Source organism: Bacteroidota bacterium (assembly GCA_039821555.1).
GTDB lineage: Bacteria > Bacteroidota > Rhodothermia > Rhodothermales > Rubricoccaceae > JBCBEX01.
The window spans coordinates 146,841-204,511 of record JBCBNX010000005.1; the positions used below are offsets into that span (position 1 = coordinate 146,841).

General features: G+C 67.4%; 44 protein-coding genes (2 of these 44 cut by a window edge). 34 read left to right on the forward strand and 10 right to left on the reverse strand.

Translation table 11 applies throughout. From position 1 onward, the window contains the following. The 3 genes in view from AAFU51_08265 to AAFU51_08275 are tightly spaced (at most 60 nt apart) and all read left to right on the forward strand, a layout consistent with a single transcriptional unit that may run on beyond the window. Positions 1 to 378 carry the 3' end of a YihY/virulence factor BrkB family protein gene (locus AAFU51_08265; GenBank protein MEO1571249.1) on the forward strand. The gene continues 771 nt to the left of window position 1, outside the view, so the window shows 378 of its 1,149 coding nt (coding positions 772-1,149); its start codon lies beyond the left edge, outside the window; it ends in the stop codon at positions 376 to 378. A gap of 60 nt (positions 379 to 438) precedes the next feature. Next, complete coding sequence (locus AAFU51_08270) at positions 439 to 2,787, forward strand: BamA/TamA family outer membrane protein (GenBank protein ID MEO1571250.1); 2,349 nt, start codon at positions 439 to 441, stop codon at positions 2,785 to 2,787. Further along, positions 2,787 to 8,111, forward strand: a complete 5,325-nt coding sequence (locus tag AAFU51_08275) for a translocation/assembly module TamB domain-containing protein (protein ID MEO1571251.1) — start codon at positions 2,787 to 2,789, stop codon at positions 8,109 to 8,111. The genes AAFU51_08270 and AAFU51_08275 overlap by 1 nt, the downstream gene beginning before the upstream one ends. A 22-nt stretch (positions 8,112 to 8,133) precedes the next feature. Here AAFU51_08275 and AAFU51_08280 read toward each other — a convergent pair whose 3' ends face one another. Then, positions 8,134 to 9,165 (reverse strand): glycosyltransferase family 2 protein, encoded by a 1,032-nt coding sequence (locus AAFU51_08280; protein MEO1571252.1) that lies wholly within the window; start codon positions 9,163 to 9,165, stop codon positions 8,134 to 8,136. Between the two features lie 224 nt (positions 9,166 to 9,389). Between AAFU51_08280 and AAFU51_08285 the strand changes: the two genes are divergently transcribed. The 7 genes from AAFU51_08285 to AAFU51_08315 all read left to right on the forward strand — a co-directional run bounded on the left by AAFU51_08285 (position 9,390) and on the right by AAFU51_08315 (position 17,579). Continuing rightward, complete coding sequence (locus AAFU51_08285; GenBank protein MEO1571253.1) at positions 9,390 to 10,358, forward strand: carbon-nitrogen hydrolase family protein; 969 nt, start codon at positions 9,390 to 9,392, stop codon at positions 10,356 to 10,358. A gap of 207 nt (positions 10,359 to 10,565) precedes the next feature. Continuing rightward, a complete protein-coding gene (locus tag AAFU51_08290) occupies positions 10,566 to 11,426 on the forward strand; it encodes a UDP-2,3-diacylglucosamine diphosphatase (GenBank protein MEO1571254.1) in 861 nt (286 codons plus the stop codon). 116 nt (positions 11,427 to 11,542) lie between these two features. Beyond that, positions 11,543 to 12,757 carry a glycosyltransferase family protein gene (locus tag AAFU51_08295; GenBank protein MEO1571255.1) on the forward strand — a complete coding sequence of 405 codons (1,215 nt, stop codon included), beginning with the start codon at positions 11,543 to 11,545 and terminating at the stop codon, positions 12,755 to 12,757. 83 nt (positions 12,758 to 12,840) lie between these two features. Next, a complete protein-coding gene (gene purL / locus AAFU51_08300) occupies positions 12,841 to 15,156 on the forward strand; it encodes a phosphoribosylformylglycinamidine synthase subunit PurL (GenBank protein MEO1571256.1) in 2,316 nt (771 codons plus the stop codon). 318 nt (positions 15,157 to 15,474) lie between these two features. Next, a complete protein-coding gene (gene trxA / locus AAFU51_08305) occupies positions 15,475 to 15,819 on the forward strand; it encodes a thioredoxin (protein ID MEO1571257.1) in 345 nt (114 codons plus the stop codon). Positions 15,820 to 15,927: 108 nt separating this feature from the next. Beyond that, complete coding sequence (gene trxB / locus AAFU51_08310; GenBank protein ID MEO1571258.1) at positions 15,928 to 16,980, forward strand: thioredoxin-disulfide reductase; 1,053 nt, start codon at positions 15,928 to 15,930, stop codon at positions 16,978 to 16,980. Next, complete coding sequence (locus AAFU51_08315; protein MEO1571259.1) at positions 16,977 to 17,579, forward strand: LysM peptidoglycan-binding domain-containing protein; 603 nt, start codon at positions 16,977 to 16,979, stop codon at positions 17,577 to 17,579. Before trxB ends, AAFU51_08315 begins: the two co-directional genes overlap by 4 nt. A gap of 168 nt (positions 17,580 to 17,747) precedes the next feature. Here the strand turns inward: AAFU51_08315 and AAFU51_08320 are convergent, their stop codons facing one another. Continuing rightward, positions 17,748 to 18,419, reverse strand: a complete 672-nt coding sequence (locus AAFU51_08320) for a M23 family metallopeptidase (protein MEO1571260.1) — start codon at positions 18,417 to 18,419, stop codon at positions 17,748 to 17,750. An 86-nt stretch (positions 18,420 to 18,505) separates the two neighbouring features. Beyond that, positions 18,506 to 19,369 (reverse strand): proline dehydrogenase family protein, encoded by an 864-nt coding sequence (locus tag AAFU51_08325; protein MEO1571261.1) that lies wholly within the window; start codon positions 19,367 to 19,369, stop codon positions 18,506 to 18,508. 220 nt (positions 19,370 to 19,589) lie between these two features. On the opposite strand from AAFU51_08325, the gene AAFU51_08330 reads away from it, so the two are divergent. Together AAFU51_08330 and AAFU51_08335 are read left to right on the forward strand one after the other, a co-directional pair. After that, positions 19,590 to 22,313: a PAS domain S-box protein gene (locus tag AAFU51_08330; protein ID MEO1571262.1), complete on the forward strand. Its 2,724-nt coding sequence runs from the start codon at positions 19,590 to 19,592 to the stop codon at positions 22,311 to 22,313. Between the two features lie 505 nt (positions 22,314 to 22,818). After that, entirely contained in the window at positions 22,819 to 23,898 is a 1,080-nt protein-coding gene (locus AAFU51_08335) for an FAD-dependent oxidoreductase (GenBank protein ID MEO1571263.1), read from the forward strand. 71 nt (positions 23,899 to 23,969) lie between these two features. Here AAFU51_08335 and AAFU51_08340 read toward each other — a convergent pair whose 3' ends face one another. Then, the gene (locus AAFU51_08340) at positions 23,970 to 24,239 is read right to left on the reverse strand and encodes a hypothetical protein (GenBank protein MEO1571264.1); all 270 of its coding nucleotides are present in this window, start codon (positions 24,237 to 24,239) and stop codon (positions 23,970 to 23,972) included. A 137-nt stretch (positions 24,240 to 24,376) separates the two neighbouring features. Between AAFU51_08340 and pdxH the strand changes: the two genes are divergently transcribed. The 4 genes from pdxH to AAFU51_08360 all read left to right on the forward strand — a co-directional run bounded on the left by pdxH (position 24,377) and on the right by AAFU51_08360 (position 30,904). Next, entirely contained in the window at positions 24,377 to 25,075 is a 699-nt protein-coding gene (pdxH, locus tag AAFU51_08345; protein MEO1571265.1) for a pyridoxamine 5'-phosphate oxidase, read from the forward strand. A 91-nt stretch (positions 25,076 to 25,166) separates the two neighbouring features. Next, on the forward strand, positions 25,167 to 25,754 hold the full coding sequence (locus AAFU51_08350) for an ankyrin repeat domain-containing protein (GenBank protein ID MEO1571266.1): 588 nt from the start codon (positions 25,167 to 25,169) through the stop codon (positions 25,752 to 25,754). Between the two features lie 231 nt (positions 25,755 to 25,985). After that, complete coding sequence (gene gyrA, locus AAFU51_08355; protein MEO1571267.1) at positions 25,986 to 28,706, forward strand: DNA gyrase subunit A; 2,721 nt, start codon at positions 25,986 to 25,988, stop codon at positions 28,704 to 28,706. Between the two features lie 302 nt (positions 28,707 to 29,008). Continuing rightward, a complete protein-coding gene (locus AAFU51_08360) occupies positions 29,009 to 30,904 on the forward strand; it encodes a glycoside hydrolase family 13 protein (protein ID MEO1571268.1) in 1,896 nt (631 codons plus the stop codon). A gap of 149 nt (positions 30,905 to 31,053) precedes the next feature. On the opposite strand, the gene AAFU51_08365 is transcribed toward AAFU51_08360, so the two are convergent. Further along, on the reverse strand, positions 31,054 to 31,479 hold the full coding sequence (locus tag AAFU51_08365; protein ID MEO1571269.1) for a hypothetical protein: 426 nt from the start codon (positions 31,477 to 31,479) through the stop codon (positions 31,054 to 31,056). A 295-nt stretch (positions 31,480 to 31,774) separates the two neighbouring features. Here AAFU51_08365 and AAFU51_08370 point away from each other — a divergent pair, with 295 nt between their 5' ends. The 4 genes from AAFU51_08370 (at position 31,775) to AAFU51_08385 (ending at position 37,927) form a co-directional block, all read left to right on the forward strand. Beyond that, complete coding sequence (locus AAFU51_08370) at positions 31,775 to 32,137, forward strand: hypothetical protein (protein ID MEO1571270.1); 363 nt, start codon at positions 31,775 to 31,777, stop codon at positions 32,135 to 32,137. A gap of 397 nt (positions 32,138 to 32,534) precedes the next feature. Further along, positions 32,535 to 35,570, forward strand: a complete 3,036-nt coding sequence (locus AAFU51_08375) for a vitamin B12-dependent ribonucleotide reductase (protein MEO1571271.1) — start codon at positions 32,535 to 32,537, stop codon at positions 35,568 to 35,570. A gap of 88 nt (positions 35,571 to 35,658) precedes the next feature. After that, positions 35,659 to 37,323: a hypothetical protein gene (locus AAFU51_08380; GenBank protein MEO1571272.1), complete on the forward strand. Its 1,665-nt coding sequence runs from the start codon at positions 35,659 to 35,661 to the stop codon at positions 37,321 to 37,323. Between the two features lie 307 nt (positions 37,324 to 37,630). Further along, positions 37,631 to 37,927, forward strand: a complete 297-nt coding sequence (locus AAFU51_08385) for a GIY-YIG nuclease family protein (protein ID MEO1571273.1) — start codon at positions 37,631 to 37,633, stop codon at positions 37,925 to 37,927. A gap of 166 nt (positions 37,928 to 38,093) precedes the next feature. On the opposite strand, the gene AAFU51_08390 is transcribed toward AAFU51_08385, so the two are convergent. Beyond that, entirely contained in the window at positions 38,094 to 39,689 is a 1,596-nt protein-coding gene (locus AAFU51_08390) for a T9SS type A sorting domain-containing protein (GenBank protein MEO1571274.1), read from the reverse strand. Between the two features lie 207 nt (positions 39,690 to 39,896). Beyond that, positions 39,897 to 42,161, reverse strand: a complete 2,265-nt coding sequence (locus tag AAFU51_08395; GenBank protein MEO1571275.1) for a penicillin acylase family protein — start codon at positions 42,159 to 42,161, stop codon at positions 39,897 to 39,899. Between the two features lie 291 nt (positions 42,162 to 42,452). On the opposite strand from AAFU51_08395, the gene lipA reads away from it, so the two are divergent. The 7 genes from lipA (at position 42,453) to AAFU51_08430 (ending at position 48,886) form a co-directional block, all read left to right on the forward strand. Continuing rightward, the gene (lipA, locus tag AAFU51_08400) at positions 42,453 to 43,343 is read left to right on the forward strand and encodes a lipoyl synthase (GenBank protein MEO1571276.1); all 891 of its coding nucleotides are present in this window, start codon (positions 42,453 to 42,455) and stop codon (positions 43,341 to 43,343) included. Between the two features lie 130 nt (positions 43,344 to 43,473). Further along, complete coding sequence (locus tag AAFU51_08405; GenBank protein ID MEO1571277.1) at positions 43,474 to 43,755, forward strand: hypothetical protein; 282 nt, start codon at positions 43,474 to 43,476, stop codon at positions 43,753 to 43,755. A gap of 176 nt (positions 43,756 to 43,931) precedes the next feature. Further along, positions 43,932 to 44,393 (forward strand): response regulator, encoded by a 462-nt coding sequence (locus AAFU51_08410; GenBank protein ID MEO1571278.1) that lies wholly within the window; start codon positions 43,932 to 43,934, stop codon positions 44,391 to 44,393. A gap of 205 nt (positions 44,394 to 44,598) precedes the next feature. Next, on the forward strand, positions 44,599 to 45,876 hold the full coding sequence (locus tag AAFU51_08415) for an AI-2E family transporter (GenBank protein ID MEO1571279.1): 1,278 nt from the start codon (positions 44,599 to 44,601) through the stop codon (positions 45,874 to 45,876). 69 nt (positions 45,877 to 45,945) lie between these two features. Then, positions 45,946 to 46,539, forward strand: coding sequence for a hypothetical protein (locus tag AAFU51_08420; protein MEO1571280.1), 594 nt, complete (start codon positions 45,946 to 45,948; stop codon positions 46,537 to 46,539). Beyond that, positions 46,536 to 47,663 carry a tRNA guanosine(34) transglycosylase Tgt gene (gene tgt, locus AAFU51_08425; GenBank protein MEO1571281.1) on the forward strand — a complete coding sequence of 376 codons (1,128 nt, stop codon included), beginning with the start codon at positions 46,536 to 46,538 and terminating at the stop codon, positions 47,661 to 47,663. Before AAFU51_08420 ends, tgt begins: the two co-directional genes overlap by 4 nt. 125 nt (positions 47,664 to 47,788) lie before the next feature. Then, on the forward strand, positions 47,789 to 48,886 hold the full coding sequence (locus AAFU51_08430; GenBank protein ID MEO1571282.1) for a hypothetical protein: 1,098 nt from the start codon (positions 47,789 to 47,791) through the stop codon (positions 48,884 to 48,886). Positions 48,887 to 49,008: 122 nt separating this feature from the next. Here AAFU51_08430 and AAFU51_08435 read toward each other — a convergent pair whose 3' ends face one another. Next, positions 49,009 to 49,530 carry a hypothetical protein gene (locus tag AAFU51_08435; protein MEO1571283.1) on the reverse strand — a complete coding sequence of 174 codons (522 nt, stop codon included), beginning with the start codon at positions 49,528 to 49,530 and terminating at the stop codon, positions 49,009 to 49,011. 409 nt (positions 49,531 to 49,939) lie between these two features. Here AAFU51_08435 and AAFU51_08440 point away from each other — a divergent pair, with 409 nt between their 5' ends. The 6 genes from AAFU51_08440 to AAFU51_08465 all read left to right on the forward strand — a co-directional run bounded on the left by AAFU51_08440 (position 49,940) and on the right by AAFU51_08465 (position 53,495). Continuing rightward, positions 49,940 to 50,506, forward strand: a complete 567-nt coding sequence (locus tag AAFU51_08440; protein MEO1571284.1) for a hypothetical protein — start codon at positions 49,940 to 49,942, stop codon at positions 50,504 to 50,506. Between the two features lie 16 nt (positions 50,507 to 50,522). Continuing rightward, complete coding sequence (locus tag AAFU51_08445; protein MEO1571285.1) at positions 50,523 to 50,984, forward strand: LytR C-terminal domain-containing protein; 462 nt, start codon at positions 50,523 to 50,525, stop codon at positions 50,982 to 50,984. A gap of 142 nt (positions 50,985 to 51,126) precedes the next feature. After that, a complete protein-coding gene (gene rsfS / locus AAFU51_08450; protein ID MEO1571286.1) occupies positions 51,127 to 51,573 on the forward strand; it encodes a ribosome silencing factor in 447 nt (148 codons plus the stop codon). Positions 51,574 to 51,578: 5 nt separating this feature from the next. Continuing rightward, positions 51,579 to 52,079: a hypothetical protein gene (locus tag AAFU51_08455; GenBank protein ID MEO1571287.1), complete on the forward strand. Its 501-nt coding sequence runs from the start codon at positions 51,579 to 51,581 to the stop codon at positions 52,077 to 52,079. Between the two features lie 16 nt (positions 52,080 to 52,095). Then, entirely contained in the window at positions 52,096 to 52,539 is a 444-nt protein-coding gene (locus AAFU51_08460; GenBank protein MEO1571288.1) for a SufE family protein, read from the forward strand. Continuing rightward, positions 52,536 to 53,495 carry a glycerophosphodiester phosphodiesterase family protein gene (locus tag AAFU51_08465; GenBank protein MEO1571289.1) on the forward strand — a complete coding sequence of 320 codons (960 nt, stop codon included), beginning with the start codon at positions 52,536 to 52,538 and terminating at the stop codon, positions 53,493 to 53,495. The genes AAFU51_08460 and AAFU51_08465 overlap by 4 nt, the downstream gene beginning before the upstream one ends. Before the next feature lie 176 nt (positions 53,496 to 53,671). On the opposite strand, the gene AAFU51_08470 is transcribed toward AAFU51_08465, so the two are convergent. Both AAFU51_08470 and AAFU51_08475 read right to left on the reverse strand, forming a co-directional pair. After that, complete coding sequence (locus tag AAFU51_08470) at positions 53,672 to 55,054, reverse strand: vitamin K epoxide reductase family protein (GenBank protein ID MEO1571290.1); 1,383 nt, start codon at positions 55,052 to 55,054, stop codon at positions 53,672 to 53,674. A 177-nt stretch (positions 55,055 to 55,231) separates the two neighbouring features. Beyond that, the gene (locus AAFU51_08475) at positions 55,232 to 57,421 is read right to left on the reverse strand and encodes a winged helix-turn-helix domain-containing protein (GenBank protein ID MEO1571291.1); all 2,190 of its coding nucleotides are present in this window, start codon (positions 57,419 to 57,421) and stop codon (positions 55,232 to 55,234) included. A 158-nt stretch (positions 57,422 to 57,579) separates the two neighbouring features. On the opposite strand from AAFU51_08475, the gene AAFU51_08480 reads away from it, so the two are divergent. Continuing rightward, positions 57,580 to 57,671, forward strand: the beginning of a protein-coding gene (locus AAFU51_08480; protein MEO1571292.1) for a T9SS type A sorting domain-containing protein. The gene runs 1,645 nt beyond the window's last position; 92 of the gene's 1,737 nt are visible here — the first part of the coding sequence; its start codon is at positions 57,580 to 57,582; its stop codon lies off the right edge, out of view.

A 57,671-nucleotide genomic window follows, 5' to 3' on the forward strand; every position in this document is an offset into this window, starting at 1 on the left:
GCCCCGAATCAAACCGAGATCGTCGAGAACCTCGGGGGCGAGAGTGCGGCCGGGGCAAGCGACGCGCTGATCTCGCTGGGCGGGGTGTTTGGGCTGATCCTCGCGCTCGTCTTCTGGGTCTACCTATCCAGCCTGATTCTCATCCTCGGCGCGATGGTCGCTGCGGTGCACGAGGAGCGCACCGGCCCCCGGCGCTCGCTGCTCCGCCGCGTGCTTCAGCAACGCATCTCTCGCCGCCGCACGGCCGCATCGGAGCCATCCGATGACGCAGAAGACGACGCAGCCAACGATCCCCCGTCTTCAGAAGCGCCCACCAACACGCAGGATAACGAGGCGCACGTAGGGTCCTCACCGACGCCACATCCGGCCGAACGCTGATCGGCCCAAGACCTGCCAACGTGCTACCTTGGGGGCCGCGTGCACGGAAGCGTCTGCTCGATGCCTACGTGCTTGGTGCGCTCGCCGCCCGGCGTGTTCTTCTCCTCCTCTGGCATTTCCTCTGCTCCGGCCTTGCGCCTGCTCTCGCTCGTGCTCCTCCTGCTTGCCCCCACCGTGGCGTGGGCGCAGGCCCCGCTGTTCCTCGTCAACGAGGCCACGACCGTGCAGGACATCCGCTTTCGCTTCGCCGAGGGCCAGACATTCGAGGACGAGGCCCTGTTGGAGCAGATCGCCACGGCGCAGCCCGGCTTCATGGAAACGGGCTGGCGGCGCCCGGTCACGCAGTTCCTCTCGATCCTCCCGGTCTTCAAACCACCCGGCACGTACCCCTTCCTGCCCTTTGAGCTGCAGAAGGACCTCCTGCGGCTGGAGCGCTACTACCGCGACAACGGCTTCCTCGAAGCCGAGGCCGACTGGTTCGTCCGGCTCGACACCACCGACAACGACGTCCGCATCCTGTTCACCGTCGACGAGGGGCCGCCGCTGCTGATCCGCTCGCTCGACTTCCTCACGGAGGCCGACAGTAGCGCCCTCGCCCCGACGCTCTCTCCTGTCGCCCGCGAGCGCTGGGCGAGCTTCCAGAGAAACGTGAGCGTGCGCGAGGGCCGCCGCCTCGACCAGTTCTCGCTGATCCAGCTCCAGAGCGAGACGCTGGAGTGGCTCCAGAACCAGGGCTATGCCTACCCCCGCGTCCGCGCCACCACCGACGTGGACACGACGCGCAACCGCGCCGACGTGCGCCTCTTCGCCGACGTGGGCCCTATCGGCCGCTTCGGGGCGATCGAGATCGAGGGCGCGACGAGCGTGCGCGACCGCGTGGTCGCCCGCGAGCTGCCCTTCCGCCGCGGCGACCGCTTCTCGTTCCGCGACCTCACCGAGGGACAGCGGCAGATCTTCGACCTGAACCTCTTCCAGATCGCGCTCGTGGACGCCCCTGAGCCGCCCTCCGGGCAGGCACGCGACTCGACCGTGCGCATCCGCGTGCGTGTCACCGAGGGCAAACCCCGCCTCCTGCGGGCCAACCTCGGCTACCTCACCCAGAGCGGAGGCCGCGCCCAGGCGCAGTGGACGCACCGCAACTTCCTCGGCGACGCGCGCACCTTCACGGCCACGGCCACCGCCGAGACGGGCTTTCTCGCGCTCGCGGGCGACGGCATCGTGGACCGCCGCTACAGCGCTGCCACGACGCTCCGCCAGCCCTACATCTTCGACCGGCGGCTCTCGCTCACCACCGGCCCCTCGGTCACCTTCCGCGACGACACGCGCGAGAACTCGCTCGGCGTGGGCGCCACAGCCGCGCTGCTCGCCGACCTCGGCTCGCTGCGGACGCTCACGCTGCGCACCAACGTCTCCACCCGCGAGATCTTCGGCCTGGGCGGCGGCGAGGCACGCCTCTCGGAACTGCTGAGCCCCAACGCCCTCGGGCGCGTCACGAAGAGCGAACTCGGCGTGGACGGCCTCTACGGCGCGCTCGACAACCTGCTCGACCCCGCCGAGGGCTACCTCGGCCGCGCCACCGTCGCAGCGGCGGGGCCGACGCTGCTCTCCAACGTGCAGTACTTCCGCGCGACGGCCTCCGTCCAAGGCTTCATGCTCCTGCCAGGCGAGCTCCGGCTGCGCGCCCGTGCCTCGGCCGGTCGCCTGCTGCCCCTCGGCCCGACGAGCTTCGACAACGACGCCGCGCGCCTCCGCGACGTGGTCGTGCTCGCCGGCGGCACCGGCGACGTGCGCGGCTACAACCTTGGCCTGCTCGGCCCCAAGCTGCCCGACTTCCAGCGCGCTGTGGCCGGCGACGGCACGACCTCCTATGCGCTCCTCGGCGGCAGCCAGGGCCGCTTCTTCGCGCTCGGCGGCTCCACCAAGCTCGCTGGGAGCGTCGAGGTCGCCATGCCGATGCCGCTCTTCCCCCCCGCCTTCCGCGCCATCACCTTCCTCGACGCCGGGCAGCTCTGGACGCCGGGCGGCACCGACACCTACAACTTCAGCGACGACGTCGTCACCGACCCCAACGCCCCCGCCTTCCTCGGCATCCTCGACGAGGTGCTCGCCGACGAGGAGCGGCTGCGCTACAGCACGGGATTCGGGTTCGGCTTCGCGAGCCAGATCGGCGAGATCAGCCTGGCCGTCGGCTACAAGCTCAACCCGACCGCGCTCGACGTGCTCGCCCCGGACGAGGTGTTCGACCCACTCGGCACGCTTGGGGCCGACGCAGACCTCGACTTGAACGGCGACGGCACCATCGACCGCGCGGACGCCACGGAGCAGCTTCGGACGCTGCTCGGGCAAGACATCGGCTTCTGGGACTTCCAGCGCTTCGCGTTCCACCTGTCCATCGGGAGGTCGTTCTGATGGAGCCGCAGCCCTCCCAGCAGCCGTCCCAGACCGCGCCAGCGAAGCGTTCGTGGCGGCGTCGGCTCCTCATCGCGCTCGGCGTGCTCGTGGGCCTCGTGCTCGTGCTGCTCGTGGTGGTGGCGCTCGTGCTCCAGACGGGCTGGGCGAAGGAGCAGGTGCGGCAGACCGCCATGGCGCAGATCGAGAACCTCCTCGCCGACGACGCAACGGTGACCGTCGGAAGCATCGAGGGCAATCTCCTCACCAACGCACAAGTCGCCGATCTCGTGATCGAGCGCGACGGGCAGGCGCTCGTACGCATCGACTCGGCGTCGGCGAGCTACAACCTGCTCGGCCTGGCCGGGCGGCGGCTCGCCCTCGGCGACGTACGCATGGTCGGCCCGTTCGTGCGCATGGAGCAGCGGGCCGATTCGAGCTTCGACCTCGCCGCGCTCTTCGTCGCGGACACCACCGAGACGGACACCACCGAAACGGACACGACGAGCAGCGGCTTCACGATCACGCTGGACGACCTCCGCGTCGAGCGTGGGCGCATTGAGGTGGCGTTCTACACGGAGCCCGACACCAGCCGAGACTCGCTCCTCACCGCCGACCCGCTCGGGGTGCACCTCACCGACTTCGTCTTCGCGCCGGACCGGCTCGCGGGCACACTCGACCGCTTTGCCATGACGCTCACCGCCGCCGACCGCACGACCGCGCTCGACCTCGTGCTCGGCGGCCGCTTCGATGACGAGGTGGCCGTCGTGGACACGCTTCGCCTCACCTCGCCGCGCTCGGCCGTGCACGGCCACGCCGACGTGCAGTACGGTGCGTTCCTGCGTGCGCTTGCCTCGGAGGACAATCTCCAGGAGTGGCTGCCGCGCTTCACCGCCGACCTGACTGCGCAGCCGCTCGCCATGGCCGACGTGCGCGCCTTCGCGCCGGTAGACGTGCTCGGCAACCCGACGCTTGCGCTCGACGCCGAGAGCGACGGCCGCAACCTCACCGCCGTCCTCGACGCCGACCTCGACGGCGCGGGCACCGTAGACCTCAACGCGACCTTCCGCAGCGCCGAGTCAGGGCGCGTCGTGTATCGTGCCCAGGGGCAGGTGCGCGCCCTAGACCCAGGTCGCCTCCTGGGCAACCCAGCGCTCGCGGCCACGCTCAACGCCGACCTCGACGTGGACCTCACGGGCGACGCGACCACGACGATCGACGGGCCGTTTTCGCTGCGCGTCTTCGACTCCGAGATGGGCGAGCAGACGCTGCGCTCGTCCACGCTCGACGGACGCTTCACGAACGGCGCGATGCGCTTCGCCCTCGACGCCGCGATCCCCGGCGTGACCGTGACCGCCCAGGGCACCGCGCGGCCGTTCGCCACCACGCCGACTTACCTCGCCGACGGACGCTTCGAAAACGTCAACCTCGCCGCCTTCGCCGACAGCATCGAGGCGACCGACCTGAGCGGGACGTTCTCGGTGGCGGGCCAGGGGATCGAGGTCGGCACGATGCAGGCCAGCCTCGGCGCGACGCTCGACGCCGCCACCATCACCACGGCGGCGACCACGACCGAGATCGAGCGCCTCGCGCTCGACGCGCAACTCGTCCGGCAGACCCTCCGCTTCAATGCACAGTGCCGCTTCGGGACGGAGGGGCGCGCGGGCGGCCAGCTCGACCTCACCGGGCTCGTGCAGCCATTCGCCGAGCCCCTGGTCGTCGAGATCAGCGAGGGCCGCGCCACCGAACTCGACCTCGCGGCGCTCACCGGCGACCCGGCACAATCGAGCAGCATCACCGGCACCTTCACCCTCGACGCACGCGGCACCGAGCCGCAGGCGATGCTCCTCGACCTCGAAGCGCGGCTCGACGACACCCGCTACGGCACCACGGCGGTCCCGTCGGCTGACCTCTTCGCCACGCTTGCCGACGGCCTGCTCGCCTTCGACGGCGAGGCCGACTTCGCCGACGCCGGCCGCATGGCGCTGCGCGGTGAGACGGAGCCCTTCGCCGACACGCTGCGCTACGACGCCGACGTGCTGCTGACCAACCTCGACGCCGGAGCCTTCGCCCCGCCCGACTCTGCGGGGGCCGCGCCCCTCGCGACGCGGCTCAACGGCACGATGCGGCTGACCGGACGCGGCACCGACCCCGCAACGATGCTCCTGCGCCTGGGCGGCGACTTCGGCGAGTCGCAGGTCAACGACCAGGCGATCACGTCAGGCTCCCTGATCGTGCGCCTCACCGGCGGGCGGCTCGACGGCGGAGCGAGCGTGCGCATGCCCGGTGGGCTCGTCCAGGCCGACCTGACCGGCACGCCCTTCGCCGAGACGCCCGCTTTCACCCTGCGCAACGGACGCTTCGAGAACCTCGATGTGGGCGCGTTCGCGGGCGACTCGACGCTCGCGAGCGACCTCACGGGGACCTTTGCCGCCGAGGTCGCCGGGACCGATCCGGCAACGGCCCGCGCGGGCGCGACGCTGACGCTGGAACCGTCGTCCTTCAACGACGCGCAGCTCGACGGCACGGTCGCGCTGACGCTGGCCGACGGCGTGGGGCAGGCCGACGCCACCCTCGCGCTCGCCGGGGGCACGGCCATGGTGGACGCCACCTATGCCTTCCCCGATGACGACGCCGTCGATGACGACGCCCTCCCCACGTTCGAGGCGCGCGGCGACATCGACGGCGTGGACCTGCGGCCCTTCCTCGCCCCCGTCCTCGCGGCGCTGCCCGACTCGGTGCGCGCGGCCAACCCGCGTCTCGGCCAGCGCGATGCCCTCTCGCTCGACTTCGACGTGCGTGGCTCGGGCGACTCGGCGGAGACGTTGCAGGCCAGCGGGCGCGTCTGGAGCACGGGGGCACGGGCGCTCGACATCCGCGTGGACTCGCTCTTCGCCGCGTTCGACCTCGGCGACCAGCAACTCGACCTGACGACGCTGTTGCTGCGTTCGGAGGTGCTCGACCTGCGCGCGGGCGGCCAGGTCGCGCTTGATGCGTTCACGGCCACGAGTTCGCTGCTCACGCTCACGGCTCAGGTCAAGGACCCGGCCCCGCTGAGCCGCCTCGTTGGGCAGGCGCTGCTGATCGAGGAGGGCCGCATCGAAGGGCAGGTGCAGAGCGAGCCGGGCGAGCCGCTGGAGTTTCGCCTCGACGCGACGACCGACCTGTTCGCCTTCGGGACGACCCGCGCCAGCGACGTCAACACCGACATCGCGGGGCTGTACAGTGCGGACGACGGCCTCGCCGCGCGCATCCGTTTCGAGACGGGCTTCCTCTCGGCCGGCACCTTCCGCGCCCGCGACGTGGACGCCGACGCCCGCTACAACGGCGAGGAGGTGTCGCTCGACGTCACGCTCGAAGTGGACGACGACCGCGAGGTGCGCATCCAGGGCCGCACCGACCTCGACCGCGACGCGCCGGAGTTCACGCTCGACCGCTTCGACATGCGGCTCGGGCAGCGGCGCTTCGGCCTCGCGCAGCCATCGCGCATCTCCTACGGCGACCGCATCCGCGTGCGCGGCTTCCTCCTCGCCGCCGACACGCCAGACCTCGGCATCGAGCAGATTGCGGCGGACGGCGTGATCGACCTCGACGGGCGGCAGAACTTCATCCTCACCGTAGAGGGGCTGCTGCTCGACGGGCTGACCGACCTCGCGGGCCTCGACGCGCTCGGCGGGCGGCTCGATGCCTCGCTCATCATGGGCGGGACCGCGTCGGCCCCGACGCTCGACGGCACGTTTGCCGTCGGCCCGATCACCTCGCGGAAGCGCGACGTAGGCACCGCCGATGCCACGTTTGCGTATGCCGACCAACGCATCGAGGTCGACGCGGCGCTCATGCACGTCAGCGGCGCGGCGTTGCAGGCCACCGGCTTCGCGCCGTTCGGCTTCGCGCTCGACGGCACGGTCGCCACGCCGCCGTCGGACGCACCCGTAGACCTCGCGCTCACCACCACCGAGCCGTTCCCCATCGCCTGGGCAACGCCGTTCTTCGACCCGCGCACGGTCAACGAGCTCGGCGGCACGCTCACCGCCGACGCGGCCGTGGTCGGCACCCGGAGCGACCCGCAGCTCGACGGCACGCTCGCCATCCTCGACGGGCGCATGGGGCTGCCCGAGTTCGGGCGCGTCTACCAGAATGCCACCATCCCGATCACCCTCGACGACGACCGCCTCACCTTCGGTAGCGACGCGCTCGGCCCCGCGTTCCTGCGCGACAGCGACGGCGGCACGCTCACCCTCGAAGGCAGCCTCCTCGTCCCCGACCTCCAGGTGGCCGCGCTCGACCTCGACCTGCTCATCCAAGCCAACCGCTACCTCGCCATCGACAACCAGACCTACTCGGGCTTCCGCGTCTCGGCGTCGGGTCGCGAGGGGCTGCGCGTGACGGGTCCGGTGGACGGCCCGACCGTGACCGGCACCGTGCAGATCGACCAGGGCGTCGTCTACCAGACCGACGAGTTGATCGGCCCCACCTTCAGCCAGATCTCGCTCTCGCCGACCGACATCCAGCGCGTCGAGGCGACGTTCGGCGTCCGCGCTGCCGCCGCCGACACGACCGTCTCCGCCGTCTATGTCGACACCGCCATCGACCTGCGCGTGATCGTGCCGGGGCGCGTCAGCTTCCGCGCGGACGGCCTCGCCAACATCGACCTGGAGTTCGAGGGCGACCTCATCGTGCGCAAGGAGCGCGGCCAGGAAGAGGTGCAGCTCTTCGACAGCATCGAGATCCCACGCGGGACGGTCGAGTTCGGCGGGCGGCGCTTCGACGTGGAGCGCGGCGTGTTCGTCTTCAACGGCCCCGTCCCCGAGACGCGCGTCGACCTCGAAGCGGCGATGGTGATCCGGCAGACGGGCGAGACGAGCGCCCAGAGCGCGCTCACGATCACGCTCAACTACGAGGGCACGCTGGGTGAAAATCCGGCGCCGAGCTTCTCGTCCTCGCCGGTGCAGTTGGAGACGTCCGAGATCGTGTGCTACATCGCCACGGGGCAGCCGTGCGCGGGCATCGTCTCGGGCGCGGGCGAGTCGGCGACGGGGCTGCTGACCTCGCAACTCTCGGCAGCCATCGGCAACGTGGCGAGCCGCTCGCTCGGCCTCGACCTGGTCCAGATCGAGGCGCAGCCGGACGTGACGGTGACGATCGGGAAGTACCTCTCGAACCGCCTCTTCGCCACGCTCGGCTACCTCGTCTCGAACAACTCCGGCAACACCGACGCGGCCACGCTCGACCTCGTGCTGCAGTATCAGCTGCGCCAGTGGCTCCAGCTTCAGGCGGAGTACGAGCAGCTGCAGGACGGCGAGAACAACGTCGGAGGCGGCGTGCAGTTCGAGGTGGCGTACTAGCCAGGCTACCGCTTGGCGGGGCTCAGGCTGTCACGGTCGACATCGCTGCGCTGACGGCGGCCTTCTCTCGACCGTGCTGCTCGGTGCCCTCGCGCTCCAACTGCGGCAGGCCGTGCATGGCGGGGCGGTGGCCGGGACGACCGAGGTGCCAGAACGTGCCGCGCCAGAGCGCTGAGAGGAGGTCGAAGCGGCGCCGGAGCAGGTAGACCAGGGTATGCTTCGGCAGCGCCACGCCGAGCACGAAGGCCAGCGCCCCACAGAACGTCGCGCCGTGGACGTTGCGGCGGAGGTAGAGCAGCCGGTTGCGCGTCATGTAGTACGTCTTGAGCGCGTTCTCCTTGCCGACCGTCATTGACTCCTTGTGGTAGACGACTGACTCGGCGACGTAGGCCACGCGCCAGCCCGCGCGGGCGACGTGCGCAGCGAAGTCGTGCTCCTCGTAGTAGAGGAAGTAGAGCGCCGGGAGCAGGCCGACTTCCTCCAGCACCGTGCGACGGATCAGCAGCGCCGCGCCGTGGCCCAGGTTCGTGATACCCGACGCGTCGTGCTGGCCGCGGTCGACCTCGTTGTGGCCGGTGACGTGCCCGCGCATTGTGAGCGGGTCGATGGGGCCGCAGCCAGCGTACTGGATGGTGTCTGGCGTGTGGTGGTAGCGGATCTTCGGGCTCGCCAGGCCGAGGCTCGGGTCGGCCTCCATCGCCGCGACGAGCGGCTCCAGGAAGCCCGGCTCCACCTCCGTGTCGTTGTTCAGGAGGAGGACGTAGTCGCCCTCGGCCTCGCGGATGCCGACGTTGTTGCCACCTGCGAAGCCGTCGTTGGTGGGGTGGGCGATGACGTGGACCTCGGGAAATCCTGCTGCAATCGCCGCTGCCTGGCCCGGTTTCGGCGAGCCGTTGTCAACGACGACAACCTCCGTGCGCGGGTACGTAATCGCGCGAAGCGACGAGAGTAGGGCACGGGTGACCTCGGCCTGGTTGTAGTTGACGGAGAGGACGGTGACGAGCGGTGCTCGCGAAGAAGCCGTCGGCGAAAATGGTGCTGGAGAGGAGGGCATGGTGGGCACAGCCAGGAAAGGGCCGGAGACTAAGGCGAGGGCATTCAGGGCAGAGTACAGGAAGATTTTCATTCCCAGCGCGCCCGGTGGTTGAGGCACACAGTCGTGGTATCGGCGCGACTGGCTCCGTGCTTTAGGTGCCAGCGTGAGCTGCGCACGCGTATGATCCGGCGTGTTTGCCGCATCTTGCCTTCTCCGTCTGCCCCGTCTGTCCGCCTCGTCCCATGCCCGACACGCTCACCGTCGCCCTCGCCCAACTCGCGCCCGTGTGGCTCGACCGCGACGCCACGCTCGCGAAGGTGCTGGACGCCACCGCCGAGGCCGCCGACCGGGGCGCGGCGCTCGTGGCGTTCGGCGAGGCGCTGGTGCCGGGCTACCCGGCGTGGGTCGATTTCACCGGCGGCGCAGCGTTCAACGATCCGCTCCAGAAGGCGCTCTACGCGCACTACGTCGACCAGGCCGTTGACCTCACCGCTGACGGGAAGACAGCGGGCCACCTCAACGCACTGGGCGCGCTGTGCCGGGAGCGTGGCATCGCCGCCTACCTCGGCTGCATCGAGCGGGAGCGGCGCGGGCACAGCCTGTTCTGCTCGCTCGTCTACCTCGACCAAACAGGCACGGTGCAGTCGCTCCACCGCAAGCTGCGGCCCACGCACGAGGAGCGCCTCGTCTGGGCGCAGGGCGACGGGCATGGGCTGCGAACGCACCGCCTCGGGGCCTTCACGGTCGGCGGGCTCAACTGCTGGGAGAACTGGATGCCCCTGCCGCGCGCCGCGCTCTACGCGCAGGGCGAGACGCTGCACGTGGCGGTGTGGCCGGGCAGCACCCGCAATACGCACGACATCACGCCCTTCCTCGCGAAGGAAGGCCGGTCGTATGTCCTCTCCGTCTCCGGGCTTTATCGGCGGGATGACCTCGCGCCGAGCACGCCGCACTACGACGAGGTCGCAGCCGCGCTGCCTGAGACGATGACCGACGGCGGCTCCTGCCTGGCCGCGCCGGACGGCTCGTGGGTGATCGCGCCGTTGCCTGCCGAGGAGGGCGTCTGGACCGCCGAGATCGACGCGGCCGTGGTGCGCGCCGAGCGGCAAAACTTCGATCCGGCGGGGCACTATAGCCGCCCCGACGTGACGCGGCTCACGCTCGACCGCACCCGGCTCTCGACGCTCTCGATCGAGGACCCAGAGGCCTAGCAATCACTGTGACCTGTGGCTGCCAGCGCCTTCCGAGACGAGGGGCTCCCCGCACACAATCGCCACAATCGACGCGGATGGGCAGATTATGGGAGCATTACGCGGGCCCTGCGATCCGTAACAGAAGGATCGCACTCTGGTAATCATCCCCTCACGCGCGCATGCAAGATTTGGAGGCGACCGTCTGTCTCTCCCACCACCCGCTGGATGCGCTACCGCACCCTCTGGATCTCGGACCTGCACCTCGGCACCCGCGGCAGCCAGGCCGGACTCGTTCTCGACTTCCTCCGCCACAACGAGTCCGACACGCTCTACCTCGTCGGGGACATCGCCGACGGCTGGGCGCTCAAGCGCTCGTTCACCTGGACGCAGCTCCACAACGACGTCGTGCAGAAGGTCCTGCGGCGCGTCCGGAAGGGCACCCGCGCGATCTACATCCCCGGCAACCACGACGCCTTCGCCCGCGCCTACGTCGGCCTCCAGTTCGGCGGCATCGACGTGATGCGCGAGGCCGTCCACACCACCGCCGACGGGCGCCGCCTACTCGTCCTCCACGGCGACGAGTTCGATGGAGCCGTCCGCTACGCGCCGTGGCTCTCGAAGCTCGGCGCGCGGGCCTACGAGCTCGCGCTGCTGCTCAACACCATCGTCCACCGCGCCCGCAAGGCGTTCGGGATGCCTTACTGGTCGCTCGCGGCCTACCTGAAGGGCAAGACCAAGAAGGCCGTGCAGTACATGGGCGACTTCGAGAACGCCGTGGCGGCGCTCGCCCGAGAGCGGGGCGTAGACGGGGTCGTGTGTGGACATATCCACAAGGCCGAACTCCGCCCGATTAACGGCGTTCTGTACGCGAATTGCGGAGACTGGGTCGAGTCCTGCACCGCGCTCGCCGAGCACGACAACGGACGGCTCGAACTCCTGACCTGGCGCACGCCCAAGATGCCTGACGAGGTGCGCGCGCTCCGCAACCGCGTACAGACACCCGCTCATGCTTTCGGCGACGGCCTCGATACCGACGTGCCCGTCCTTGCGGCTCCTGAGACGACTTCCGCTGAGACGGCGGCATGAGCCCTACCGCTCGCCCTCAACCTCCCACTCTGCGCTCACGGGTCCGGCTGCTCCCACCTTCGGGTTTCCATAGCCTCCCGCTTCGCGAGCGCGTTCAAGCTTTTTGAGGTCCTGTTTTGACGCATCGTACCTCCTACGACCGCTCCCTCCGCGTGCTGTTCATCGTCCAGGGTGAAGGCCGCGGCCACATGACGCAGGCGCTGGCCGTCCGCCAGATGCTCGCCGCGCACGGCCACGAGGTCATCCACACGCTCGTGGGGCGCAGCGCCCGTCGCCTCGTGCCCACGTTCTTCGCCGAGGGCATGGCTACGCCCATCACCTGCTTCGATAGCCCCAACTTCGTCACCGGCAATGGTGACGCAACCGTGCGGATGCTTCCAACGGTGTGGTACAACGCCAAGCGTCTCGTGCCCTACGCGCGGTCTCTCCGAGCAATTGACGCGGTCGTCAAAGCCGAGCAGCCGGACGTGATCGTGAGCTTCTACGAGGGCCTCACCGGGCTCTACACGAAGCTCTACCGCCCTGAAGCGCCCGTCGTGACGGTCGGGCACCAGTTCCTCTTCCTGCACCCGAGCTATCCGTTCGGCCGCGGCAACGCGGCGCAGCGGCGCGGCGCGCAGCTCTACACGCGGTTCACGTCGATGGGCGCGACCGCCCGCATCGGCCTCTCGCTCTACCAGGCCAACGATCTCCCCACCGAAGGCATCGCCGTCGTCCCGCCGATTCTGCGCGACGAGGTGTTCGACCTCGTCCCCGTCAGCGATGGCGCTGCCCGCGACACCGAGGACTTCCTGCTCGTCTACCTGCTCGAAGCGGCCATGGGCGACGAGCTCATGGCGTGGAGCGACCGCAACCCCGGCGTGAAGATGCACTGCTTCTGGGACCGCACCGATAAGCCCGACGAATGGGCCTACAACGACGCGCTGACGTTCCATCACCTCTCCGGCGTCAAGTTCCTGGAGAAGATGGCGCGCTGCCGCGGCGTCGTCTGCACGGCGGGCTTCGAGTCCGTGAGCGAGGCGATGCTGCTCGGCAAGCCCCTCTTCATGGTGCCCGTGCGCGGCCACATCGAGCAGCAGTGGAACGCCCTCGACGCCGTGAAGCGCGGCGCAGGTATCACCGCCGAGACGCTCGACCTCGACCAGTTCATGGCCTACCTCCCTACGCACACGACCGACCCGCAGCCGTTTCGCGACTGGGTGGCCCAGGCCGAAGCACGCGTCATTAGCGTGATCGAGGGCGTGGCCGGGCTCGACCCGCTCGTGCCCGCAGGCGAAGGCGCCGCCGATTGGTCGCAGCGCGCCAATCAGGGCCGCGTAGCCACAGCCTAGCGCCGCTCGTTCTTCAGACACCACCGTGAGGCGGGGGCGTAGTTTTCGCGCTCCCGCCTCGCTCCGTTTTAGACGCTATCGCTATGTCTGCGCCTGCCCCCTTCACACCGCCGCCTGTCACCATCGAGATCGCGCGCGAGCACGGGCTCACCGACGAGGAATACGGCTGGATCCTGGACGAACTCGGCCGCACCCCGACCCTCGTGGAGCTAGGCATCTACTCGGTGATGTGGAGCGAGCACTGCTCGTACAAGAACTCCATCGCTGTCCTGAAGACGCTCCCACGTGATGGAGAGGCGCTGCTCGTGAGCGCGGGCGAGGAGAACGCCGGGCTGGTCGACATCGGCGGCGGGCTCGCATGCGCCTTCAAGATCGAGAGCCACAACCACCCGAGCGCGGTCGAGCCCTACCAGGGCGCGGCGACGGGCGTCGGCGGCATCCAGCGCGACATCTTCACCATGGGCGCGCGGCCCATCGCGAGCCTCAACTCGCTCCGCTTTGGCAGCCTCGACAACCCGCGCGTGCGCTACCTCTTCGACGGCGTCGTGCGCGGCATCGGCGACTACGGCAACTCGTTCGGCGTGCCGACCGTCGCGGGCGAGGTCTACTTCGACGACGCCTACGAGGGCAACCCGCTCGTCAACGCGATGTCGGTCGGCATCGTGAAGGTCGGTGAGACGGTCAGCGCCATCGCCGAGGGCGCGGGCAACCCCGTGTTCATCGTCGGCAGCGCGACAGGCCGCGACGGTATCCACGGCGCGACGTTCGCCTCGGAGGAGATCAGCGAGGAGAGCGAGGCCAAGCGCCCCAGCGTGCAGGTCGGCGACCCGTTCACGGAGAAGCTGCTCCTCGAAGCCAGCCTCGAAGCGATCCGCACGGGCGCGCTCGTCGGGATGCAGGACATGGGCGCCGCGGGCATCACGTGTTCGTCGTGCGAGATGAGCGCGAAGGGCAACGCCGGCATGGTGCTCGACATCGAGCGGGTGCCGCAGCGCGAGACGGGCATGACGCCCTACGAGATCATGCTCTCGGAGAGCCAGGAGCGGATGCTGCTGGTCGTGCACAAGGGCCGCGAGGCCGAGATCGAAGCGGTCTTCGAGAAGTGGGACCTCCACGTCGTCCAGATCGGGACCGTGACGGACGACGGCCGCGTGGTCGTGCGCTGGCACGGCCAGGTCGTCGCCGACGTGCCCGCCGAGCACCTCGTCCTCGGCGGCGGCGCGCCCGTCTACCACCGCGAGACCGAGCGCCCCGCCTACCTCGACGACGCCCACGCTTTCGACGTGAGCACCATCGGAGACGTGGACGGCGATGCCACTGAAACGCTTCTGAGCTTACTCGGCAGCCCGAACATCGCCTCGAAGCGGTGGGTGTTCGAGCAGTACGACACGATGGTGCGCACCAACACGGTCGTCGGGCCGGGTGCGAGCGACGCGGCCGTCGTGCGCATCAAGGGCAGCGGTGCCGACGGAGAGCCAGAGCGCGGGCTCGCGGTCAAGACCGACTGCAACGGGCGCTACGTCCACCTCAACCCGCGCCGGGGCGGGCGTATCGCCGTGGCCGAAGCCGCGCGCAACGTGGTCTGCGCAGGCGGCGACCCGGTCGCGATCACGAACTGCCTCAACTACGGCAACCCGTACAAGCCGGAGGTCTACTGGGTATTCAAGGAGTCCGTCGGTGGCATGGGCGACGCCTGCCGCGCGCTCGGCACGCCGGTCACGGGCGGCAACGTGAGCTTCTACAACGAGAACCCCGGCGGCGCGGTCTTCCCGACGCCCACTATCGGCATGCTCGGGCTCGTGGAGAACGTCGAGCGCGACGCCACGCAGGCCGACTTCCAGGCTGAGGGCGACGCGATTCTGCTGCTCCGCCCCGCTGGCTGGGCGTACGATCATGCACCTACGGACGACGCGCACGGGCTGGGCGGCTCCGAATACCTCGGGCACGTTCAAAGCCAGACAACGGGCAATGCTCCGCACCTCGACCTTGACGAGGAGATCGCCGTCCAGCAAGCGATGCTCGGGCTGATCCGCGACGGCCTCGTCCAGAGCGCGCACGACGTGTCCGACGGCGGTATCGCCGTCAACCTCGCCGAGAGCGTACTCAACAGCGGCATCGGTGCCGACGTGCGCCTCGCACCAGGCGCGCGCCTCGACGCGGTGCTCTTCGGCGAGAACCAGTCGCGCATCGTCTTCACGGCGAAGGTGGCCGACCTCGACACAATCTGCAAACGCCTCGACGACGCGACCGTCCGCGTCCTCCAACTCGGGATTGTGACGGGCTCTTCGCTGCGCGTGACCGTAGACAACGAGGTCGTGATCGATGCCGACGTTGTCGCGCTGCGCCAGCCCTACGACTCGGCCATCCCGACGGCGATGGGCGAGGCAGTCGCGGCGTAGTGGGTAGCGTGACGGCTCCCCCCGCTCGTACGCCGCCCTCATGATCTTTAGGGCAGCGCCCAAGCTGTCCCCCTCATGCATGAGGGGGACAGTTTCGGTTGACATGGGAGCATGGCGACTGTCGACCGGAACGGGGGGAGCCGCACGTAAGACCCGCGTCCCTCGCACCCTCTACCTCTCGAATTTGGAACGCTCGGTCTAATATCCGATCAAGGATCGGCCGGACCGCGCTTTCAGAGAAACCCCGATTCCGTCGGGCCGTTGCAGCCCTGCATTCATCTTAGCATCGTTCTTCGATTTCAACCTCCCCGAACCACCATGGCCGACACCGCGAAATACGTCACCCTGACCGACGCCAACTTCGAGCAGGAAGTCATCAACTCCGACCAGCCTGTGCTCGTCGACTTCTGGGCGACCTGGTGCGGACCCTGCCGCGTCATCGCCCCGACCATCGAGAAGCTCGCCGCCGACTTCGACGGCAAGGCGAAGGTGGCCAAGCTCGACGTCGACAACAACCCGCAGACGGCGCAGGCCTTCGGCATCCGCTCGATCCCGACGCTGCTCTTCTTCAAGGGCGGCCAGGTCGTCGACCAGAAGGTCGGCGTGGTGCCCGAGAAGATCCTCGCGCAGACGCTGGAGAGCCTCGCCGCGCAGCCCGCGTAAGGCGTCCCCACTTCCCCGAGGCGCAGGCGTGGCACCAAGCCGCCGCCTGCGCCTCGCTTATTCCGGCTCCTCGCCGCTCCGTTTCCCCGACTCTCCGTTTCACACGCCATGGCTACGAACAACGGCACCCCAACCCCTGACCTCAGCGCGTTCGACGGCATCGACTTCACCGACGCCGAGCACCGCACCGTCGTGATCGTCGGGACCGGACCGGCGGGCCTGACGGCGGCCGTCTACGCGGCGCGCGCCAACCTCAGCCCGCTCGTGATCCAGGGCCTCCAGCCCGGCGGTCAGCTCATGACGACGACCGACGTCGAGAACTACCCCGGCTTTCCGGACGGCATCATGGGGCCGGAGATGATGCAGAAGTTCGAGGGCCAGGCCACCCGCTTCGGCGCCGAGTTGCGCTACGGCATGGTCACGGCCGTCGACCTCAGCAGCTACCCGCACCGGCTCCTGGTGGACGAGGACACGCCGCTCACCGCCGACACCGTCCTCATCTCGACGGGCGCGAGCGCGAAGTACCTTGGCCTGCCCAACGAAGAGCGGCTGCTCGGCTACGGCGTCTCGGCGTGCGCGACGTGCGACGGCGCGTTCTTCCGCGACCAGGACGTCGCCATCGTGGGCGGCGGCGACACGGCGATGGAGGAAGCGCTCTTCCTGACCCGCTTCGCCTCGAAGGTCTACGTGATCCACCGCCGCGACGAGCTGCGCGCCTCGCAGATCATGCAGGAGCGCGCGTTCAAGAATGACAAGATCGAGTTCGTCTGGAACACCGAAGTCACCGATGTGCTTGGCGACAAGGGCGTCGAGGGCCTCGAACTGCGCAACCGCGAGACGGGCGAGACGAGCACGCTGGCCGTGCACGGCCTCTTCGTCGCCATCGGCCACAAGCCGAACACCGACATCTTCGCAGGCTGGCTCGACATGGACGAGACGGGCTACATCCAGACCAAGCCCGACTCGACCTACACCAACGTCCCCGGCGTCTTTGCCTGCGGTGACGCGCAGGACCACGTCTATCGCCAGGCCGTCACGGCGGCCGGTACCGGCTGCATGGCTGCCATCGACGCGGAGCGCTGGCTCGCCGAACGCGGCGAGATCGACCAAGTCCGCACCGAGACGGAGTGGCACGCTGCCCCCGCCACGGAGTCGGCATGAACGAGCCCGCTACCGGCGCCCGGCTCTTAACGACTCGAGTCTTAGTCCTCGCGGCGGTCTTCAGCGGTACGCTCCTACCGCTGTCGGCCGCCGCGCAGTCGGTGGAGGACGGGCTGGCCGACCTGCGCACGGCGGCGCGTGTCGAGCAGGCGCTCGGCGCTCACGCCGACCTCCGCGCGTTCGACTACGCGCTGCGCGTCGAGGACGGCGTACTCACGCTGATCGGAGCACTGCCGAGCCAGGCGCTCCATCAGGAGGCCCTTGCGCTCGCTGGTGCTACACGCGGCGTCCGTGAGGTCGTCGATAGCCTCGCCGTTCCTGACCCGCCCGCAACCGACACAACGGCCACCGGCACGCCATCTATAGACACGACCAGCGTTGTCCCCCGCGACACCCTGGTGCTCCCAAAGCCCGAGCCCGAGATGTCGACACCGGATCCGCTCCCGGAGGCCCCTGCCGCGGCTTACCACACCGTCCGACGCGGGGATACGCTCTTTCGCGTTGCACAGCGCTACGGCACCACGGTAGCCGAGATCCGTCGCCTCAACAATCTTCGCTCAACCACGATCGCCATCGGCCAGCGGCTCCGCGTGCGTTAACGCCGAGTGTGGCGGTGTGAACGTATGGACGTGTGAAGGTGGCAAAGTGGCGCTGAAACGCACTATAGGGACCACCTCGAACGAACGTGCCGGGCTAGGTAGAGACGTTGGAGCTACCGAGTTCTACGTCCACACCTTCATGCCCGCACACGTCCATGTCCGCCAGCCTCACTCCGCGAGCCAGAGGTATGGGTTGACCGGCGTACCGCCCCAGACCGAGCCGTCCTCAAACGTCCAGATGCCGAAGTGGAGATGCGGCGCTTGCGCGTTGCCCGTGCTACCGACCGTCCCAAGCATGTCGCCCTTCTGGATGGCCTGGCCCTCTTCGAGGCAGTCGGCGAAGGCGTCGAGGTGGGCGTAGTAGAACACGTAGGCGCTGTCGGGGCCGATCTGGTAGAGCGACTTCCCGCCGCGGGCGCTCGTGTGGATGCGGGCGAGCGTGCCCGAGACAGCCGCGCGGATCGGCGTGCCGCGCGGGGCCATGATGTCGAGCGCGTGGTGCGTGCGACCGCCCGAGCGCGGGTCCGTGAACGAGTCATGCAACTCGTCGGGCGCGACGCCTTCGACGGGCATGCGGAGTCGCGCGAGCACGGAGCGTGGGGCCACCTCCACGAGCGGAGCCGGCGTTGCGTGCTCGGCCTGCAGTGGCACGGTGATCTCTCCAGACATGTCCGTCGCCTGAGCAGGCACCCGCTCCTCAGCGGCCTGCCCGTCCCCGCCGTTGGCCTCGACCTGGACCGCGCCGCGCAGCAACCCCAGCGCTACGAGACTGAGCACCGCGAGCAGCGCATGGCGGCCTACGTTCGTGGCGAGGGCAGCATAGTCGGTGGCGTGTCGCACGAGGCACGAGCGGTGGTAAACATCGGCGCGTCAACGGGAAGGCCGTCGCGACCGTTCCAGACATAACATGTGCGACACGTATGTACTTAGTTCTTGACGAGCGCCTTCAGCACGAAGAACACGTTCTCCTTGCGCTCGCGGAGGCGCCGCGAGAAGTAGGGGAACCACTGCGTTCCATAGGGCACGTAGACGCGCATGTGGTAGCCTGCGGCGCGCAGGTCGCGCTGCGTCGAAGGACGCAGGCCGTAGAGCATCTGGAACTCGAAGCGGTCGCGGTCGATGCCCTGCTCGGCGACGAACGCCTTCGTGGCGTCGATGAGTTGGTCGTCGTGCGTGGCGATGCCGGGGTAGCGCGCATGCTGGATGAGTTCGCGCATGTAGTCGGCGTAGTGCGCGCGGATGGTCGGCATGTCCTGGTGGGCGAGGGAGGCCGGTTCCTTGTAGGCGCCCTTGCAGATGCGGACGCGGGCGTTCAGTTCGCACATGCGCTCCACGTCGCGGGCGGTGCGGTGGAGCATCGCCTGGAGGACCACGCCGACGTAGTCGCGGTAGTCAGGGTAGACCGCCTCAAAGAGGTCGAGCGTCGACTGCGTGAGGGAGGAGCCCTCCATGTCGAGGCGCACGAAGACGCCGTGCTGCTTCGCCGTGTCGAGGAGCCGCCGGAGGTGCCGCTCGCAGAGGTCGTGGTCGATGACCTGCCCCATCATCGAGAGCTTGATTGAGATGTTGAGATCGGTGCCGTCAGGGCGCGGTAGGTGCGCGATCCGTTCGGCCAGGGCGACATAGACCTCGGTGTAGTAGGCTGCCTGCTCGGGGTCCTCCACGTCCTCGCCGAGGAGGTCGAGCGCCACGTGGAGGCCGTCGCGCAGTTCGCTCGTGACGATGGGGAGCGCGGTTTCGAGCGTTTCACCTGCGACGAAGCGGCGAGCGAGGACGAAGGGAGGCTGCATGGGGTAGAGGCTCCAAATAACGGGCCACGAGGGAGCAAGAAGGAGACAGCGGGCGTGCGCAAAAGGTACGCGGCGATGGACGATTGTGAAACGCGCGCGCGGGCTCTCAGGCGCACCGGCCGGACCCAGCGTCTGGAATGGAACGCCCCGGCTCCCCTGGGCAGAGTGGTACAGTTTGTGTTGGTCTGCCTGTCCCCTCGCCGCCTTCCGCCCGTTCTCCGTGCCTCGTCCTGTGCCCTCCAACTCAGGCCACGCGCCGCCTTCCCCCACGGAAGACCGCCGGGGTGGCCTGCGAGACACGCTTGGCGCGTGGGCACTCGACCGCATCGACAGCCTGCTGCCGTCGACTCCCATCTCGGAGACGGAGCGGCGGCGCATGCGCGCCATCGTCGTCGGAGCGTTTGTGGTGCTCCCGTTTGGCATCATCATCACGGAGCAGATCTACCGGCACATCGGGGCGCGTGATGCGGCGATGGCGGGGCTTACCGTGATGACGCTGCTGGCCTGCCCCTTGCTCCTGCGCTGGAGCCGCAGCGCCACCGTGCTGGGACTGGTGCAAGCCTTCTCGATGCTGACCATCATGGTCTCCATGGCGCTGCTCGACGGGGGTCTGGACGACCCTTCGCTCTACTGGCTGCCTCTGATTCCCATGGCGGCAGCGGTCACCGTCGGCCCGATAGGCACAATCAGCACGCTGATTGCCGGGGTCGTGAGCCTGGTCGGCCTCTACATCCTCACGGAGCAGGGGTACGCCTTCCCCAACTACACGGGGGGCCTGGTCCGCATCCGCTTCGACATGCTCGCGCTCATCTCGGGGCTTGCCTTCGCCGCGCTCGTGGGGTGGCTCTACGAGCGCCACACGCGGCACGAGCTGAACCGCCTCTCCGACGGCGTTCGTGGGCTGCGAGGACGGCTGGGCCAGAGCGAGGAACGATACCGGCTGTTGTTCGAGCAGCTGCCGATCGGGATGTATCGCACGACGCCTTCCGGCGAAATCGTGCTCGCCAACGCGTCGTTCTTGCGCATGCTCGGCTACACCTCGCTTGACGACTTTCGCCAGGCCAACCCGACGGTAGGTAGCCTCTACGCGAACGAGGCCGACCGCAGCACGCTCGTCGAGCGACTCCACCAACAAGGCCAGGTGAGCCAGCACGAACTCGACCTCGTTGCCCGGGATGGACGCACGGTACATATCCGCTTGAACGCCCGCGCCGTGACCACAAGCGAGGGGACCCTCCAGTTCTTCGAGGGCACGGTGGAGGACGTCACCGCTCACAAGGAAGCGCAGGAACAGCTGCAGCGGAGCGAGGAGCGGTTCCGCGCGCTCGTCCGGCACTCCAGCGACATCATCGTCGTGCTCGCCGCGGAGGGCCGGATCGAGTACGTCAGCCCCGCCATCGGGCCCATGTTGGGCGTCTCGCCCCGCTCGCAGATTGGGCAACCCTATGCCCGCTTCCTGCACCCCGACGACCAGCCGTCGATGGCGACCATGCTTCAGCGTGCCTTGCAGCAGGAGGGCGCTCTTCCCAGCATCGAAGTGCGGCTGAGGCATGCCCAGGGGCACTACGTCTTCGCCGAGGTTACCGGCAGCAACCGCCTCACGGACTCGCACCTGCACGGCCTCATCCTCAACATCCGCGACATCACCGACCGCAAGCGCGCCGAAACCGTCCTGCTCAAGAGCAAGGAGCACGCCGAGGAAGTCGCCCGCTTCAAGAGCTCGTTCCTGGCGAACATGAGCCATGAGATTCGGACCCCGCTCACGGGCATTCTGGGCTTCGCGTCCGTCTTGGCCGAGGAAGTCGACGAGCACCACCGCGAGTTTGTGACCCTGATCACCCGCAGCGGTCAGCGCCTGCTCGACACACTCAACTCGGTGCTCGATCTTGCACGCCTGGAAGCGGACCGGATGGACCTCAGCACGGAGCCGCTCCAGGTAGGCCCCCTCGTGCAAGAAGGTGTCGACCTCCTCTCCTCCCTTGCCACCAAGAAGGGCCTAGCCCTCAACGTCCGCGTGACCGCGCCGGACGCCCATGCGCTGCTTGACGAGGGCGCCATGAATCGCATCATCAACAACCTCGTCGGCAACGCGATCAAGTTCACCCGCAAGGGCGAAGTCGACGTGCTCGTGGAGGCTGACTCGACGCTGGTGCGCCTGGTCGTGTGCGACACCGGCCCCGGCATCAACGAGGCGTTCCTGCCTCGCATCTTCAGCGAGTTTGAGCAGGAGTCGCAAGGCATCGGGCGAGACCACGAAGGCACGGGGCTCGGACTCACCATCACGCAGCGGCTCGTCGAGAAGCTCGGGGGGGCCATCGAGGTGAAGAGCAAGGAGGGCGTCGGCACCACCTTCACCGTCACCTTCCCGCGCAGCGACGAGGCCCCCGCCGAAGCGAACCCGGAGGCCGAGGAGGTCCCCGTCGCGGTCCTGAAGCGCCGCCGCGTCCTCGTCGTGGACGACAACCAGCAGACGCGCTTCCTGATGGAGCGTATGCTCCACGCCCACTTCGACACCGACACCGCAGCAAGTGCCGAGGAGACCTATCAGCTCACCCAGGCCGAGGCCTACGATGCGGTGCTGCTCGACATCAACTTGGGCGCCAAGGCGTCAGGCGAGGAGGTCATGCAGCGCCTCCGCGAGGACCCTCACTACGCAACCGTGCCCATCGTCGCGTTCACGGCCTACGCGCTGCCCGGTGACCGCGAGCGCTTCATCCATCAGGGGTTCGATGGCTACCTCAGTAAGCCATTCACCCGGAAGCAGCTCACCGCGCTCATGCACGAGATGCTGCCAGACGCCACGGCATCGCCCGACCCCGACGAGGTCACCGGCTCGCTGCTGCTCGGCCCCTATCCGCCGCGCCAAACTGGCCAGCGCAGCATGCCGCGAAGCACGGAGACCCTGCCGGAGCGGCAACCGCTCAGCGCTGCCCAGGACGACTAGCGCCCTGTCATGGACTCCGTAGTCTGGCTCGACCCCTCAAGAATTAGCCGTCATTCCCGCGGAGGCAGCAATCCATGCGCTGGCGGGGCAAGGTGAAGAACCGCATGGATTCCCGATCAGGGTCGGGAATGACTCTGGAGGGCGGTGCTGAGCGTTGGAGACGTCGATTCTGAGCGCTGGGCGCCGTTCTAGGGCGTGTGGACAATCGGTCTGATCGGCGCTCATGGCCTCCGTTCGGCCTCCGCTGCGTTCCACTCGTCCCCCGATCCTACAGGATCGCGCTCCTCGTGCGCCTTTGGGAGACGCAAACGGCGTCTCGTGAGCACCTGACCCGATCAATGTCCACACGCCCTAGTTCATGACGGGCTCTAGCGCCCTGTCCCCCCGCAGCGCATGGAGACAAGTCGGCACTGTGGACCGTCTCGTCCTCGGACTGCCCGCCTAGGATGGAAACCGTTCTCGCCCAGGACCGTGCTCCCTGTGCACTTCCTGTTTCCGGTCTCCCATGCCCACAGCTCCCCAGCGCGTCGCCATCATCGGCGCCGGGGCGGCAGGCCTCGCCGCCGCCTACGTCCTCCGCGACGCTCCGCTCACCGCCACCGTCTTCGAGAAAAGCCGAGGTCCCACGGGGCGCGCGGCCACGCGCGGGCGGCACGGCGTCCGCTACGACCACGGCGCGAATTATGCGAAGCCCGACCGCGACTCGTGGGCGCACCGCCTCCTCCGCGACACGCTCCCCAGCGGCGACCTCGTTGAGATTGCGAACCCCGTCTGGCCGTTCGACGCCGACGGCGTGCTGCACCCCGACGACGCCCACGCCGACGACGCGCCGAAGCTGACCTACCGCGACGGCCTGTCGCGGCTCGGCAAGCTCCTCGCTGAGGCAGCCGATGTCACGCTGCGCACCGAGACGCGCGTCGGGCGCCTCGTGCGCACCTCGGACGGCTGGCAGCTCTCCGACACCGGCGACCACGTCCTCGGCACGTTCGACGCGGTCCTCCTGACGCCGCCCAGCCCCCAGACGAGGGACCTGCTGACCGCCAGCGACCTCGGCGACGGCACCCTCCGCGACCGCCTCGTGGACGCCCTCGGGCAGGCTGCCTACACCTCGCAGTTTGCCCTCGTGCTGGCCTTCGACCGGCTCCTGGAGCGCCCTACCTACAAGGGCGCGACACCGTACGGGTTGGTCGACACGAGCCGCGCCTTTCCCGTCGCGTGGCTCTCGTTCGAGAACGACAAGCCGGGCCACGTCCCAGCCGGGCAGACGGTACTCGTCGCGCAGATGAGCGATGTCTGGACGCGCACGCACTACGAGGCCGACCGCGCTACGCTGTTCGACCTCGCTCGCCCTCACCTCGAAACGCTGCTCAGCACGCCACTGCCGGAGCCGATCTGGACCGACACGCAGCGCTGGCGCTACGCGATACCCACGTCAGCCGCCGACACCGATGCCCTCGCCGAGGGCGCTGAACACGGCCTCTTCTTCGCGGGCGACTACCTCGTCGGCCAGGGCCGCGTCCACCGCGCTCTGGAGACCGGCCGCGACGCCGCCCAGCAGATCCTGCGCATGACGAGCGGCGGGTGACAAGCGCTGGATGACAGGCAGCAAAGTGCCTGGAGAGCCAACCCGGCGACCTGCACCTTTTCGACCTTCGGCTAGCGTCCCGTCTTCATCTCGAAGAGCGCGCGGTGCTTGACCGCATCGCCGAAGACGCAGAGGCCCGCGTTGAGCACGGCGAGGGCGACCGTACCGCGCGTGAAGTAGGGCTGCCCGGCGGCCTTGCGCGTGGCGGCATCGGCGACAGCGCTCGCCCCCAGCCCGACGGCGACCAGGCCCAGCGAGGCCATCCACTGCCACTTCCGCTTGTGGCCCTGGGCATACGGCGGCTGACGCTTGGCGGCGGGGATCGAGTAGGGCGCGGTCATCGGCGGTGTGGAGGTCAGGTCAAATGAGAAGGCGGTGCCGGGGCGAGAGAACCGGCCAGGACCCGTGCGGGTTGCCCACACGCCACAGTCCCGCGCGGTTTCGCCCGTGCGTTCTCGGTCCACCGCTCGCAGAAACTATGCCCACGCCTTCCGCTACCTCGCCGCGCCTCGCCGATCTCCGCGAGGAATACACCCGGGACCGGCTCACCCCGGACGGGCTCGGCGCCGACCCGATCGCGCAGTTTCGAGCCTGGCTGGACGAGGCCATTGCCGCCGATGTCGTCGAGCCGAACGCGATGACGCTCGCCACCGTCACGGCCGACGGTCACCCCGCAGGACGCATCGTGCTCCTGAAAGCCCTCGACCAGGACCGGACCGTGGACGGGGCCGACGCGCGCGGATTCGTCTTCTACTCCAACTACACCAGCCGCAAGGGCCAGGAGCTTGCGGCGCACCCGCACGCGGCGCTCGTCTTCTGGTGGCACGCACTCGAACGGCAGGTCCGGGTCGAGGGGGCCGTGGAGCAGATTGCCGCGGCCGAGTCCGATACTTACTTCGCGCAGCGGCCGCGCGGCAGCCAACTCGGCGCCTGGGCCTCGCCGCAGAGCGAGGTCGTACCCAACCGCGACGCGCTCGAAACGCGCCTCCGGCACCTCACGGTGAAGTACGGCGAGGGCACCAGCGCGGCCTCGATCCCGCGCCCGCCGCATTGGGGTGGCTACCGCGTCGTTCCGCGCCTGATCGAGTTCTGGCAGGGCGGCCCGAAGCGGCTCCACGACCGCTTCCAGTACGTCCGCACCGACGCCGGCTGGCAGATCGATCGTCTTGCTCCGTGACGACCGGGGCGCCCGCCGAAGCAGGCGGATGTAACCATTCGGCAGCGTGGCCGTCTCGGAGGGCTTTCGTTCCCGTGCGCCTCCGCTCCTCATGACCGTGCTCCGCGTCCTGTCTACTCTTGCTCTCGCCGTCGCTCTGCTCGCCACGACCCCGAACGCGGCGGCGACTTCCCCCGACGGTTCGTGCGAGGCCCTGATCGAGGCCGTGCAGGGCGTCAACTGGGCTGTGATCGAGCACCAGCTTGACCGTACCGACCCCAACTGTACGGTCCCGATGGAGGGCTCGCCGCTCATCGCCGCGGCCCGAAGCGGTGCCCTCCCTGTCGTGAAGCACCTCGTGAAGGCGGGCGCCGACGTGGACCTCGGGGTGCCGGGCGACGGCAGCCCACTGATCGCGGCGGCGGGCGCAGGCTGGACGCACATCGTCGCCTACCTGATCGAGGCGGGGGCTGATGTGAACGTGCTCGTGGAGGGCGACGAGACGCCGCTCATCAACGCCGCTGCCGAGGGCTCCCTCGCCGTCGTGCAGATGCTCGCAGGGGCGGGGGCCGATGTCAACTTGTCGGCGTGGGGCGGCGACTCGGCGGCACCGGAGCTACGGACGCCGCTTACCATGGCACAGCGGTATGGGCACGCGGACGTAGTGGCGTACTTGGTAGCCCAGGGGGCAAAGGAGTAGAGGTGGGCCACACTGCATCGCGTTTCGCCCGGCTCGGGTGGGAGGGGGTGTAGCTCGGCGTCGGGGCATCGTATCGGCCTCAGCAGCGGACGCAGGACAGACGTGGCGGCACGCCGTGGAGGGACAGTTTTCCGTACCTTTCACCTTATTTAGGCACGCGCGCGCGGGAGGCGCGTTCGAGGTCTGATCCGCCACCTACCTACCACCAACGGTCCGGCTGCCCAGCGTTTTATGGAAGCCCCACGCATCATCCCCATCGACATCGAGCAGGAGATGAAGTCGAGTTACATCGACTACTCGATGTCGGTCATCGTCAGCCGTGCGCTCCCCGACGTGCGCGACGGCCTCAAGCCGGTCCAGCGGCGCGTCCTATACGGCATGCAGGACCTCGGCCTCACCGCCGGGAAGTCCTACCGCAAGAGCGCTACCATCGTCGGCGAGGTGATGGGGAAATACCACCCCCACGGCGACAGCGCGATCTACGACACGCTCGTCCGCATGGCGCAGGACTTCGCGATGCGCACGCCGGTCGTGGACGGCCAGGGCAACTTCGGCTCCATCGACGGGGACGCGGCCGCCGCGATGCGCTACACGGAGGCCCGCATGACACGTGTCGCCGAGGAGATCCTCCGCGACATCGACAAGGAGACGGTGGACTTTGCGCCCAACTACGACGGCTCGCGCGAGGAGCCGACGGTCCTCCCCGCCGCAGTGCCCAACCTGCTCCTGAATGGCGCCTCGGGCATCGCGGTCGGCATGGCGACCAACATCCCGCCGCACAACCTCGGCGAGCTCGTGGACGGCATCGTCGCCTACATCGACAGCCCCACGAACGAGGACGGCACCCGCGAGATCGCCCTCGACGATCTCATGCAGCACATCAAGGCCCCCGACTTCCCGACGGGCGGCGTGATCTACGGCTATGCGGGCGTCCAGCAAGCCTACCGCACCGGTCGCGGGCGCGTCGTGATGCGCGCGCGCATGCAGGAGGAGGAGATCCGTGAGGGGCGCCTCGCGCTCATCGTGACCGAGATCCCCTACCAGGTCAACAAGTCGACGCTCCTCCGGAAGATCGCCGACGCGGTGCGCGACAAGCGCATCGAGGGCATCTCGGACCTGCGCGACGAGTCGGACCGCGACGGCATGCGGATCGTGATGGAGCTCAAGCGCGACGCGGTGCCTGCGGTCGTGCAGAACCAGCTCTTCAAGTACACGCAGCTCCAGCACACCTTCGGCGTCAACACGGTCGCGCTCGTCAACGGGCGCCCGCGCGTGCTCACGCTCAAGGAGATGATCCGCTACTACGTGGAGCACCGCCACGAGGTCGTGGTGCGGCGCACGCAGTACGAGTTGCGCAAGGCCGAGGAGCGCGCGCACGTCCTCGAAGGCCTCACGCTGGCGCTCGACCACCTCGACGAGGTGATCGCGATCATCCGCAACTCGGGCACGACGGAGGAGGCGCGGCTGAACTTGATGGCAGGCGTGTACCCGCAGAAGCTCACGTCCGACGTGCTTGCGCGGATGGGCCTCAATCCGGTCCCGCCCGCCGAGCGGCTCCAACGTGGAGATGGGGGCGAACGGCTTGCGAGCGCGCTCCAGTTCACGCAGCATGGCGAGGACCTCCCCGAGGAGTTCGTCCCGCGCCCGTGGCTCTCGGACGCGCAGGCCCGCGCCATCCTCGACCTCACGCTGCGCCGCCTGACGGGCCTGGAGCAAGACAAGATCCTGGGCGAATACCGTGCGCTCATCCAGGAGATCGAGCGCCTGCGCGCCATCCTGGGCTCGGAGGACCTGCGCATGCAGATCATCAAGACCGAGCTGCTGGAGATCAAGGAGAAGTTCGCCGACGAGCGCCGCTCCGAGATCGACTACATGGGCGGCGGCGACATCGACCTCGAAGACCTGATCGAGGACGAGCCGATGGTGGTCACGGTCACGCACCAGGGCCTCGTGAAGCGCACGGCGCTGGGCGAGTACCGCAGCCAGGGCCGCGGCGGGCGCGGCATGCGCGGCACCGGCACCCGCGACGAGGACTTCGTCGAGCACCTGTTTACGTGTTCGACGCACGACTACCTGCTCTTCTTCACCGACCTCGGCCAGTGCTATTGGCTGCGCGTCTACGACGCTCCTGAGGGCGGGCGCACCGCGAAGGGCCGCTCCATCCGCAACCTCATCCAGATCCCGCAGGAGGACCGCCTCCGCGCCGTCCTCCGCATCAAGAAGGACAACTTCCGCTCGGACGAGTTCTTGAACGCGCATTACGTCCTCATGGTGACGAAGAACGGCCAGGTCAAGAAGACCGTCCTGGAGCAGTTCTCGCGCCCCCGCATCGACGGCATCATCGCCATCTCGATCGACGACGACGACCAGTTGCTCGAAGCGCGGCTTACCGACGGCGACACGGAGGTGATGCTCGGCTGCTCGGGCGGGCGCTCGATCCGCTTCCATGAGTCGGATGCTCGCGCGATGGGCCGCAACACGCGCGGTGTGCGCGGCATGACGCTCCGCCAGGGCGAGGCGGTTGTCGGGATGATCGCCTTCAAGCGCGAGGGTGCCCAAGTGCTCACCGTGTCCGAGAACGGCTACGGCAAGAAGACCGACCTCTCGGAGTACCGCCAGCAGTCGCGCGGCGGCCTCGGCATCGCCACGCACAAGACGACCAGCAAGACGGGCAACCTCGTCGCGCTGAAGTCGGTCACGGACGAGGACGACCTCATGATCGTGACGCAGCACGGCACGATGATCCGGATGGGCGTCGGCGACATCTCGTCGTACGGCCGCAACACGCAGGGCGTCCGCGTGATCAACCTCCGCGACGGCGACCAGATCGCCGACGTCGCCCGCCTCATCCTCGACCCCGAGGACGACGAAGAGAACGGCGACGCTCCGCAAGCCGCCGCCGACCCGAGCGGCGATGGGGCCGTCCAACCCGCCGAGCCGAGCGAGGACTAGGTCCTCGACCCACCACCGCGAACGGAGGCCGTCTGCATAGTGCAGGCGGCCTCTTCTGTTACGTGTAGGTTTTGAGGCGGCACCGACTTTTCCACTGCGGCCGTGCTTCCGTAGGTTTTACGACGTCTCCGAGAAATGGCTATGCAAGCTCGCCCCAGAGTTATTCCCGCGAAAGCGGGAATCCATGCGGTGCACCGTATGGATCCCGGATCAAGTCCGGGATGACAAAGGTGGGTGAATCAGCCAATGCACAGTGGTTTCTCGTATCTGGTATTTGGCTCTCCTTCGCTGCTCCCCTCGCCATGCGCGCCCTTCTCTTCCTGCTCGTCACAGCCACGCTCGTCACAGCCACGCTCGTCGCCTGCACCGACCCAGCACCCGACACCGTTCCCCCTGGTGAGCCAGCCGTCCCTGAGTGGACCCGCGGCGCGGTGTGGTACCAGATCTTCCCCGAGCGCTTCCGCAACGGCGACCCGTCCAACGACCCGACCATCGAGAGCATTCGCGGGGCCTACCCGCACACGGAGAGCGAACGCCTCCTGGCGGCGGGCTGGCAGCCGACGCCCTGGACGCACGACTGGTACGAGCAGGAGGGCTGGGCGCAGCGCCTCGGCGAGCCGTTCTACACGACGGTCCAGCTGCGGCGCTATGGCGGCGACCTCCAGGGCATGCTCGACGCGCTGCCCTACCTCGACAGCCTCGGCGTGACGGCGCTCTACCTCAACCCGATGAACGACGCGCCGAGCCTGCACAAGTACGACGCGCGTGTCTACCGCCACATCGACCCGCACTTCGGCCCCGACCCTGAAGGCGACAAGGCGATCATCGCCGCCGAGGACCCGCTCGATCCGGACACGTGGCAGCTCACCGCCGCCGACCGGCTCTTCCTCGACTTCGTCGACGCCGCGCACGCGCAGGGGCTGAAGGTCGTCCTCGACTACTCGTGGAACCACACCGGGCAGACCTTTTGGGCGTGGCAGGATGTGCTCGAAAACCAGCAGGCCTCGCCGTACGCCTCGTGGTACAAGGTCGACGCTTGGGACGACCCGGCGACGCCCGACACGAGCGAATTTGCCTACACTGGCTGGGCGGGCGTGCCGACGCTCCCCGAGATCCGCAAGGTCAACCAGACCGGCAACCCCGCCGAGGGCATCCCCTACGACGGCAACCTGGCCCCGGAGGCCGTGGCGCACATCGAGGCGGTGACGCGGCGCTGGCTCGACCCCAACGGCGACGGCGACCCCTCGGACGGCCTCGACGGCTTCCGCCTCGACGTAGCCGAGCAGGTGCCGCTCGGCTTCTGGCGCGACTACTACCGCTTCGTCAAGGCGATCAACCCCGACGCCTACCTCGTCGGTGAGATCTGGTGGGAGCGCTGGCCGCACCACATGAGCGACATCCGCCCTTACCTCGGCGACGTGTTCGACGGCGTGATGCACTACCGGTGGTACAAGCCCACGCGCGGCCTGCTCGTCGGCGGCCCCGATGCCCACACGCCGAGCGCGTGGCAAGCCCACATCGACTCGCTCTTCGTCGGCGTTGACGAGGCCACCCGCCAAGGCCTGATGCAGCTCGGTGGCTCGCACGACACCCCGCGCATCGCCACCTCGCTCTACAACCCGCAGCGCGGCTACAAAGACGCCCCCACGCCGACGGCGCACGCCGAGTACCGCATCGACCAGCCGGATGCCGCCACCTTCCGTTCGATGCGGCTGCTCGCGCTCATGCAGTTCACGCTGCCCGGCGCGCCGCACCTCTTCTACGGCGACGAGGTCGGCATGTGGGGCGCCGACGACCCCGACATGCGCAAGCCGATGCTGTGGCCGGAGTTCACCTACGCCACCGAGACGACGCACCCGTTCGGCGAGGCGCGCGCGCCCGATCCCGTGGCGCGCGACACGGACCTGTTCGCCTTCTACCGCAGCCTCACCGCGCTGCGCGCCGCGCACCCAAGCGTCTTCGCCACCGGTGACCTTGCGTGGCTCCAAGCCGACGACGACACCGGCGTGATCGCCTACCAACGCCTTGGCGACGGCGAGCGTGCACTCGTCGTGCTTAACACCAGCGAGGCCGCGCAGACGTTTGATCTCGGCGACGCCGCAAACCAGACGCCCGACGTCACCGTAGACGCCGTAACGAAAGACGGGACGGCGCTACAGCTGCCGCCCCGCTCGGGTGCCGTGCTTGTAGGCGACTAATACCAAGCCGCCAGGATAGTAGCCCACCCCCGCCTTTGTCATCCCGGACTCGATCCGGGATCTGTACGAGGCGCCGTATGGATCTCCGCCTTCGCGGGGATGACACTCGGGTTCGAGTGAGGCCTCGTCCCAAAGAACTGGTACAAGCGCTAGTCCTCGACCTCTTCCGTCTCGGCGAGGCGGACGTCCCACGCCAGCATCTGCTCAATGTCGGCGTAGTCCTCCTCGCCGTCCTCGTCGGTGAACGTGTAGTCGCCGTACTTCGAGCGGAGGGCCGGACGGAGGCGCTCCCACTTCATGCCATCGTCTCCGGTGAACGTCTCCGGGTAGGGGCTCTTGATGCGGAAGTGCGGGTGGTAGGAGCGGTAGGTCTTGGCAGCCTCGTAGAGGGCGGCGCGGCGGGCCCCCGCCTTCGTGACGCTGCGGCCGACCACGCGGAACGGCGCGATCACGATGGCGGCCTGCCATTCCTTCGCCTCCTCGTCTTCGTTCTCGGGATCGAGGTCGGTGTACTCGGGGCGCATCACCTTGAATTCGTCGGGATGCGGATAGGCACTGCGTTCGGCGTCGAACATGGGGGCAGGATTCGTCTTGGGGAGCGAAAGATTCAGCAGGGAAATACTACGACGCGAACGGGACAGATCCCACGCCCGGCGGCGACCCGTCGTGTTGCATCCCAATTTCACTGCCGCGCGGGTCGGCATGGCGTCCTGCGTCCTCGTTGTTCTGGCCGCCAGGGCCGTGTCGAAACCTGCGACGGGCGTTGTACCTTGGGGCTGCACGCTGCTCCGCGCGCGGTACGTTCCAGCACGCGGCATGACCGCCTCAGCGGTGCGCCTGTTCCACCCGCCAGCCTCAGCCCGCCCCACCATGGACGACCTGTTGCTCCCCACCCTCGCCAGCGACGCTCTCGCTATCGACGACGACGAGTTTGACTTCGAGGACGACGACTTTGACGACGACCTCGGCAACAACGACCTCGGCAACAACGACCTCGGCAACGACGACCTCGGCAACAACGACCTCGGCAACAACGACCTCGGCAACGATGACCTCGACGAGGACGACCTTGATTTTGACGAGGAGGGGGACTTCGACGACCTCGATGATGAGGACTACGACTACGACGAGGAGGGCGACTTCGACGACGAGGGCGACTACGACGAGGACGACGAGGAGTACGACGACTTTGACGATCTCAGTGACGACCTCGATTTCGACGACGACTTCTAGCCACTCCCTAGCCCAGGCAATTCAGTCCAAAGGACGAATGAAGCTTCCGTTATCCGTTCCTTAACAGTCCCGTTATTGGGGCTTGAGTCATCAACGCCGGCCCCGATCTCGTTGTCCACGGTTCGGATTCCGTGTGGACTTCTCTGCATAACAGCTTTCCAGACACCCCGAATAACGCCGTTCGGGGCGTTTGCCGCTACAGCGCCCCTGTGGACAACCCCGTGATGCTCGTTGCCCACCATCTGTATAACCTGTGGAGAAAACGGTTTGCGGTCCTCTCTCTGGAAACGGTTTCTTAATTGTCCCGCACACCCCTCCCCATTTCTGGCGCTTCGCCGCAGAGGTTGTGGCCCGCGCCAACCGCAGTTTTCATAACGGATACCTACCCCCACTCACCATGTCCACTTCTCCCTCCAAGGGCCTGCGCATCAATCGCGTCTTCTCTTCGCCCGACCAGCATCCCTTTGACAGCGTCGTCTGGCAGACCCGTGACGCCGCGATCAAAAACCACAAGGGCGAGGCGATCTTCGAGCAGAAGAACGTTGAGTTTCCAGAAGGCTGGAGCCAGCTTGCCACCAACGTCGTCGCCTCTAAATATTTCTATGGCGACATCGCAACGGGCAACGGCAATCCGGCCGACGGGCAGCGCGAGTATAGCCTGAAGCAACTCGTCCACCGCGTCACCCGCACCATCGCTGACTGGGGCCGCGACCAGGGCTACTTCGCCACCAAGAAGGACGCCGAGACGTTCTACGACGAGCTGACCTGGCTCTGCACCAACCAGTACGGCGCGTTCAACAGCCCGGTGTGGTTCAACGTCGGGCTGCACCACCAGTACGGCGTCCGCGACTCGGGCGGCAAGACCATCTTCGGCTGGGACCCCGAGAAGCAGGAGGTCGTCCGCGTCGACCCCTACGAGCGCCCGCAGGCGTCGGCCTGCTTCATCATCTCCGTCGACGACTCCATCGACGACATCTGGCAGCTCATGGGCGAGAGCGCGCGCCTCTTCAAGTTCGGCTCCGGCGTCGGCGCCGACTGGTCGAAGCTGCGCTCGTCGAAGGAGAAGCTCTCCGGCGGCGGCATCCCGAGCGGCCCCGTGTCCTTCATGAAGGTGCAGGACGCGACCGGCGGCACGATCAAGTCGGGCGGTAAGACGCGCCGCGCGGCGATCATGCAGACGCTCAAGTCGTGGCACCCGGACATCATGGAGTTCGTGAACGCCAAGAAGACCGAGGAGCAGAAGGCCTGGGCACTCATCGAGGAGGGCTACGACGGCTCGTTCAACGGCGCTGCCTACGGCTCGGTCGCCTTCCAGAACGTCAACCAATCGGTCCGCCTGGACGACGCCTTCATGGAGGCCGCCGTCGCCGACACGGACTACGACCTGCTGTCGGTCACGGGCAACGAGGCCGTCGAGACGATCCCGGCACGGACGATCCTCGACGGCATCGCCGAGGGCACGCACCTCTGCGGCGACCCCGGCGTGCAGTATGAAGACACGATCCAGACGTGGCACACCTGCAAGAACTCGGACCGCATCAACTCCAGCAATCCGTGCTCGGAGTACATGTTCTTGGACAACTCGGCGTGCAACCTGGCGAGCCTCAACCTGCGCAAGTACCAGAACGCCGATGGCACGTTCAACGTCGAGCGCTTCCGCGCGGCGGCGCGCATCTACCTCACGGCGCAGGAGATCCTCGTCGACAACGCGGGCTACCCGTCGGCCAACATCGCCGCGAACAGCCACGCCTACCGCCCGCTCGGCCTCGGCTTCGCCAACCTCGGCGCGCTCCTCATGTCGATGGGCCTGCCCTACGATTCCGACGAGGGCCGCGGCGTCGCCGGTGCCATCATGGCCATCGAGCACTGCGAAGGCTTCGCCCGCTCGGCTGAGATCGCAGCCAACAAGAAGATCGGGCCGTTCGACGGCTATGCCGCCAACCGCGAGCCCTTCCTGGAGGTCATGCGCATGCACCAGGCCGCTGTGGGCGATATCCACGCGACGTGCCCGGACTACCTCCGCACCGCCGCGCAGGAGTCGGCCGACCGCATGGTCGCGCTCGGCGAGAAGCATGGCTACCGCAACGCGCAGGCGACCGTCCTCGCGCCGACCGGCACCATCGGCTTCATGATGGACTGCGACACGACGGGCATCGAGCCGGACATCGCGCTCGTGAAGTACAAACTCCTCGCGGGCAAGGGCGACGGCATGATGAAGATCGTCAACCAGACGGTCGGCCAGGCCCTCGGCCGCCTCGGCTACTCCGACGCCGAGACCGCCGCCATCCTCGCCCACATCGACACGCAGGACACCATCGAGGACGTGACGGTGGACGGCGAACTCGTCCGGAGCGGCCTCAAGGCGGAGCACCTGCCGGTGTTCGACTGCGCCTTCAAGGCGTTCAAGGGCACGCGCTACATCAGCCACATGGGCCACATCAAGATGATGGCCGCCTGCCAGCCGTTCATCTCGGGCGCGATCTCGAAGACGGTCAACCTGCCTGAGAGCGCTACGCCGGAGGACATCGCCGACGCGTACGTCAAGGCTTGGGAGTGGGGCCTCAAGGCCGTCGCGATCTACCGCGAGAACTCCAAGCGCTCGCAGCCGCTCTCGACGAAGCAGGACGGCAACACGAAGAATGCGGCCTCGTCGTCGGGCGATGGCGCTTCGGTCGAACCCGAAGTCATCATCCGCGAGGTCGAAAAGATCGTCGAGATCGAGAAGGTGATCCAGGAGCCGTCGCGCCGCCGCCTGCCGGACGAGCGCCCGAGCCTCACGCACAAGTTCTCGATCGCGGGCCACGAGGGCTACCTCCACATCGGCCTCTACCCGGACACGAGCCTGCCGGGCGAGATCTTTATCACGATGGCGAAGCAGGGCTCGACCATCGGCGGCCTGATGGACGCCTTCGCGACGAGCATCTCGCTGGGCCTGCAGTACGGCGTGCCGCTCGAAGACCTCTGCCAGAAGTTCAGCCACATGCGCTTCGAGCCGAGCGGCTTCACCAACAACCGGCAGATCCCGATGGCGAAGTCCATCATGGACTACATCTTCCGGTACCTGAGCCTGAAGTTCCTCGGGGACGCGCGCGAGGCGGCCCCCGTGAGCCCGCAGATGGCGGTGCAGCAGGAGGCCGCGAAGGCTGGCCCCGCCGCCGACACCTCGCAGGCCGACCTCTTCACCGCCACGCCGACCACGCCGACCCCGGACCCGCTCGTCGGGCAAACCGTGGAGGCGTTCATGGCCACGCAGGGTACGCCTAAGCCCACGGGGGGCGCCGCGAGCCCGTCGCTGGCCCAGGCCGCGGGACCGCAGGCGCTCTTCCAGAACCAGAGCGACTCGCCTCCGTGCTCGGTGTGCGGCTCGATCACGGTCCGCTCCGGGGCCTGCTACCAGTGCACCAACTGCGGCGCCTCCACCGGCTGCGGGTGAGTGCTGACCTGAGCAACCAGTGTCATATCCGGGGAGGCAGGGTTTCGCGACCCTGCCTCCTTTTCTTTAGGATGTTGCAAGCAAAACAGTGCTCCATACCCCGGAAGAATTAGCAAAGCTAACCGAAGACGAGTTTCGTCGGAAGAAGCTCATTCCTCTGCTCAGGATCATGGGAATGCTCGAGGTTGAGCATACGCACGGACCGAATGAGCTGGGCAAAGATGTGGTGTTCTGGAAACATGAGGCTGGAATCCGCACGAACTTTGCCATCGTTGCGAAACGGGGACGAATCAACGCTCAGGCTTCGGGAGATGTAGCTACAGTCGCAACTCAAGTTCGCCAAGCTTTCGGTGCCAAGTTTCTCGACAAAACAAGTTGCGAAGAACAAAGCATCAATCGCGTAATTGTAGCCGCTTCAGGTCCAATTAGCCCAGAAGCTAGGAAAGCTATCCGCGCTGCTATCGGAGTAAATCTTGAAGCCAGAAATACAAGTTTCTGGGATGCTGGTAAAATCGTCGAGATGTTGAATAGGCACCTCCCGAAGCCAAGCGTTCCAGCGAGCCTTGAAGCGATAAGACAAAGGCTAGGTAGGCTCGAATACTTCGAGGTGGTCCCTGAAATACACTCCGAAAGTGTTTTCTATCACGTCACACCGAAGTCAGAGGGCACACTCATTGCAAAAGGGATCTTCAATTTTCCGGAGACACCCGAAGGTGAGGCTTCGCTGCAGGCTCTGCAGCGTGTCTTTGAGGAGGGTACAGCTGCTGTGATACCTGGGGCTTTTATCGCCTCCTTCGAGCAGCATGAAGAGCTTGCTCAGCTATTTGGAAACGAAATTCCCTCAGAGCTACAAATAGGCCCTACTGTTCCTGGACCGCCCAGAGCTGTCTATCTCGAACTCACAAAACCAGGTGCGCCCCTGATATACGATGGTCTGAAAATGAGGCTTCTTCGGTCTGGAAGTCGTCGTACTGAGTTTGAAACGGACGAGCACGATCCAGTGTGTCTCAATCTCGTTTTCGAGAAGCGCGATAAAAAGGGAATAGCGGTCACGGTGAATCTTAGGGTTTCACTTCTTGGCCGCAAGGCCCGACGTTCCTTTCAGGCGGTCCGCCTTGCAAACGCTCTTGCCGATGGTGCCTCAATAGGGTTAGTCGACACGGAGACAGGCGGAGTTTTGGTTACACCTCATGCCATCCCATCCGCGACGGCTGTTGATGCTACTCTCGCCCAGTACCTCGCAAGCCTAGTTGCTATTGAGGACAGGCTAGGATGCGAGTTCTCCTTGCCAGAGTCACTTACTGGCCGGGATATTATCGATGCTCAAGAACTGAGGGATATTCTGGAGAGCGGGCAACTCGTTCGATCCTTCAATACCTATACCGTCACTCTCACTCCCAGCAAAGGTGCAGACATTACCTCTTTCTTCCCCCCTGAAGAGCTTAGATGGATCAGAATTACTGGAGAGCGAGGTTACGAGATTCTCGACCGCGAGGTCTATCTGGGCCCCGTGCAGATCACCTTACCAGTCGTACTCACCAAAGAAGAGCATGCGCGTCTAGCTGCCCAGATGACTCTCGGTTTGTCCGAGTTCAAGATCACTTTCAGCGCTCCCCCAGACGGAGGGGAGGTGCGTACCGAGTATCTTGACTTTACCCGAGTTGAGAAGTTTGGCCCGGAAGCGCACAGGGGTCTCCTTGAAACGATAGAAATCAGAGACTGGCCAGGTAGTACCAGCAAAAACGAAGGATAGTAATCTGTCATCCTGAGCGAGCGGAGCGAGTCGAAGGATCTGCGGGCCAGCTTTCAGGCCCCACCCGAAGCGCCGAGGTGGACAGAGATCCCTTCGACTGCGCTCAGGGCAAGCTCTTCGACTCCGCCCTACGGGCTGCGCTCAGGATGACAGAGGGGGAGTGTGGAGTGCACGGGGGGACGTGGCGGGACTGAGACATTCGCAGTAGAGAGGCGGTTACGCGGGCGTGGGGACGCGTGTCTGGAGGGATACGCTGCCGAGCGCGTACTGCTACGCGTCGGTAGCCCCGTTTCCAGATGCTGCTGCCGTGCCTCGCTCCAAGACGTATTACGTCTACATCCTCGCCAACCGGGCGCTCGTGCTCTACGTCGGCATGACGAGCGACCTCGGGCGGCGCGTGGCCGAGCACCGGGCGAAGGCGGTGCCTGGGTTCACAGCGCGGTATGACATCGACCGGCTGGTCTACGTGGAGTCGTATGCCAGCGTGCACGATGCGATTGCGCGGGAGCGGCAACTCAAGGGCTGGCGGCGGGCGAAGAAGCTGGACCTCATTGCGCGGCAGAACCCACAATGGCGCGACCTCACGGAACAGGTCGGTTGGTAAGCGTCGTGGTTGCGCGCTTCCTCTTGCCTCGCAGCCCCATGATCTCACTTCGTTCGATCTGTCCCCCTCAAGCGTGAGGGGGATCGTTTCTCGGCCCTTCAGGGGAGAGAAGCAGGAGGTGCCGCCTCCTACGCATGCACACGGTCCTCAGAGCACGAGGTGGGCGCTATCGGGCGACCGTCACGAGACGGCTTATCCGGGCTCGGTTGGTGGCCACCTCTACGACGTAGGTCCCACTGGCGAGGTCGCCTGGCAGGCTGACCTGATGCACGCCTGCAGCGACGGACTCGCGCTGGATCGTTGCGACGGTGCGTCCGAGCACGTCCACAACGCGGACGCGCACCTCCGAAGGCGTCTCGATCTGGAAGGCTACCGCAGCGTGATCCCGGATGGGGTTGGGGTAGACCGTCACCTCGAAGGCCCGATCCTGGGGCGCTTCTTCCGCCGAGACCGGACTTCCTCCACCGAAGAGGAGCCCGGCGTCATAAGCGGCCTGAATACGGTCGCTCGCCCGGCGAAGCTCGGCAACGCTGTCGAGACGGTCGGTGCCCTGCGCGAACAGCAACGCGACATCGAACTGGTAGGCGTCGCCCGGCGCGAGGTCGAACGCTGGCGAGTTGGCGAGGCCGCGCATATCGCCAAAGGCCGCCTCTGTACCATTCCCGTCTATGTTCTCCAAGCTCCAGAAGTCCTGCGCCACCGGATCACCAGGGTACATCCATGCGACTGAAGCACCATCGGTGTCGAAGCCAAAGCCCTGCTCCGTGACGGGCGATCCATCGCGCCAGCGCCCCTGCATGAACTGGTAGTGCTCGTCGGGCCCCTGCGCGCTCTCCGACGTCGGGAAGGGCCCCGACTTGTAGGGGAAGATGACGCTCGCCGCCCCGCTGAGGACATCCACGCCGAACGCCGGGGGCGTACCGTATTCCTCGTCGGTTGCTTGACCGTTGTAGACGAACGCCATGTGACGCAGCGAGTCCGACCCGACGTAGTCATCCCAGAACGTACCCAGATCGAAGTCGGTCCAGAACGAGGCATGCCCCGCTTCGATGGGCGCGGTGTTGCGGTTGACGATCCGATAGCGGTAGACCGTCGCGTTGTCGAAGGCCGCTACGCCCGTATCGAAGGCCGAGGCGGTCACCTGCACCTCGATGCCGAGCGGGGCCGAGCCGGTGTACACGTGCTCGTTGCCGACGTCGTTCATGACCCAGAACGCCGTCTGGGTGCCATAGACGACCGGACGCTCGCCTGCGTCGAGGTCGATGACCTGACCGCGACTCGTGGGCACGACGGGCGCACCTGTCGCGTCGACGGTGGCGGCACCGAGGCCGGTCGGCCACGCGCGCAAGTCGGCAGTGGCCGCGCCTCCGGCCTCGAAGGCGGCTACATCGTCCTGCGACACACTCCAGATGCGGTCGTACTGGGCGCAGTCGCCGAGCGGCTGGGCGTCGTCCCCGAGCGGGCCCGGCCAGAACTCGAAGGCTGTGTAGAGCGCGGCGGCCGTACGCGTCTCTCCCCCAATCTGCCCACCAACCCAGAGGCTCGCGACGAAGAGCGGCGACTGCGTGGTGCCGCGCGGCACGAAGTACGTGGGGGTTGTCGCGTTTTCGAGCCCGATGCTGCCGTCGATCCAGAGCCCCGTCTCGACGTTGGCACCACTGAGCGTCGTTCGAGCTGTTCCATCCTCACAAGAAGCAGCGGTCTGTGCCGCTGACGTCGTTGCGAGGCCGAAGCACAGGAGGAGGAGTAGCAGAGTGCGCATGCAGAAAGACTGGAGGAATGGAGGGCGCGAACCCGCTTTGATGGCTGGGTACACCATCGTACGGCACCCGCCTTCCTACCGCCCCAAAAGCGCAGCGGCCCGCCCTATTCGCTGCTGAACCGTCTGGAGGCCCACCCGAAACGCAGCGACGCTCGACCTACCCAGGGGTATGCCGAGCGACGCGTGCCTGTGACTAGGAGTGTAGGGCTAGCGCACCACGACGACTTTCTGCGTCCGCTGCTGGCTGTCGGCGAGCAGGCGGACCACGTAGACACCCGCGGGCAGATCGAGCGTAGCCTCGATGGTCTGGCTGCCGGCTGGCTGCGTGCCGCTGGCGAGCGTGGCCACGCGGCGACCCAGCGCGTCGTAGAGCGCGAGGTCCACGTCGGCGGGCGCGTTGAGGGCAACGGGCACCGAGAGCGCTGCGCCCGCCTGGAACGGGTTCGGGTAGGCGCGGCCGAGCGCAAACGTGGCGGTCACGGCGTCGTCCTCAGTGGACACGACGGACTCGCCCTGGAAGAGGAAGTCCTTCATCTGCACCGGCCCGGTCTCCTGCTGGAACGTCGTGAGGTAGAGCGGCCACTGGTCGGCGTAGTGCGCGCTGGCCTGGCCGATGGAGTTGGTGAAGCCGCTCTGGCCCGGCGGGATCACGTTCTGCGCGACCACGTTGCCCGCGGGCTTGAACTCGATCACCTGCTGGTACGACCCGGGGTATTCCCGATAGTCTGGGTTGAAGCGGGGCACGCGGAAGAGGCCCTTCAGGTCGTCGAACGAGATCGGCGCGTTGGCGCGCACGTAGTCGTCGAGGAAGTCCACGCCGTCGTAGGTGCGGAGGTAGCCGCCGGGGCGCGTCGCGGCCCAGTCCACGTTGTCGCCCTGCGGCCAGGAGGCGGAAGGCTTGTTGTTCCAGTTGACGAAATAGCCTTTGGCGGGGTTGACCTCCTGTGGGTGGTCGGCGAAGTCGAGGAAGCCCTCCCATTCCTGCGTGCCGTCGCCCAGGGCCGGGAGACGCGGGTCGACGGTGGCCGGGCGCTGCGGGTAGAGGCCGATGTGCCAGAAAGCGATGGTCTGGTCGCGGTCGTTGTAGAACACGTTGAACGACATCGTGGCGCGCTGGATGGCGTCCACGTACGCGTCGAAGCTCGACCCGCGCCAGACGTCGTAGAACGCCTCGACCATCTCCAGCTCGCGGTTCCAAAAGGCGAAGCGCCACGAGAAGGCGGTGCCATTCTTCGCGTCGAGCGCGTAGACCGGGCCGTGGAGCGTGCGGAAGCTGGTGTAGGGGACGGGATCGCCGCCGGCGACGTTGATGGTGGCCGCGAACGGCTGGAGCGGCAGCAGACCGCCCTCGAACTGGTACTGCGTGCCCGTCATGTCGAGCGTCTCGACGTAGGTGTCGGTGTTGTCCGTGAAGCCCGTCGTGAGCGTCCAGGCGCGGTTCGGCGTGCGGCCGATGATAACGCCGGGGATGCCCGGCACCGTCATGCCCGCGATGTGGAGGCCGCCGTCGACCTTGATCTCGACCTCGCTCGTGATCGATGTCTGGGAGCGCACCTCGGGGTCGGGAGACGGCTCGCCCATCTGCGGCGCGCCCAGCAGCATCGCGTTGCCCGAGGCTGACACGTTCGGCGCGATGGCGGCGGCGAACGACCCGAACGAGAGCGGAATGCCGTGCTTGCGGTAGACCTCCTCCACGATGGCATTCCGCTCGGCGAGTTCGGCGGCAGCCACGCGTGCGGCGGCGAGGACCCGGTCGGGGAAGTCGTGATTGGCGTAGGCGGGCGTGTCGTCCACGATCGGCGCGGTCTGGCTGGTGATGGTCGTCGATGCCGTTGGGTCGTTGATCGGGCGCAGTTGGTCGAACATCTCGGGGCCCATCGCCTCAAACTCGGCGAGGCGGTTCAGCTCCGAGCCACCGATCTCGCCGAAGCGACGCATGAAGAACTGCAGGACGGCCACCGTCTTGTCGTTCGTCCAGGCCTCGGGGTTGCCTGAGAAGAGCGCGTACTCGATGGGCAGCTTCATCGGGTCCGTGGCGATCTCGCCGATGTAGAGGTTGATGCCGTCGCGGTAGGCTTCGAGGAGGGCTTTGAGGCCGGGCGAGAGCGCGTCGAACTGCGTGGCGCGCTCGTCCGGCGTGTAGAACACGGTGAGGACCCCCTGATCCTGGAGGATGTTGCCATCGTTGTCGCCAGGCCCGAAGAGCTCGGCGAAGCGGCCGGTGGCGACGCGCCAGAAGGTCTCCATCTGGAAGAGGCGGTCCTGGGCGACGGCATAGCCCTGGCCATAGAAGGCCGCCACCTCGGTAGGCGCGGAGACGTGCGGCACGCCGAAGTCGTCGCGGTCGATGGTGACCATGTTGCCATCGGGGGCCATCAGCGTGATGTCAGTAGCCGTCTGGCCCGTCGCGGGGAGGGCCAGCACGAGAGCGAGGGCGCAGCAGAGCGCGCCGAAGAGGTAGCGAGGAGTCATGGGCGGCCTCGTTGGCAAGATGAGAGAAAAGCGCTTTCCTAGGCTCGTTGCATCAATGTACGAGCCTCGACCCACAACGACGCTGCCCGTGGGCCCCCACCGCCGAAACCCCGCCCCCGATGGGGCGTGCTTGGTGCCCGGTTTTCACTCGATCCCGCTCCCCAGCAGCCCACGACCTGGCGTCTGTTCATGGCGAACGCTCCCACCCGCCCCGCACCCCACCGTCCTGCTCCCGGCTCCGTCCAGCTGAAGGCCGTCAAGCCTGCGCTCACCGAGGTGGGCGGCGACGGCATGCTGGAACTCCCCGTTGTCACGAAGCCGGCCACGACCAACCGGCCTGGTCAGCGGCCCGAGTGGCTCCGGGTGAAGCTGCCCTACGGCGAGACGTTCCGCAACGTCCAGGACATCATCTCCAAGCACGACCTCCACACGGTCTGCCAGAGCGCGCGCTGCCCCAACATGGGCGAGTGCTGGACCGCCGGGACAGCGACGTTTATGATCCTCGGCAACGTCTGCACCCGCTCGTGCAGCTTCTGCGCCGTCATGACCGGGCGCCCCGGCACGAAGGACCTTGACTGGGACGAGCCGCGCCGCGTCACCGACGCCGCCAAGCTGATGGGCCTGCGGCACGTCGTCATCACGAGCGTCAACCGCGACGACCGCAAGGACGGCGGCGCACCCATCTTCGCCGAGTGCATCCGGCTCCTCAAGGAGGAGATCGAGGGCGTCACTATCGAGGTGCTCACGCCGGACTTCCGCGGCGCGCAGGAGGCGATGGACACGGTCTTCGAGGCGCGTCCCGACGTGTTCAACCACAACGTGGAGACGGTGCCGCGGCTCTACCGCCGCGTGCGCCCGCAGGCCGACTACCAGCGCTCGCTCGACGTGCTCCAGCGCGCGAAGGACGAGTTCGGGCTCCGCACCAAGTCGGGCATCATGGTCGGCCTCGGCGAGACGCGCGACGAGGTGCTCAGCCTCATGGAGGACTTCGCGGGCATCGGCCTCAACGTGATGACCATCGGGCAGTACCTCCAGCCGACGAAGATGCACCTTCCCGTCGAGGACTTCGTGCACCCGGACGTGTTCGCATGGTACAAGGAGCAGGGCGAAGCACTCGGCATCGAGCACGTAGAGAGCGGGCCGCTGGTGCGGTCGAGCTACCACGCCGAGCGCCATGTCTAGCCCCCGGCAAGCCGGGACGCCTACCGGAGCGGCGTGGCCGTGTGGCTGGGGATGCACCGCCTTAGCCCTCGCCCTGTGGCTACTGCCCGCCTGTAGCTCGGAGCCCCTAGCGGGGCGGACGGCCGCCGTCGTGTTCCTCACGAAAGCCGACTGCGAGGCCTTTGTAGTCCAGTCGCTCACCGGCACCTACGCCCTACTCAGCGTCGCCTCGGGCGACCTCGTAGCAGCGCGGGGCGACGTGTTTGAGGGCGGCGTGCTTCGACCGGGGCGGGTGACGTTTCGCTACCTCCCAGTAGACACCGTCCAAGACCGCCGAGAGGCTCGCCAAGTCATCCTCAACGTGGATGCGACCGGCCTCTCCGTCACCGCAGCGCAGGCCGCGTTGCAGACAGCATGCCCTGCCTCTGGATGAATTGGATGTTTCGTTTAGAAACACGACCGGTAAAAAAGTCGAGTCACTTCGGGGCGATGTAGTCCAGACGCTTACACGGGCACCCTCCTAAAACCGCTACGGGCATCGTCTTAAAACGGCATGGGCTTCGCTGCAGGGCGCCCATCCCCTCCCTCCACCCGATCCCTCCCTGCAGCATGACTCCGGTCGTCTCTGCCCGTACGCCTGTTCGCTCCTTTACCCAGTTTCTCCCGACCACCCCCTCTTCACCGCACCTCCCTCATCGCGTCCTCGTCGTCGACGATTGCCCGGAACAGCGGCTCATCATCCGGAAAGTGCTCGAACGCTCTGGCGTCGCCGTCGATGAGGCCAGTTCGGGGTTTGAAGGTCTCAAGCTCTACGATGCCGCCCAACGGCAAGGCGCGGCCTATGAGGTGGTCTTGATGGACCTGCGCATGCCCGGGATGGACGGGATGGAAACCACCCGGCGCATGCTCGCCCGGCGAGCGACCGTGCGTCCACGCATCGTCGGGGTCACGGCCGAGCCGCACGAGGCGTTCTTTGCCGCGTGCCGGTCGGCGGGCATGGAGGCCATCGTGGCGAAGCCGTTTCGCGCGGGGTCGCTGCTCGTCGCCTGCATGAAGCGGCCGTGCGCATGAGGCAAGCAGGCACGCGCAAGCAGGCGGGCGTGCGCGAGCGCCATGGGCTGAGCGCGCAGCGGTAGCAGCGCGAAACCCTGTGCTGCATGAGACCCTGTGCTGCATGAGACCCCGTGCTGCATGAGACCCCGTGCTGCATGAGACCCCGTGCTGCATGGGACAGAGCGCGGTGCGATCTTGGAGCGCCGATCGCCTGCCCTGCTCCATGTCCGATTCGTCCTCTGCTCCTGATCCGATGCGCCGCTACGCGCTGGCGCGGTCGATCGTGTTCCAGGGGGTGCTCATGGTCGGCGGGCTGGCCGCGTTCTTCTTCCTGCTCTTCGAGATCGGGCAGGCGGTGAACCCGCTGCTGATTGGCGCGGTCGGCATGGCGATCCTGTGGCCGATCCGCAAGCAACAGGCTGCCCGCGCGCTCCTCGTGGCCGCAGGGCTGCTGCTAGCGTTTTGGCTGCTACGTACGCTCGGCGGCATACTTGCGCCGTTCGTGATCGTCTGGCTGCTGGCGTATTTGCTCGACCCCGCGGTGCAGTGGGCAGGGCGCAAACTCAAGATGCCGCGCTGGGCGGCTACGCTCCTGCTGACGCTGCTCGTGGTCGGCGTGCTGGTGCTGATCGGGCTGCTCTTCGTGCCGAACTTGATCGCGCAGGTGGAAACCTTGGCGCAGCGCGTGATCGAACTCCTCTCGACGCTGCCTGCGACGCTTGCGGACAACGCCCTCGTGCGCTATCTGGAGAACAACGGCCTCGTCGACATGGATGAGTTGGAGATGCAGCTCTCGGCGTTCCTCCCGGACCGCATCGCCGAGTTGGCGGGGCGCATCCCCGACGCCGTCGGCGGGATCTCGCGCTCGGTAGGCACCCTCATCGAGGCGATCACGGTGATCGTGCTGGTGCCGGTGCTGCTGTTCTACGTGCTCAAGGACTACCCGAAGCTGCGCGACACGCTCACCGAGCAGTTCCCGACCTACCAGGGCGACCGCGCCTACCTCTTCCGCAGCACCGAAATCCTCGGCAACTACCTCCGCGGCCAGCTCCTCATCTCCGCGATCTCGGCGTTCAACGTGTCGCTCTTCCTCGCGCTGTTCCGGGTGCCGTTCGCGTTCGTGATCGGGCTGCTCGCGGGCGTGCTCAACATGATCCCCAACCTCGGCGCGATCCTGACCAACATCATCGCCGTGGGGATCACGCTGGCGTTCGGCTCGCTCGGCGATGTGGCGGTGGTGGTGATCGTGCTGCTGGCGCAGGGGCTGCTGGAGCAGGCCGTGCTCACGCCGAACATCATGAGCCAGCAGGTCGGCCTGCACCCCGTGCTCATCATTCTCTCGCTGTTCGTCTTCGGCACGCTGATGGGCTTCCTCGGGCTGCTCCTGGCCGTACCGGTGACGGCAATCCTACTGACGTTCTACCGCGCCTGGAAAGACAACCGGGACGTCCAGGCCACTACGGAGCCAGGACTCTCGCTTGAATCGCCGCCGAGCGTGTGAACGCGTGGTGGTAGGCACGTCTGCAACGTGGTCTTGCCTCCCCACTCGCCTACGTCCACACCTACACACGTGCCTACCACCACGCTGAGCTTCCGGGCACCGCGCTCGTTTCACCCGCCCGCCTCGCTGCTCGGGCGCGCGCTCCGACGATGGATCGGCGACCCGCTCCGGGCCGAGGCGACCTACTGGATCGTGCTCGTGCTCACCGTGGCCATGGCGGTGATGGGCACGCAGTGGGGCTGGCTGTGGCTGCGCGACATGGCGTCGCCCGAGGCGTTTCTCGACGCGGCGGTGTGGTATGCGATCGCCCAAGCCGTCGCGCTCGTGCTATTTGTGCTCGTGGGCTATGTCGGCTGGCGGCCTGCCGTTGTGGTGACGCTGACCGACGAGACGCTGCGCATCCAGCAAGGGCCGGCGGCGTTGAAGGTCCCCCGCCCGTCGCTTCGCCGCGTACGCCCCATCGCCGCTACCGAAGAGCACCGCACGCTGCGCCGCCGTGCTGACGTACGCCGCTTCGTCGCCAAAGCGTACGACCCGCTGCTCGTCCTCGACGTGGACGGCGACGCGCCCATCGTCCTTGCACTGCCCGACGCCGAGCGCGAACGCTTCGAACAGACCCTACGTCCTTCGACCTTCGACCCTCTACCTTCGCCCCTCGGATGACCTTCACCCTCGCCGCCGAAGACCCGACGACCGACGCCCGCGCCGGTGTGGTCACGACCGACCACGGGGCCATCGAGACGCCGATCTTCATGCCCGTCGGGACGCTGGGCACCGTGAAGGCCGTCGAGCCGCGCCAGCTCCGCGACGACCTCGGCGCGCAAATCATCCTCGGCAACACCTACCACCTCTTCCTCCGCCCCGGCATGGAGGTCATGGAAGCCGCGGGCGGACTCCACCAGTTCATGCGATGGCACGGGCCGATTCTCACCGACTCGGGCGGCTTTCAGGTTTTCTCGCTCGCCGACAGCCGGAAGATCACCGAAGAGGGCGTCACCTTCCAGAGCCACCTCGACGGCAGCCGCCACCTCTTCACGCCCGAGTCGGTCTTGGACACGCAGCGCTCCATCGGCTCCGACATCATGATGGTGCTCGACGAGTGCCCGCCCGCCGACGTGGACGAGGCCTACGCGCGCAAAAGCAACGCGCTCACGATGCGCTGGGCCAAGCGCTGCCAGGACCACTTCCGCACGACGGAGGCGAAGTACGGGCACAGCCAGACGCTCTTCCCCATCGTGCAGGGCGTGACGTACCCGGCGGTCCGCCGCGAGTCGGCCCGGCAACTCGTCGATATGGACTTTGAGGGCTACGCCATCGGCGGGCTATCCGTGGGTGAGCCCGCGCCGGTGATGTACGAGGTCGTGGAGGTTGTCACGGCCGAGCTGCCGCGCGAGAAGCCGCGCTACCTCATGGGCGTCGGGACGCCTGCGAATCTCATCGAGAACATCGCGCGGGGCGTCGACATGTTCGACTGCGTGCTCCCGACGCGCAACGGCCGCAACGGCACGATCTACACGACCGAGGGCCAACTCAACATCCGCAACGCGAAGTGGAAGACCGACTTCTCGCCGATTGACCCAGGCCTCGACCACTATGCCGGGCACTTCTCGAAGAGCTACCTCCGTCACCTGTTGGGCGTCAACGAGGTGCTCGGGATGATGCTCGCCTCGCAGCAGAACCTGGCGCTGTTCCTGTGGCTCGTCCGCGAGGCCCGCCGCGCGATCACGGAGGGGCGCTACGGAGCGTGGATGCGCGAATGGCTGCCGAGGCTAAGCCGGCGGTTGTAAGATGGCGGCTGGCTGCCGGAGCGCCCTCTTTCCTGATCGCTTGCATGCGCGAGCCTCGCCGCACAGCCAACCGCTAGCTCACCGCCGACCGTCTCCTCGCCATGACCGACCCGCTCGAACCCCGGATGAAGCGCTCGGACGCACCGCCGCCGCGCGGGACGGCCGCGCCGCGCAACCTCATCTCGAAGAAGAAGGCCGTCTACCCGCTCAGCGACTACGTCCTCGAGTACCTCGTGCGCTACGGCCGCCTCGTCACGCGCGGCGCGGACTACGACAGCCTCCTCCGCTACGCCGGCGCGACCACGCTCTACGACGAGCAGGGGCACGACACGCTCTGGAACACCGTCTACTACGGCCCCGCCGATCAACGCGAGATCCACGACGCGCTGCTCCTGACCTACGCGCTCATCAAGTCCGACGGCGACCTCTCCACCATTGAGCACCTCCGCGTGGACCGCGTGGACGTCTGCCTCTACGCCAACACGCTCCCGTTCCGCGTCCGCATCGTCAACGCGCTGAATGAGAACTTCGACTACTTCTACGTCAAGCGCGTCGACGCCAACCGGGTCTACGGCCTCGAACTGGAGCACATCCTCTCGCCCAACCGCATCCACTATCTCGTCCACCCGTCTCGCAGCGGCAACGACACGGGGACGCTCATCGAGGAGCACATCATCGGCATCCCGGCCGACCGGTTCATCCGCGAGGCAATGCCCGCGAACCACTTCGACGAGGTCCGCCTCGCGAAGGAGTTCGTCAAGTTCAACGAGCGCTGCCTCGTGCGCCTCCTCGGCGACATGCACTCGGGCAACTACGTGATCGACATCACGCCCGACTTCGAGAAGATGCAGTACCGCATGCGCTCAATCGACTTCGACCAGCAGAGCCACCACTGGCGCAAGCAGGTCTACCTCCCGCAGTTCTTCGCGCAGAACAACGCCATCATCGAGCTTGCGATGGCGCACATCAACCGGCAGACGCTCGACCAGTACCAGCGCGAGGAGCGTGGCCTCATCGCCGGGCGGATCCGGTCGAGCGAGGGGCGCTTCGAGGCCCTCATGGAGGTGATGCGCGAGGACCTCATTGCCCCCGAGGCGCACGTGGCCCGGCTCGCGGCGCAGCTCGTCAACCACTACGGCGATCCCACCTTTGAGCTCTGCCACACGATGGGCGAACTCGTCTATGCCTCCCTGGACCGGCTACTACAGCGTTCGCTCCCATGAAGCGGCTCCCATGAAGCGGCTCCCATGAAGCGGCTCCCATGAAGCGGCTCCCATGAGCAGCAACGCGGGCCGAACCTAGACGACGCCGGCAGAGCAGGGCCGCGGTGGGCGAAGAGCCTCCGCTATCTATAGACTTCGATCATCACGTTCTCGGGTCGGATGCCCGACACGTAGGACACGGCGACGATCTCGACAGAGGCCGAGCTCAGACTGTTGCCCTGGGATTCGAACAGGCTCCCGAGCGCATAGATCACGAGACTTCCTTCGCCTCGGCGTCCGCTGAACTGGGGGACCGGGCAGAAGATGGTGCTGTCGTTGGACCGGTAGCACTCCGTGTTCTCTCGCGAGGCGAAGCCCGGCGTATCCGGGTTGGACGCCGTCACCTCCATGGTCACGGTTTCCCAGCCGAGTTGCTCGAAGATGCGCCCGGCTCCGGTGAACCCGTCTTCCCCGAGACCGCCGCCCATGGCGACAGGTTTCAGCTTCCAGGCCTGCGCCGAGGACGACAGGCGGACCAAGTCGAAAATGATGATGTCGACCTCAGACTTGCGTCGGTTCTCGACAAACGAATCGATCGCTGTCGCAGTGCCGAGGCCTATGATGATGATCGTCAGAACGAGGAGAAGAACTTGCTGTTGTCCCATGGAAGGCTACCGAAAGGGTGTGTATGGCACAGAGGACGTAACCAAGCCCTGTGCCGAGAATAGATGAAGCCTCCTGGGCATCCGGACACACGCCGACAGGGTCACTGTTGTGTGACACCGTTTGCCAGCCAATGCGGAACCGAACAGGCGGATGGCTGGACCCGCCGGATCCGACTGGATTATTTGTTATCACACGTTAACAGTATTCTCTTCACGATAATCCCATAAATAGTTGGTACACCATCTATCCCCCAAGATTACGGAGGTGCACCCGAAACCCTCGCCCTGCGACGTTGTACCGGCTCGTACCTGTGTAATTCCATTGACTCAGAGCCGCGTTGCCGCTATTCTTGGCGTCCATCCGGCATCGCCTCACTGGCCTCAACCACTGGCCTCAACCTTCGCCCCGATGCGTCTCGCGTTCGCTACCGTCGTTCTCGCGCTCCTGCTCATTGCCGCGCCCGCCGAGGCGCAGTTCCGCACCGACGCGCCAGGTCGCCCGGCCCCGGTGATGGTCACCGAAAACCCCGGCGGGGCCGCCCTCGGGCGCTTCTTCAGCGGCGACAAGTTCAAGCTGTCGCACAGCTACGAGATGTCGTACTCGTCGTTCGGCAGCGCTGGTGGATTTGGAATGGGCCTGTACACAACGTCCCTGCGGTGGCAGCCCACGGCCAACCTCGCGGGCCGCGTGGACGTGGGCGTCGCGCACGCGCCGTTCGGCAGCAGCGATCTCCAGAGCGCGTTCGGCTTCAGCGAGGACCAGCCCGCGCAGGTCTTCATCCGCAACGCCGAGCTGGCCTACCGCCCGACCGAAAACAGCTTGATCCGCCTCCAGTTTAGCCAGAACCCCTTCGCACGGGGCGGTTACGGCTATGGCAATCAAGGGATGTATGGTTATAGCCCCTACTTCGGCGGCTCGTCGTTCCGCGCCAGCTACGGATCCTCGGACTACGACGCGCTCTTCTGGCGCAACTAAGCGGCCCGGCTAGCCTATGGCGACGACCCGTCGCGCCTCGTCGCCCATCGCGGGGGCGCTCCTCAACCTGGCCCTCGTCGTCTGCGGCGTCCTCGCCTTAGCGCTGCTCTACGCGCTCGCCAACCGCTTCCTCGCGCCTCGCGCCGACGCCGTCCGCGAGGCCAATCCCGCGCAACTCCAGGGCGACATCATCCAGGTCGAGGTGCGCAACGGCTGCGGCGATCCTGGGCTCGCTGCCACAGCCACGGAATACCTCCGCGACCAGGGCTTCGACGTCGTCGCGAGCGGCAACGTCCCCGACTTTGGGGTGGCGATGTCGGAGGTCGTCGACCGGATCGGCGACCGGGCCGCCGCCCTGAAAGTCGCCGCGGCCCTTGGCGTGCCCGAGGCGCGCGTCCGCGAAGAGCGCCGCGACCTCTACCTCGACGCGAGCGTGATCCTCGGCTGCGACTACGCCACGCTGCGCCCGTTCGACTGACCGCCCCCCGGCGACCTTGCCAGACCGCTCCGCGCCGCCAGCTTCGGGCAACTCTGCGCCGCGATAGGCGTAGCTTCCCCTGTCTCGTTTCCCTACGACCTCACACCGCTCCTACCGCTTCAGCCAACCCTCCGCTCCGCTCATGCCCGACGCCCCCACGAAGCCGACCCGTCCCGACGCGCCCAAGCAACGCCCGACCTCGACCGAGACCCGCACGCTCGTCGAACTGGCCGTCGCGGCGATGCTGGACAAGAAGGCGGCGGACGTGACGGTGATGGACCTGCGCGGCGTCTCGGGCGTGGCCGACTTCTTCGTAATCGGCACGGGCACCTCGGACACGCAGATCAAGGCCATCGCCGATGGCGTGCGCATGGGCATCAAGGAGACGACCAGCGAACTGCCGTGGCACCGCGAGGGCTACCAGTCGCTCGTGTGGGTGCTGCTCGACTACGTGGACGTGGTGGTGCACGTCTTCGACGCTGAGAAGCGCGCGTTCTACGACCTAGAGCGCCTCTGGGGCGACGCCCCGCGCGAGCTCGTCGAGGACGGCTACGAGCAGATCGCGCTCTTCGACATGCCCGCCTCGTGAACGCCATGCTCCGGTCGGCTCTGTTCTTCGCTGCCCTGCTCGCCCTCGCGGCGTGCGGCGGCTCCGACCGCGTCGCGGCACCAGACGACACGTTCGGCCACCGCTTCGACGACGGAGCGCCCGACGTTCGCGAGACGATGGCGCTCGCCCCGCGCGACACCACCCAAGACTACTTCAGCTACCCGGCGGTCGTGGACACGCTGCACGTGCGTCCGGCGCCGCTGGGCCGCATGACCGACGAGGGCGTCCCCGTCGAGGTGCTCGTCAAGGGGGCGCTTCCAGACGGCTGCTCGCAGCTTGCCGACGTCGAGCAGGAGCGCGCGGGCAACCTCATCACGGTCACGCTCACGATGCAGCGGCCGAAGCGCGCCTTCTGCACGCAGGTCGTGCGCCCCTTCCGCTTCTACCTCCCCCTCGACGGACGCTACCAGCCCGGCGCGTACACGCTGAAGCTCAACGACCAGACGCGCCCGTTCGAGATCGCCGCCCCCGAGTCTGAGTCGTGACGACGCGCCCCCTTCGATGACAAAGCTCGACGAGATCATTGAGACGTTCCAGTTCGTGGAGCCGCCGATGCGGCTGGAACTGCTGCTGGACTACGCCAACAACCTGCCGCCGCTGCCAGAGTCGCTCAAGGCGAAGCGCGACGCCGGACTCGGCCGTGTGCACGAGTGCCAGTCGCCCGTGTTCGTCTTCCCCGAGGTCGAGAACGACGCGGTAGCCCTGCACGCCTGGGCGCCCAACGAAGCCCCAACGGCCCGCGCCTTCGTGTCGCTCCTCATCGACGCGCTGGACGGCGCTGCGCCTAGCGACGTGGCGGCCGTGCCGGACGACCTCCTGAACCGCCTAGGCATCGGGAAGCAGCTCGGCATGACCCGCCAGCAAGGCCTGGCTGGCGTGCTCTACCGCGTGAAGCACGGCGTTGCCCAAGCTCAGGAGGACGAGGCCCGGGGGGACACGGCGTGAGTCGCTTCGGTGCCCTCCTGCTCGCGCTGCTCGTCGTCGTGCAGGCCGGGTGCTACCTCCAGCCGCGCCCGCTCACGCCGCCTGCACCGCCGCCGCCCCAGGCCCTTCAGGCGTCGCCTGCCAACTTTCGTGCGTTTGACGGGGCCGACGACCTCGCGGCGTACCTCCGCTGGACGCCCGACGCGCTGCCGCTCGTGAGCGCCCACCGAGGCAGTCCGGCTCCCGGCTACCCGGAGAACAGTCTCGCCACCTTCGACCGCGCGCTCGCCTACGCCCCGGCCCTTCTGGAGACCGACGTGCGCATGACGGCGGATGGCGTCCTTGTGCTCCTCCACGATGAGACGCTCGACCGTACTACGACGGGCACCGGCCTCCTCGCAGAAACGAACGCCGGCGACCTCGACGGCCTGCGCCTGCTCGATGTGGTCGGACGCGAGACGCCCTTCTCCATCCCAACGCTCTTAGAAGCGCTGGCGTGGGCCGAGGGCCGCGCGGTCCTGCTGCTCGACATCAAGCGCGACGTGCCGCCGGGTCCGGTGGTCGAGGCCATTCGGGACGCTAACGCAGGCAACCGCGTTGTCGTGATCGTCTATTCGGCCGAGGACCTCGCGGCGTTCTACGCCCTCGCGCCGGACCTTGTCTATTCCGTCACCACGCGCTCAAGCGACGACCTAGACGCGCTGCTCGCGGCTGGCGCCGACCCGGCACGCTGGATCGCGTTCACGGGCGTCGGCGACTTTGCCCCGGTGGTCATCGAGCGGCTGCATGCGCTCGGCGTCCGCGCCCAACTCGGCACGTTCGGCGCGCTCGACTCGGCGGCGTTCGTGGAGGGTCCAGCCGCGTATCACGCACTCCTAGACGCAGGCATCGACGTGATCGCAACGGACTTCGTGCCCATCGCGGCGTTCGCTGTGCAGCAGTGGGTGGCCCAGCAACAGCAGCGCCCGACAGACTGAGCCTGCCGGGCGCTGTGCGGTGTCACACGAAAGCAATACTAGGCTGTCAGGACTTGTGATCGTGTCATCCTGAACTCGTCGCAGGATTTCTAACGTTTGCGGCGCTTCGGGACATAACTGGGTTGCTGAATCAAGTTCAGCATGACAAGGGCGAAAGTGATTAGCTCAACTTGGTATCACTCGGTCACCTCGGCGTGCGCCTCGTCGATGAGCGAGCTGATGCAGTCGGCCGAGAACGCCGCGGCGGTGTTGGCGACGAACTGGCCGTTGATGGTCAGCTTCGGCACGGAGACGCGACCCTCGCGCGAGATGTCGACGCTCGCGTAGTTGCGGGCGGAGGCCACCTTCATCGCGTAGGTGCCCGACGTGAGGCGCTGTCGAAAGCTGGCCCCGTCGAGATCGATGCTCTCCGCGATCGTGACGAGGTCGTCGATGGAGAGCAGCCGCTTGTCCTCAGTCTCCTGCATGGCGAACTGGCCGGCGAGCATCTCGGCGAACTTGTCGCTCTCGCCCGCCACGTAGAGCGCCTCGATCTGCGGAATGGACTCGTTCCAGAGCGCAAACGGGAAGTAGTAGAACTTGGCCTTGCCGCCATACTGCCCGACAAGCGCGTCGAGGGTGCCGTGGAGATGGCGGCAGTGGGGGCAGTTCGGATCGAAGATCTTGACGATGGTGACGGGCGCATCGTCCCGACCGTCGTAGCCGATGCCCGTGGTGTAGCGCGAGAGGTCGCGGAGCGGGGCCGCACCGGGCTCGTACTCACAGCCAACGGGGCGCGAGGCGGGCGTTGCTGCGGCAGCAACCGGGGCCGCTGCCGGAGCCTCGTCGGCCACGGGCTCCGCGGCAGCAGGGTCTTGCGCCGCGGGCTCGTCCGCGGGCAGTTCGATGGGCGACGCGTCGGCAGGCGCATCGGCCCCCACATCCTGCGTGGCAGCCGCCGTGACCGGGGTCGCGTCCGCGATGGGCGTGAGCGTCTCGCCGTCGTTGATCGTGTTGAAGTAGGCGATGTCGGCGACCGCGAGCGTGACGACCAGCGCAGCGGCGACGCCGAAGCGCTTGAACTCTAGGCCGCTGAACGAGGCCACCGTGGGCAGCGTCGCCTTCGAGAAGCGCTCGGCGAGGTGCAGGCCGAAGATCACCGTCACGAGGCCCGCCGAGGTCGTGCAGAGCACGCACCACGCGCCCATGGACGCCTGGACGCTCACGAGGTAGACCGAGTAGGCAAAGCCAATGGCGGCGAGGCCGAGGCTGGCCGTGCGGAGCGTCTTGCGCGGCGCGCCCGTCGGAATCATCGCGAAGCGCAGCCCGGCGATGCCGACGTAGAAGAGCAGGCCCCAGAACACGTTGGAGACGCCCAGGAACGTGCCCGCTGCCGACGAGGTGACGGTCTCGCAGCCGACCTGCTGCACCGTGGCCGGGTCGGAGAGGCCGAGGCAGCCGCGGTTGAAGCCGGCGGTCTGCTGGCTGTAGAGGTGCGCCACGAGGAAAACGCCCACGAGCGCGAGGCCCAGGATGATGCGGTGGAGGAGCGGACGAGCCGCCCGGTCGGTCGAGGCCATAGCAGGAAGCAGTAGCAGAGTGCGGGAAAACCGAAGGAGAGAACCTGGGAAGACGGCGCGGTTACGCCGATGCCGTGCGCGGGTTCAGCTTAACACGCTCTTTGCCCGTGCGCGCGGACAACGTGCGAGCGCGCAAGCATCGTACCCGCCCGCGCATCTGCATCGGGCCTTCAAGGCTCACTCAATGGGCTCGACCACCACGAGGTCGCTTTCGGCTCGGACGGTCTGTGCCGCCACCAGCCACTGCCCATCGGGCGACGCCGCGAGCCCCTGGATGCGCCCCGGCAAGGCGTCGAGCGTGGTGAGCAGCGTGTCGCTCCGGTCGGCGAGGCGCAGCCGTCGAATCTCGACGCCGTCGCCCTTACGCTGGGGATAGACGATCGCAGGATCGGTCGCGGCATCGACGACGCTCCAGTTGCCCCAGTCCTGGCGTGCGAGATCCGCGAGCAATCGCTCCTCAGGCGCGGTGCGGCTCGGGCGGAGCCACAGCCCGGGCTCGGTCTGCCGCATGTACACGAGGCCGCCCTCCGGCAGCACCGGGCTTGCAGGCAACGCCTCGCCGACGTAGCTGCCGAGCGGCCCCACGCGCTCCGGCGCGCCGCCATCGACCTCCACGCGCCACAGCGCCCACGCTGCGAGCGTGTCGACGGTCATTGGATCGGGACGGTTGGAACCGAAATAGACAGAGCGCCCATCCGCGCTCCAACGCGGGCCGACGTCGTAGCCCGCCGCGTCGGTGAGCGCGCGTGGCTGTCCGCCCGCGGCGTCGAGCACATAGACGCTTGCCTGCTGCTCCACCTGCGCCTCGAACGCGAGACGCTGCCCATCGGGGCTCCAGCGCACGGCACCGACCAGCGGACCACCGAAGTCGGTCAACCTGCGCGGCGCATCGTCCTCGGCGACGTAGACTTCCGGCGCGCCCGACCGCGTCGAGACAAACGCAAGGCGACCATCAGAGGCCAGCACCGGAGCGGTGTCCTCGGCGGTCGAGGTCACGAGCGGCTGCCAGTCCGTCGCCGCGTCCCATGCGAAGAGATCGATCTCGACCTGCTGCGCGGCCAGCACGAGCCGCCCAGCTGCCAGCGTCGGCGAGCGCAACCGCCCCGCCGCCGCTACGGGCAGCCGCGTGGGCGTGCCTCCATCCAGACCCACACGCCACAGCGCCTCCGCTCCGTCGCGGTTGGCGACATAGACGATCGACGATCCATCGGGCGTCCAGGCGTGTCCACGGATGCCTCGCCCGTCGGTCGTGATTCGGCGCGGCCCCCCATCGAGACCGAGCAGGAACAGGTCTTCCTCGCCCTGCGCATCGTGGCGAACAAAGGCGATGGTCTGTCCGTCGGGTGATGCCGATGGATAGAGGTCGCCGAGCGTTCCGGCAGGCGGGTCGGTGAGGAGCCAACGCGTACCCGTCGCCGGGTCGAGTGCAGCGAGGCGATACGGCCCCGTGAGCGAGTCGCGGACGAGGGCCACGAGCGCGCCGTCGGCCGCCGCGAGGCCCCACCGGCCGACAGGCACGTCCGTGAGACGACGCGGTGCGCCGCCCGTGGCAGCGACCTGCCAGACGGTGCAGACGAGCGGCTCGGCGCAGCGCAGAAACCACAGCGCGTCGGCGTCGCGGTGCCAGACGGGATGCACGTCGCTGTCCGGATCGTCGGTGAGGCGAAGCGGTGCGCCCCCGGTCCGTTGGGCGTCGAGGCTTTGCACGGCGAGGTCGTAGGAGGTGCCGCCGCGCGGAAGCGCCACATACGCGACGCGCTGGCCGCCGGGCGCGAGCGCGGGGTGGATCTCGGCTCCTGCTGCCCGGGTGAGCGGGCGCACCGTCGGCGCTGTCTCTGACGATCGCCCAAGCAGCAAGGCGACCAGAAGCACCAACAGCCCCACCCCGATGGCAACCGTTAGTCCGATGGCAACCGTCAGTCCGATGGCAGCCGTCAGTCCGATGGCACCACGCCCCCCTTTCACACCAGGCAGCGGGTCTGGCTCGACGATGGGCTCGACCGGCGCGACGAGCCGGTAGCCGACTGTCGGGATCGTCTCCACGAAGCGCGGCGCGGCGGGGTCGTCGCCGAGGGCGCGGCGCAGCTTCGAAACGGCGCGGTTGAGCGCGTCCTCCGAGACGACGACCTCGGGCCACACGCTCGCCATCAGCGCCTCGCGCGTGACTGGTTTGCCAGCCTCCGCTGCGAGACAGGCGAGCACCGCCATCACCTTGGGCTCGACGCGCCCCACTTTTCCTGTCTCGACCTGACGCAATGCGTTGGCGCGCACCTCGACCTCCCATTCGTGCAGGCGGAATCGGTCGGGAGCGAGGTCAGGCATCGGATGCAGAGCGTCGAGGAGGCCAAAGCTACCGGCAGCGGGCACGGTCGATGGAGGCGCGCGGCGTTCTGCCCCGTCGATTTCGGGGCCAAATCGGCGTCGTCAGGAAAACGTCAGGCGGTCGTCAGCCTCTCGGCACGGGACGACGAGGCGCAGCGGGCTACGCTGCAGCGCTTTCGTTTCGCTCACCCGACACCCTCGCAATGCTTCGCCTTTTTGTCTTCGCGCTCACGCTCGTTGCGCTCCCCAGCACTGCTCAGTCCATCGTCTATGTGGACGCCGACGCCACCGGCAA

Excerpts from the sequence above, each read along its gene's own strand:
- AAFU51_08270 (MEO1571250.1), top strand. The coding sequence starts at position 439 with ATGCCTACGTGCTTGGTGCGCTCGCCGCCCGGCGTGTTCTTCTCCTCC.
- AAFU51_08275 (MEO1571251.1), top strand. The coding sequence starts at position 2,787 with ATGGAGCCGCAGCCCTCCCAGCAGCCGTCCCAGACCGCGCCAGCGAAG.
- AAFU51_08280 (MEO1571252.1), bottom strand. The coding sequence starts at position 9,165 with ATGCCCTCCTCTCCAGCACCATTTTCGCCGACGGCTTCTTCGCGAGCA.
- AAFU51_08285 (MEO1571253.1), top strand. The coding sequence starts at position 9,390 with ATGCCCGACACGCTCACCGTCGCCCTCGCCCAACTCGCGCCCGTGTGG.
- AAFU51_08290 (MEO1571254.1), top strand. The coding sequence starts at position 10,566 with ATGCGCTACCGCACCCTCTGGATCTCGGACCTGCACCTCGGCACCCGC.
- purL (MEO1571256.1), top strand. The coding sequence starts at position 12,841 with ATGTCTGCGCCTGCCCCCTTCACACCGCCGCCTGTCACCATCGAGATC.
- trxA (MEO1571257.1), top strand. The coding sequence starts at position 15,475 with ATGGCCGACACCGCGAAATACGTCACCCTGACCGACGCCAACTTCGAG.
- trxB (MEO1571258.1), top strand. The coding sequence starts at position 15,928 with ATGGCTACGAACAACGGCACCCCAACCCCTGACCTCAGCGCGTTCGAC.
- AAFU51_08315 (MEO1571259.1), top strand. The coding sequence starts at position 16,977 with ATGAACGAGCCCGCTACCGGCGCCCGGCTCTTAACGACTCGAGTCTTA.
- AAFU51_08325 (MEO1571261.1), bottom strand. The coding sequence starts at position 19,369 with ATGCAGCCTCCCTTCGTCCTCGCTCGCCGCTTCGTCGCAGGTGAAACG.
- AAFU51_08335 (MEO1571263.1), top strand. The coding sequence starts at position 22,819 with ATGCCCACAGCTCCCCAGCGCGTCGCCATCATCGGCGCCGGGGCGGCA.
- AAFU51_08340 (MEO1571264.1), bottom strand. The coding sequence starts at position 24,239 with ATGACCGCGCCCTACTCGATCCCCGCCGCCAAGCGTCAGCCGCCGTAT.
- pdxH (MEO1571265.1), top strand. The coding sequence starts at position 24,377 with ATGCCCACGCCTTCCGCTACCTCGCCGCGCCTCGCCGATCTCCGCGAG.
- AAFU51_08350 (MEO1571266.1), top strand. The coding sequence starts at position 25,167 with ATGACCGTGCTCCGCGTCCTGTCTACTCTTGCTCTCGCCGTCGCTCTG.
- gyrA (MEO1571267.1), top strand. The coding sequence starts at position 25,986 with ATGGAAGCCCCACGCATCATCCCCATCGACATCGAGCAGGAGATGAAG.
- AAFU51_08360 (MEO1571268.1), top strand. The coding sequence starts at position 29,009 with ATGCGCGCCCTTCTCTTCCTGCTCGTCACAGCCACGCTCGTCACAGCC.
- AAFU51_08365 (MEO1571269.1), bottom strand. The coding sequence starts at position 31,479 with ATGTTCGACGCCGAACGCAGTGCCTATCCGCATCCCGACGAATTCAAG.
- AAFU51_08370 (MEO1571270.1), top strand. The coding sequence starts at position 31,775 with ATGGACGACCTGTTGCTCCCCACCCTCGCCAGCGACGCTCTCGCTATC.
- AAFU51_08375 (MEO1571271.1), top strand. The coding sequence starts at position 32,535 with ATGTCCACTTCTCCCTCCAAGGGCCTGCGCATCAATCGCGTCTTCTCT.
- AAFU51_08390 (MEO1571274.1), bottom strand. The coding sequence starts at position 39,689 with ATGCGCACTCTGCTACTCCTCCTCCTGTGCTTCGGCCTCGCAACGACG.
- AAFU51_08395 (MEO1571275.1), bottom strand. The coding sequence starts at position 42,161 with ATGACTCCTCGCTACCTCTTCGGCGCGCTCTGCTGCGCCCTCGCTCTC.
- lipA (MEO1571276.1), top strand. The coding sequence starts at position 42,453 with ATGCTGGAACTCCCCGTTGTCACGAAGCCGGCCACGACCAACCGGCCT.
- AAFU51_08410 (MEO1571278.1), top strand. The coding sequence starts at position 43,932 with ATGACTCCGGTCGTCTCTGCCCGTACGCCTGTTCGCTCCTTTACCCAG.
- AAFU51_08415 (MEO1571279.1), top strand. The coding sequence starts at position 44,599 with ATGTCCGATTCGTCCTCTGCTCCTGATCCGATGCGCCGCTACGCGCTG.
- tgt (MEO1571281.1), top strand. The coding sequence starts at position 46,536 with ATGACCTTCACCCTCGCCGCCGAAGACCCGACGACCGACGCCCGCGCC.
- AAFU51_08430 (MEO1571282.1), top strand. The coding sequence starts at position 47,789 with ATGAAGCGCTCGGACGCACCGCCGCCGCGCGGGACGGCCGCGCCGCGC.
- AAFU51_08435 (MEO1571283.1), bottom strand. The coding sequence starts at position 49,530 with ATGGGACAACAGCAAGTTCTTCTCCTCGTTCTGACGATCATCATCATA.
- AAFU51_08440 (MEO1571284.1), top strand. The coding sequence starts at position 49,940 with ATGCGTCTCGCGTTCGCTACCGTCGTTCTCGCGCTCCTGCTCATTGCC.
- AAFU51_08445 (MEO1571285.1), top strand. The coding sequence starts at position 50,523 with ATGGCGACGACCCGTCGCGCCTCGTCGCCCATCGCGGGGGCGCTCCTC.
- rsfS (MEO1571286.1), top strand. The coding sequence starts at position 51,127 with ATGCCCGACGCCCCCACGAAGCCGACCCGTCCCGACGCGCCCAAGCAA.
- AAFU51_08455 (MEO1571287.1), top strand. The coding sequence starts at position 51,579 with ATGCTCCGGTCGGCTCTGTTCTTCGCTGCCCTGCTCGCCCTCGCGGCG.
- AAFU51_08460 (MEO1571288.1), top strand. The coding sequence starts at position 52,096 with ATGACAAAGCTCGACGAGATCATTGAGACGTTCCAGTTCGTGGAGCCG.
- AAFU51_08470 (MEO1571290.1), bottom strand. The coding sequence starts at position 55,054 with ATGGCCTCGACCGACCGGGCGGCTCGTCCGCTCCTCCACCGCATCATC.